The 54,643-nt window shown below is 68.2% G+C and carries 55 protein-coding genes, 1 tRNA gene, 2 rRNA genes and 1 pseudogene (1 of these 59 cut by a window edge); 25 read left to right on the top strand and 34 right to left on the bottom strand.

Translation table 11 applies throughout. The annotated features are described in order from the left end of the window. The 7 genes and pseudogenes from ACO1BU_RS02485 to ACO1BU_RS02455 all read left to right on the top strand — a co-directional run. Positions 1-69, top strand: partial view of a 23S rRNA (pseudouridine(1915)-N(3))-methyltransferase RlmH gene (locus ACO1BU_RS02485; protein WP_424134316.1) — the end only. 375 nt of this gene lie to the left of the window's left edge; the window shows 69 of its 444 coding nt (coding positions 376-444); its start codon lies beyond the left edge, outside the window; it ends in the stop codon at positions 67-69. Between the two features lie 165 nt (positions 70-234). After that, entirely contained in the window at positions 235-1,011 is a 777-nt protein-coding gene (locus ACO1BU_RS02480; RefSeq protein ID WP_424134315.1) for a class I SAM-dependent methyltransferase, read from the top strand. Between the two features lie 83 nt (positions 1,012-1,094). After that, on the top strand, positions 1,095-2,627 hold the full coding sequence (gpmI, locus tag ACO1BU_RS02475; RefSeq protein ID WP_424134314.1) for a 2,3-bisphosphoglycerate-independent phosphoglycerate mutase: 1,533 nt from the start codon (positions 1,095-1,097) through the stop codon (positions 2,625-2,627). Beyond that, positions 2,624-3,946, top strand: a complete 1,323-nt coding sequence (locus ACO1BU_RS02470; RefSeq protein WP_424134313.1) for a murein hydrolase activator EnvC family protein — start codon at positions 2,624-2,626, stop codon at positions 3,944-3,946. The genes gpmI and ACO1BU_RS02470 overlap by 4 nt, the downstream gene beginning before the upstream one ends. Positions 3,947-4,100: 154 nt before the next feature. After that, positions 4,101-5,471 (top strand): S41 family peptidase, encoded by a 1,371-nt coding sequence (locus tag ACO1BU_RS02465; protein WP_424134312.1) that lies wholly within the window; start codon positions 4,101-4,103, stop codon positions 5,469-5,471. A 25-nt stretch (positions 5,472-5,496) separates the two neighbouring features. Continuing rightward, positions 5,497-6,654 (top strand): annotated as a pseudogene (locus ACO1BU_RS02460) (divergent polysaccharide deacetylase family protein); the annotation flags it as partial. 101 nt (positions 6,655-6,755) lie between these two features. Further along, positions 6,756-7,244, top strand: coding sequence for an RNA pyrophosphohydrolase (locus ACO1BU_RS02455; protein ID WP_424134311.1), 489 nt, complete (start codon positions 6,756-6,758; stop codon positions 7,242-7,244). A gap of 7 nt (positions 7,245-7,251) precedes the next feature. On the opposite strand, the gene ACO1BU_RS02450 is transcribed toward ACO1BU_RS02455, so the two are convergent. The 7 genes from ACO1BU_RS02450 to ACO1BU_RS02420 all read right to left on the bottom strand — a co-directional run bounded on the left by ACO1BU_RS02450 (position 7,252) and on the right by ACO1BU_RS02420 (position 14,368). Further along, positions 7,252-8,406 carry an endo-1,4-beta-xylanase gene (locus ACO1BU_RS02450; RefSeq protein WP_424134310.1) on the bottom strand — a complete coding sequence of 385 codons (1,155 nt, stop codon included), beginning with the start codon at positions 8,404-8,406 and terminating at the stop codon, positions 7,252-7,254. A 1-nt stretch (position 8,407) separates the two neighbouring features. Continuing rightward, the gene (locus ACO1BU_RS02445; RefSeq protein WP_424134309.1) at positions 8,408-9,265 is read right to left on the bottom strand and encodes a ferritin-like domain-containing protein; all 858 of its coding nucleotides are present in this window, start codon (positions 9,263-9,265) and stop codon (positions 8,408-8,410) included. Positions 9,266-9,476: 211 nt separating this feature from the next. After that, positions 9,477-9,887: an ATP synthase F1 subunit epsilon gene (gene atpC, locus ACO1BU_RS02440; protein ID WP_424134308.1), complete on the bottom strand. Its 411-nt coding sequence runs from the start codon at positions 9,885-9,887 to the stop codon at positions 9,477-9,479. 5 nt (positions 9,888-9,892) lie between these two features. Beyond that, positions 9,893-11,320, bottom strand: a complete 1,428-nt coding sequence (gene atpD, locus ACO1BU_RS02435; protein WP_424134307.1) for a F0F1 ATP synthase subunit beta — start codon at positions 11,318-11,320, stop codon at positions 9,893-9,895. Between the two features lie 13 nt (positions 11,321-11,333). Continuing rightward, positions 11,334-12,224: a F0F1 ATP synthase subunit gamma gene (locus ACO1BU_RS02430; protein ID WP_424134306.1), complete on the bottom strand. Its 891-nt coding sequence runs from the start codon at positions 12,222-12,224 to the stop codon at positions 11,334-11,336. A 24-nt stretch (positions 12,225-12,248) separates the two neighbouring features. After that, entirely contained in the window at positions 12,249-13,781 is a 1,533-nt protein-coding gene (gene atpA / locus ACO1BU_RS02425) for a F0F1 ATP synthase subunit alpha (protein ID WP_424134305.1), read from the bottom strand. A 2-nt stretch (positions 13,782-13,783) separates the two neighbouring features. Beyond that, positions 13,784-14,368 (bottom strand): F0F1 ATP synthase subunit delta, encoded by a 585-nt coding sequence (locus ACO1BU_RS02420; RefSeq protein ID WP_424134304.1) that lies wholly within the window; start codon positions 14,366-14,368, stop codon positions 13,784-13,786. A 374-nt stretch (positions 14,369-14,742) separates the two neighbouring features. Between ACO1BU_RS02420 and ACO1BU_RS02415 the strand changes: the two genes are divergently transcribed. Together ACO1BU_RS02415 and ACO1BU_RS02410 are read left to right on the top strand one after the other, a co-directional pair. Continuing rightward, complete coding sequence (locus ACO1BU_RS02415) at positions 14,743-14,985, top strand: hypothetical protein (RefSeq protein WP_424134303.1); 243 nt, start codon at positions 14,743-14,745, stop codon at positions 14,983-14,985. An 84-nt stretch (positions 14,986-15,069) separates the two neighbouring features. Next, positions 15,070-15,333, top strand: coding sequence for a hypothetical protein (locus ACO1BU_RS02410; protein WP_424134302.1), 264 nt, complete (start codon positions 15,070-15,072; stop codon positions 15,331-15,333). Between the two features lie 31 nt (positions 15,334-15,364). Here the strand turns inward: ACO1BU_RS02410 and ACO1BU_RS02405 are convergent, their stop codons facing one another. Beyond that, a complete protein-coding gene (locus tag ACO1BU_RS02405) occupies positions 15,365-17,695 on the bottom strand; it encodes a primosomal protein N' (RefSeq protein WP_424134301.1) in 2,331 nt (776 codons plus the stop codon). 69 nt (positions 17,696-17,764) lie between these two features. Here ACO1BU_RS02405 and fsa point away from each other — a divergent pair, with 69 nt between their 5' ends. From fsa to ACO1BU_RS02385, 4 genes are all read left to right on the top strand, one after another. Next, positions 17,765-18,421, top strand: a complete 657-nt coding sequence (gene fsa, locus ACO1BU_RS02400; RefSeq protein WP_424134300.1) for a fructose-6-phosphate aldolase — start codon at positions 17,765-17,767, stop codon at positions 18,419-18,421. Positions 18,422-18,591: 170 nt separating this feature from the next. Then, complete coding sequence (locus tag ACO1BU_RS02395) at positions 18,592-18,807, top strand: hypothetical protein (RefSeq protein WP_424134299.1); 216 nt, start codon at positions 18,592-18,594, stop codon at positions 18,805-18,807. Between the two features lie 131 nt (positions 18,808-18,938). Next, the gene (locus tag ACO1BU_RS02390) at positions 18,939-20,171 is read left to right on the top strand and encodes a YeeE/YedE family protein (RefSeq protein ID WP_424134298.1); all 1,233 of its coding nucleotides are present in this window, start codon (positions 18,939-18,941) and stop codon (positions 20,169-20,171) included. A gap of 216 nt (positions 20,172-20,387) precedes the next feature. Next, a complete protein-coding gene (locus ACO1BU_RS02385; protein ID WP_424134297.1) occupies positions 20,388-21,359 on the top strand; it encodes a Bug family tripartite tricarboxylate transporter substrate binding protein in 972 nt (323 codons plus the stop codon). 62 nt (positions 21,360-21,421) lie between these two features. On the opposite strand, the gene ACO1BU_RS02380 is transcribed toward ACO1BU_RS02385, so the two are convergent. Continuing rightward, on the bottom strand, positions 21,422-22,390 hold the full coding sequence (locus tag ACO1BU_RS02380; RefSeq protein ID WP_424134296.1) for a Gfo/Idh/MocA family protein: 969 nt from the start codon (positions 22,388-22,390) through the stop codon (positions 21,422-21,424). Between the two features lie 157 nt (positions 22,391-22,547). On the opposite strand from ACO1BU_RS02380, the gene secD reads away from it, so the two are divergent. From secD to ACO1BU_RS02360, 4 genes are all read left to right on the top strand, one after another. Next, positions 22,548-24,155: a protein translocase subunit SecD gene (gene secD, locus ACO1BU_RS02375; RefSeq protein ID WP_424134295.1), complete on the top strand. Its 1,608-nt coding sequence runs from the start codon at positions 22,548-22,550 to the stop codon at positions 24,153-24,155. A 14-nt stretch (positions 24,156-24,169) separates the two neighbouring features. Continuing rightward, positions 24,170-25,171, top strand: coding sequence for a protein translocase subunit SecF (gene secF, locus ACO1BU_RS02370; protein ID WP_424134294.1), 1,002 nt, complete (start codon positions 24,170-24,172; stop codon positions 25,169-25,171). Further along, on the top strand, positions 25,168-26,136 hold the full coding sequence (locus ACO1BU_RS02365; RefSeq protein WP_424134293.1) for a tripartite tricarboxylate transporter substrate-binding protein: 969 nt from the start codon (positions 25,168-25,170) through the stop codon (positions 26,134-26,136). The genes secF and ACO1BU_RS02365 overlap by 4 nt, the downstream gene beginning before the upstream one ends. An 85-nt stretch (positions 26,137-26,221) precedes the next feature. Beyond that, positions 26,222-27,391: an EAL domain-containing protein gene (locus ACO1BU_RS02360; protein WP_424134292.1), complete on the top strand. Its 1,170-nt coding sequence runs from the start codon at positions 26,222-26,224 to the stop codon at positions 27,389-27,391. Between the two features lie 60 nt (positions 27,392-27,451). On the opposite strand, the gene ACO1BU_RS02355 is transcribed toward ACO1BU_RS02360, so the two are convergent. The 12 genes from ACO1BU_RS02355 to ACO1BU_RS02300 form a co-directional block, all read right to left on the bottom strand. After that, the gene (locus tag ACO1BU_RS02355) at positions 27,452-28,636 is read right to left on the bottom strand and encodes an iron-containing alcohol dehydrogenase (protein ID WP_424134291.1); all 1,185 of its coding nucleotides are present in this window, start codon (positions 28,634-28,636) and stop codon (positions 27,452-27,454) included. Between the two features lie 83 nt (positions 28,637-28,719). After that, complete coding sequence (locus tag ACO1BU_RS02350) at positions 28,720-28,917, bottom strand: hypothetical protein (RefSeq protein WP_424134290.1); 198 nt, start codon at positions 28,915-28,917, stop codon at positions 28,720-28,722. Between the two features lie 3 nt (positions 28,918-28,920). Beyond that, on the bottom strand, positions 28,921-29,343 hold the full coding sequence (locus tag ACO1BU_RS02345; RefSeq protein WP_424134289.1) for an FMN-binding negative transcriptional regulator: 423 nt from the start codon (positions 29,341-29,343) through the stop codon (positions 28,921-28,923). An 81-nt stretch (positions 29,344-29,424) separates the two neighbouring features. Beyond that, entirely contained in the window at positions 29,425-30,513 is a 1,089-nt protein-coding gene (locus ACO1BU_RS02340) for an ABC transporter ATP-binding protein (RefSeq protein ID WP_424134288.1), read from the bottom strand. After that, a complete protein-coding gene (locus tag ACO1BU_RS02335) occupies positions 30,510-31,508 on the bottom strand; it encodes an ABC transporter ATP-binding protein (protein WP_424134287.1) in 999 nt (332 codons plus the stop codon). Before ACO1BU_RS02335 ends, ACO1BU_RS02340 begins: the two co-directional genes overlap by 4 nt. Then, positions 31,505-32,938: an amidohydrolase family protein gene (locus ACO1BU_RS02330; RefSeq protein ID WP_424134286.1), complete on the bottom strand. Its 1,434-nt coding sequence runs from the start codon at positions 32,936-32,938 to the stop codon at positions 31,505-31,507. Before ACO1BU_RS02330 ends, ACO1BU_RS02335 begins: the two co-directional genes overlap by 4 nt. 56 nt (positions 32,939-32,994) lie before the next feature. Continuing rightward, positions 32,995-34,596, bottom strand: coding sequence for an ABC transporter substrate-binding protein (locus ACO1BU_RS02325; RefSeq protein ID WP_424134285.1), 1,602 nt, complete (start codon positions 34,594-34,596; stop codon positions 32,995-32,997). Positions 34,597-34,612: 16 nt separating this feature from the next. Then, entirely contained in the window at positions 34,613-35,497 is an 885-nt protein-coding gene (locus ACO1BU_RS02320) for an ABC transporter permease (RefSeq protein ID WP_424134284.1), read from the bottom strand. Then, a complete protein-coding gene (locus tag ACO1BU_RS02315; RefSeq protein ID WP_424134283.1) occupies positions 35,494-36,435 on the bottom strand; it encodes an ABC transporter permease in 942 nt (313 codons plus the stop codon). The genes ACO1BU_RS02320 and ACO1BU_RS02315 overlap by 4 nt, the downstream gene beginning before the upstream one ends. A gap of 4 nt (positions 36,436-36,439) precedes the next feature. Further along, positions 36,440-38,077: an amidohydrolase gene (locus ACO1BU_RS02310; RefSeq protein WP_424134282.1), complete on the bottom strand. Its 1,638-nt coding sequence runs from the start codon at positions 38,075-38,077 to the stop codon at positions 36,440-36,442. Continuing rightward, positions 38,074-38,856, bottom strand: a complete 783-nt coding sequence (locus tag ACO1BU_RS02305) for a class II aldolase/adducin family protein (protein WP_424134281.1) — start codon at positions 38,854-38,856, stop codon at positions 38,074-38,076. Before ACO1BU_RS02305 ends, ACO1BU_RS02310 begins: the two co-directional genes overlap by 4 nt. Positions 38,857-39,009: 153 nt before the next feature. Beyond that, positions 39,010-39,453 carry an acyl-CoA thioesterase gene (locus tag ACO1BU_RS02300; protein ID WP_424134280.1) on the bottom strand — a complete coding sequence of 148 codons (444 nt, stop codon included), beginning with the start codon at positions 39,451-39,453 and terminating at the stop codon, positions 39,010-39,012. A gap of 201 nt (positions 39,454-39,654) precedes the next feature. On the opposite strand from ACO1BU_RS02300, the gene ACO1BU_RS02295 reads away from it, so the two are divergent. Then, positions 39,655-40,077 (top strand): hypothetical protein, encoded by a 423-nt coding sequence (locus ACO1BU_RS02295; protein ID WP_424134279.1) that lies wholly within the window; start codon positions 39,655-39,657, stop codon positions 40,075-40,077. A gap of 656 nt (positions 40,078-40,733) precedes the next feature. Here the strand turns inward: ACO1BU_RS02295 and ACO1BU_RS02290 are convergent. The 3 genes from ACO1BU_RS02290 to ACO1BU_RS02280 form a co-directional block, all read right to left on the bottom strand. Beyond that, the gene (locus ACO1BU_RS02290) at positions 40,734-41,417 is read right to left on the bottom strand and encodes a class I SAM-dependent methyltransferase (protein ID WP_424134278.1); all 684 of its coding nucleotides are present in this window, start codon (positions 41,415-41,417) and stop codon (positions 40,734-40,736) included. Then, complete coding sequence (locus ACO1BU_RS02285; protein WP_424134277.1) at positions 41,414-42,121, bottom strand: RraA family protein; 708 nt, start codon at positions 42,119-42,121, stop codon at positions 41,414-41,416. Before ACO1BU_RS02285 ends, ACO1BU_RS02290 begins: the two co-directional genes overlap by 4 nt. A 604-nt stretch (positions 42,122-42,725) precedes the next feature. Continuing rightward, positions 42,726-43,274 carry a hypothetical protein gene (locus tag ACO1BU_RS02280; protein ID WP_424134276.1) on the bottom strand — a complete coding sequence of 183 codons (549 nt, stop codon included), beginning with the start codon at positions 43,272-43,274 and terminating at the stop codon, positions 42,726-42,728. Between the two features lie 194 nt (positions 43,275-43,468). On the opposite strand from ACO1BU_RS02280, the gene ACO1BU_RS02275 reads away from it, so the two are divergent. Next, positions 43,469-44,641 (top strand): helix-turn-helix transcriptional regulator, encoded by a 1,173-nt coding sequence (locus ACO1BU_RS02275; RefSeq protein ID WP_424134275.1) that lies wholly within the window; start codon positions 43,469-43,471, stop codon positions 44,639-44,641. A gap of 176 nt (positions 44,642-44,817) precedes the next feature. On the opposite strand, the gene ACO1BU_RS02270 is transcribed toward ACO1BU_RS02275, so the two are convergent. Continuing rightward, positions 44,818-45,249 carry a hypothetical protein gene (locus tag ACO1BU_RS02270; RefSeq protein WP_424134274.1) on the bottom strand — a complete coding sequence of 144 codons (432 nt, stop codon included), beginning with the start codon at positions 45,247-45,249 and terminating at the stop codon, positions 44,818-44,820. 13 nt (positions 45,250-45,262) lie between these two features. After that, positions 45,263-45,565 carry a hypothetical protein gene (locus tag ACO1BU_RS02265; RefSeq protein WP_424134273.1) on the bottom strand — a complete coding sequence of 101 codons (303 nt, stop codon included), beginning with the start codon at positions 45,563-45,565 and terminating at the stop codon, positions 45,263-45,265. A gap of 151 nt (positions 45,566-45,716) precedes the next feature. Here ACO1BU_RS02265 and ACO1BU_RS02260 point away from each other — a divergent pair, with 151 nt between their 5' ends. Further along, positions 45,717-45,887: a hypothetical protein gene (locus ACO1BU_RS02260; RefSeq protein ID WP_424134272.1), complete on the top strand. Its 171-nt coding sequence runs from the start codon at positions 45,717-45,719 to the stop codon at positions 45,885-45,887. Between the two features lie 12 nt (positions 45,888-45,899). On the opposite strand, the gene ACO1BU_RS02255 is transcribed toward ACO1BU_RS02260, so the two are convergent. From ACO1BU_RS02255 to ACO1BU_RS02240, 4 genes are all read right to left on the bottom strand, one after another. Then, a complete protein-coding gene (locus ACO1BU_RS02255; RefSeq protein ID WP_424134271.1) occupies positions 45,900-47,624 on the bottom strand; it encodes a sensor histidine kinase in 1,725 nt (574 codons plus the stop codon). Between the two features lie 90 nt (positions 47,625-47,714). Continuing rightward, positions 47,715-47,861, bottom strand: a complete 147-nt coding sequence (locus ACO1BU_RS02250; protein WP_424134596.1) for a NepR family anti-sigma factor — start codon at positions 47,859-47,861, stop codon at positions 47,715-47,717. A 62-nt stretch (positions 47,862-47,923) separates the two neighbouring features. Further along, positions 47,924-48,550 (bottom strand): sigma-70 family RNA polymerase sigma factor, encoded by a 627-nt coding sequence (locus ACO1BU_RS02245; protein ID WP_424134270.1) that lies wholly within the window; start codon positions 48,548-48,550, stop codon positions 47,924-47,926. Positions 48,551-48,642: 92 nt separating this feature from the next. Then, positions 48,643-49,071 carry a sigma-70 family RNA polymerase sigma factor gene (locus ACO1BU_RS02240; RefSeq protein ID WP_424134269.1) on the bottom strand — a complete coding sequence of 143 codons (429 nt, stop codon included), beginning with the start codon at positions 49,069-49,071 and terminating at the stop codon, positions 48,643-48,645. Between the two features lie 192 nt (positions 49,072-49,263). On the opposite strand from ACO1BU_RS02240, the gene ACO1BU_RS02235 reads away from it, so the two are divergent. The 5 genes from ACO1BU_RS02235 (at position 49,264) to ACO1BU_RS02215 (ending at position 53,141) form a co-directional block, all read left to right on the top strand. Further along, positions 49,264-49,980 carry a response regulator gene (locus ACO1BU_RS02235; protein ID WP_424134268.1) on the top strand — a complete coding sequence of 239 codons (717 nt, stop codon included), beginning with the start codon at positions 49,264-49,266 and terminating at the stop codon, positions 49,978-49,980. A gap of 95 nt (positions 49,981-50,075) precedes the next feature. After that, the gene (locus ACO1BU_RS02230) at positions 50,076-50,303 is read left to right on the top strand and encodes a CsbD family protein (RefSeq protein ID WP_424134267.1); all 228 of its coding nucleotides are present in this window, start codon (positions 50,076-50,078) and stop codon (positions 50,301-50,303) included. Positions 50,304-50,412: 109 nt separating this feature from the next. Beyond that, entirely contained in the window at positions 50,413-50,574 is a 162-nt protein-coding gene (locus ACO1BU_RS02225; protein WP_073136696.1) for a DUF1328 domain-containing protein, read from the top strand. 7 nt (positions 50,575-50,581) lie between these two features. Then, positions 50,582-51,250, top strand: coding sequence for a hypothetical protein (locus ACO1BU_RS02220; RefSeq protein WP_424134266.1), 669 nt, complete (start codon positions 50,582-50,584; stop codon positions 51,248-51,250). A gap of 55 nt (positions 51,251-51,305) precedes the next feature. Then, positions 51,306-53,141: an ABC transporter ATP-binding protein/permease gene (locus ACO1BU_RS02215; protein ID WP_424134265.1), complete on the top strand. Its 1,836-nt coding sequence runs from the start codon at positions 51,306-51,308 to the stop codon at positions 53,139-53,141. A 350-nt stretch (positions 53,142-53,491) separates the two neighbouring features. Here the strand turns inward: ACO1BU_RS02215 and ACO1BU_RS02210 are convergent, their stop codons facing one another. The 4 genes from ACO1BU_RS02210 to ACO1BU_RS02195 form a co-directional block, all read right to left on the bottom strand. Further along, positions 53,492-53,965, bottom strand: a complete 474-nt coding sequence (locus ACO1BU_RS02210; protein WP_424134595.1) for a tripartite tricarboxylate transporter substrate-binding protein — start codon at positions 53,963-53,965, stop codon at positions 53,492-53,494. Then, positions 53,961-54,037, bottom strand: a tRNA-Met gene (locus ACO1BU_RS02205). Before ACO1BU_RS02205 ends, ACO1BU_RS02210 begins: the two co-directional genes overlap by 5 nt. 68 nt (positions 54,038-54,105) lie before the next feature. After that, a 5S ribosomal RNA gene (gene rrf, locus ACO1BU_RS02200) occupies positions 54,106-54,220 on the bottom strand. Between the two features lie 122 nt (positions 54,221-54,342). Further along, positions 54,343-54,643 (bottom strand): 23S ribosomal RNA (locus tag ACO1BU_RS02195); the annotation flags it as partial.

Raw genomic sequence — 54,643 nt, 5'->3', positions numbered from 1 at the left:
GAGGCACTGTTCCGGGCGCAGTGCATCCGGGCCGGCCATCCTTATCACCGGAGCTGGCGGCCGGGTTGAGGGAACACATCGGGGCACCGGCGCGGCCGGATCTCCTGACCCGGGCCGCACCGCTTTCCCGGCGCGCCATGATCCCGGCGGCCCTTTCTATTCCCAGCTGACTTGCCCTTGCGCGGCGGGCCGCGCCTTGCGATGGCTGGGCCCGCCATTGCCAGGGGGAAGCCCATGCCGCAGACCGTGAGCGACACCCCCTCGGACTCCACCCGTGCCGGCACGGCGCCCCACCCCGTTCTGGCGCATCGCTACGCGGCGGCCGAGGAGCGGGAGGGCTTCGTGCGGGCCCTCTTCGACCAGACAGCGCCGCATTACGACCGGATCGACCGCATCTTCTCCCTCGGCACCGGGCCGGGCTACCGCCGCCGGGCGCTGCGCGAGGCAGGGCTGCGCCCGGGGATGCGGGTCCTGGACGTGGCGGTGGGCACCGGTCTTGTCGCGCGCCAGGCGGTGGCGATCACCGGTGACCCGGCCTTTGTCACCGGCCTCGATCCCAGCGAGGGGATGCTGGCGGAGGCGCGCCGCACCCTGCCGGGCGTGACGCTGATCCAGGGCAAGGCGGAGCGGATTCCGCTGCCGGATGACAGCGTCGATTTCCTCTCCATGGGCTATGCGCTGCGCCATGTCGCCGATCTCGGTGCTGCCTTCGCGGAGTACCGGCGCGTGCTGAAACCCGGCGGCACGGTGCTGATCCTGGAGATCGGGCGACCGGAGAGCCGCCTCGCCCATTGGATCGAGCGCTTCTACATGGGGGCCATCATCCCGGCCCTGTGCTGGGTTGCGGCCCCGCGCCACCGTTCCGGCGAACTGATGAAATACTATTGGGAGACGATCGAGGCCTGCGTGCCCGCCGAGACGATCCTCGGTGCGATGCGGGAGGCCGGCTTCACCGGCGCTACCTGCGCGACGGAACTGGAAGTGTTCCGGGCCTATACCGCCCGGGCCTGACAGGCAGATCGGACCAACCCGGCGTGGACCGGCAGCCCGTGCCGCGTTAAGCCGCCGGGAGCCGAGTCTGCGAGAGGTCGCCCATGCCCCGTCCGAAGCCCGTCATGCTCGCTATCCTCGATGGCTGGGGTTGGCGGGAGGACAGCACGGACAATGCGGTGGCCCAGGCGAATACGCCGACTTTCGACTCCCTCTGGGCTTCCTGCCCCCGTGCCTTCCTGCGGACCTGTGGCCCGGACGTCGGCCTGCCCGAGGGACAGATGGGCAATTCCGAGGTTGGCCACCTGAATATTGGCGCGGGCCGGATCGTGATGCAGGACCTGCCGCGCATCGGTTCCGCCATCGCCAATGGCACCCTGGCCGGCCTGCCGCCGGTGGTCGAACTCGGCGAGAAGCTGCACGCCACGGGCGGCACACTGCATCTCTGCGGCCTTGTCTCCCCGGGCGGCGTGCACGCCCATCAGGATCACGCCCTCGCCCTCGCGCGGATTTTCACGATCAAGGGCATTCCCGTCGTCATCCACGCCTGGACCGATGGCCGCGACACTCCGCCCAAGGACGCCGCGACGACCCTGCCCGCCTTCGAGGCCGAGTTGCCCGAGGGCGCCCGCATCGCGACTGTCACCGGCCGCTACTTCGCCATGGACCGCGACAACCGGTGGGAACGCGTCTTCCAGGCCTGGCGCGCCATGGTGCTGGCCGAGGGTGGTTCGGCCGCCAGCGTGGCCGAGGCGGTGACGGCGGCCCATGCGGCCGGCAAGACCGACGAGTTCATCCCCGCCACCATCCTGCCGGGCTACCAGGGCATGAAGGACGGCGACGCGCTGCTCTGCTTCAACTTCCGCGCGGACCGGGTACGCCAGATCCTGGCCGCCCTGCTCGACCCCGCCTTCGACGGCTTCGAGCGTCCGCGCCTGCCGAAGTTCTGCGGCGCCCTGGGCATGACCGAGTATTCCGAGGATCTGAATCCGCTCCTGGGTACGATCTTCCCGCCGCAATCCATGGTGGACCTGCTTGGCCCCACCGTCTCGCTGGCCGGTATGACGCAGCTTCGCATGGCGGAAACCGAGAAATACCCGCACGTCACCTACTTCCTGAACGGCGGCGACGAGACGCCCTCTCCGGGCGAGGAGCGGATCATGGTCCCCTCCCCCAAGGTGGCGACCTATGACCTGAAGCCCGAAATGTCCGCGCCGGAACTGGCGGAGAAGGCCGAAGCCGCCATCCGCTCCGGCAAGTTCGACATGATCGTGCTGAACTTCGCCAACGCGGACATGGTGGGCCATACGGGCAGCCTTCAGGCCGCCATCAAGGCCTGCGAGGCGGTGGATGCCGGGCTGGGTCGCATCGTCGCCGCCATCAGGGACATGGGCGGCGCGCTGCTGGTCACCGCGGACCATGGCAATGCCGAGATGATGAAGGATCCTGTCACCGGCGGGCCGCACACCGCGCATACGCTGAATCGCGTGCCCGTTCTGTTGGTGAACGGCCCAGCGGGCACGGCGCTGCATGACGGGCGGCTGGCGGATCTGGCGCCGACCATGCTGGCGTTGCTTGGGCTGCCCCAGCCGAAGGCCATGACGGGCGAAAGCCTGATGGAAGCCCCGAAGAGGTGAGGCGCTGCGGGCGCAGCGCCGCGCCCCACCGCCCGCCGGGCATCTCCAGGGGGCCGGCCGGCGGAACCTTGCTGATGCGGGCGGGGCTGGCCGCCCTGCTGCTATGGCCTGCCCTGGCCCCCGCCCAGCAGCCCGATCGCCATAGTCTGGGCGAGGCAGAGCGGGCCGCCCGCGGGGCGCGGGGCGAGGCTGCCGCCATCGCCCGTGACGCACGGGAGGCCGAGGCGGCGGAAGCGGCACTGGCCCGCCGCCGGGCGGAGGCTGGCCGCCGGGCCGTGGCCGCCGAGGAGGCGCTGGCCGAAGCGCAATCCCGCCTTGATGCCGCCCAGGCCGCCCGCGACGAGGCGGAAGCCGACCTGACCCGCCGGGCCGAGGCGCTCGCACCGCTGATCCCCGCCATGCGCCGGCTGGGGCTGTGGCCGGCCGAAACGCTGCTCGTCGTCCCCGCCCCGCCGGAGGAGGCGCTGCGCGGGGCGCTGGTGCTGCGCGGCCTGGCCCGCCGGCTAGCGCGGGAAGCCGCCGAGTACCGGGCGGCGCGGGAGGAGGCCGCCCGCGCCGCGGTAAGGCTGGATAATGAGCGGGCACGTCTGGCGGCCGCCCGCCTGGCCGCGCGGGAGGCGGAGGTGGCGGTCGAGGCGGCACTGGCCGAGGCGCGGGCGCGGCGCGAGGCTGCGCGGGATGCCGAGGTCGCCGCCACCCGCCGTGCCGCCGCGGCAGCGGCCAAGGCCCGCGACCTGCGCAGCGCGGTGGAGCAGCTGGAAAAGGAGGCCAAGGCGCGCGAGGCTCGTGAGCGTGCCGAGGCAGAGCGGGAGCAGGCGGCCCGCGAGCGCGCCGCCCGGGAACAGGCCACCCGGGAACAGGCCGCGCGGGATGCGGACCGGGATGCGGCCCGAGAGGCAGCCGAGGCAGCGCGCGAGCGGACGCGGGAGGCGGCGGCGAGCCAGCCCCGCCCATCCAGGGGAGCCCCGGTGGCCGGGGTGGTCCAGCGCGATTTCGGTGAACGCGGCGCCACCGGCCAGACCTGGGCCGCCCCGTCCGGCGCGCGGGTGGTCAGCCCCTGCAGTGGGCGGGTGGTTTTTGCCGGTCCGTTCCGCTCCTACGGACGGATGTTGATTGTGGATTGCGGCGGCGGGTACCATTTTGTCCTGGCCGGCCTGGACCGGCTGGATGCGGATACGGGGCAGCGCGTGCTGGCCGGGGAAGCGGTGGGAACACTTGGTAACGGCGAAGGATTTGGCGGGGGGCGTGCCTCCCTCTACCTTGAGTTACGTCGCGGTGGCCGGGCCGTGGACCCCGGGAGCTGGACGGCCCGGGGCTAGCCCCCTCGGCCATGCCGGTTCCGGATTGTGTAGCCGTTTGGCAGGGGCCGGGCGGCAAAGGATTTCAAGCGCCGCGGCTGGGCTGCGGCAGAGGGGTGTCTGACGGATGCGTGATTCTGCTGGACAGTCGGATAAGCCCCGTTTCCGGGCACGGATGCTGGCCTCGGTGGCGGCGGCCTTCGTGGCCGGCGCGGTAGCCGGCCCCGTGGTGACGGCCTGGGCGCAGGACGGGTCCCGGGCTGAGACCTACCGGCTGCTGAACCTTTTCGGCGATGTCTTCGAACGCGTGCGGGCCGAGTATGTGGAGCCCGTGAACGACCGCGAGGTCATCGAGAACGCCATCAACGGCATGCTCACGGGGCTCGATCCCCACTCCTCCTACATGAATGTCCGCAATTTCCGCGACATGCAGGTGCAGACCCGCGGGGAGTTTGGCGGCCTCGGCATCGAGGTGAGCCAGGAGGCGGGCTATGTGAAGGTGATCTCGCCGATCGACGACACGCCCGCTGCCCGGGCCGGCGTGAAGCCCGGTGACCTGATCACCCATATCAACGACAAGACCACCCAGGGCCTGACCCTGCAGGAAGCCGTGGACCAGATGCGGGGTGAGCGGGGCAGCTCGATCCGCCTGACCATCCGGCGCGAGGGCACGGCCGCCCCGGTCGACATCTCCCTGGTGCGCGACGTGATCCGCCCGCAGGTGGTGCGCGCGCGGCTGGAGCAGGGCGACATCGCCTATATCCGCCTGACCTCTTTCAACGAGCGGACTGAGTCAGGGCTCCGCCAGGCGCTCAACACCCTCCGTTCCCAGGCGCGGGACGGGCTCAAGGGCATCGTTCTCGACCTGCGCAACAACCCGGGCGGGCTGTTGGACCAGGCGATCCAGGTTTCCGACGACTTCCTCGACCAGGGCGAGATCGTCTCGACCCGCGCCCGCCGGCCCGAGGACGCGCAGCGCTGGAATGCCCGCCCCGGCGACATCAGCAGCGGCCTGCCGGTGGTGGTGCTGGTCAATGCCGGCTCCGCCTCGGCCTCCGAAATCGTCGCCGGCGCGTTGCAGGACCATCGCCGCGCGATCGTCATGGGCGTGAAGAGCTTCGGCAAGGGCTCGGTGCAAACCGTCATGCCGCTGCCCGGCAATGGCGCGATCCGGCTGACCACGGCGCGCTACTACACGCCTTCCGGCCGCTCCATCCAGGCGACCGGCATCCAGCCGGATATCGAGGTGTTGGCCCAGCGGGAGGATGCGGAGCAGAACCGCCACCGCGACCGTGAGGCAGACCTGAACCGCGCCCTGCGCAACGACAATGGCGAGCGGGCCCAGGGGGCCAGTGTCCGCCCACCCGCGCCGTTGCCGCCGCTGGCGCTGCCCGCCGGTGCGCTGGAGCGGGTGCAGCGGACGCCGCCCGAGGGCGCGCCCGCCTTCGACCCGACCAAGCCGGAGACGGATCACCAGCTCCAGCAGGCGGTCGGGCTGCTGCACAGCATCGCGGCCACCCCGGTGCAGCGCCGGGCCAGCCGCTGATCGCGACAGGACGCCGACGCCAGGGATGAAGGCGCTCGGCGTCTTCTGGCTGCTGGTCCTGGCCGGGCTCGGGGCGGGTGCCTTTGCCCTGCAATGGCTGGGGCCACCAGAGGGTGGAGTTCCGCCCTCGCTGACCCGTGCGCCGATGCAGGCAAGCCGGGGCCCGGGAACGCCCGGCCTGGCGCCCCAGCCGCCCTCTGCTTCCGCCATACCGCCCCCCGCCGCGAACGCGGTGCCCTCCCCGGCAGTCTCAACGGCCCTGGCGGAGCCTCCCGCTCCCCTATCCTCTGTGACGCAGCCCGTGCCGGCCGCGGCGCCGATGCCCCCGCCTGAGCGGGTGGCCAGCGTGGCGCCCAGCCCGGCGCCGGTTCCCCCGCCCCCGCCACCTGTCAGGGCCGAGGCCCTGCCACGCGCGCCGGAGCCGCCGCCGCTCGCTGCCGCTCCCCCGCGTGCGGAGCCCCCTTCCCGCCCCACGCCGCCACCTGACCCAGCGCTCGAGGAACCGTCCCGCTACGGGCCGTTGCCGCGCGTCGGTCCGGATGGGCGAACGCCGGTCCGGACCTATGCCCGTCCCTTCGACCGGACGGACACGCGACCGCGCATTGCGCTGGTGGTCGGGAATCTCGGCCTTTCCACCTTCTTCTCCGAGGAGGCGATCCGGCGCCTGCCGCCGGCGGTGGGACTGGCCTTCTCCCCCTATGCGACCTGGCCGGACCCGCTGCTGGAACTCGCCCGGGAACGGGGCATGGAGTTGCTCAGCGCCCTGCCGCTGGAGCCAGCCAACTACCCGAACAATGATCCGGGAGACCGCGCCCTGCTCACCTCCCTGCCGCGGTCCGAGAATCTGGACCGGCTGGAATGGGTGCTGTCACGCATAGGCGGACAGGTTGGGGCGGTGGGCGCGCTCGGGCCGATGCGGGGGGAACGCTTCGCTGCCCTGCCGGAGACCATCGGCGCGGTGCAGGACGCCCTGCGGGGCCGGGGGCTGCTCTATATCGATCCGCGTCCGGGCGCCCCTTCCCCCGCCCGCGCCTGGGGCCGCGCCGTGGATCTGGTGGTGGACGAGCCGGCGACGCGGGGCGAGATCGACCGCCGGCTGGAGGAGCTGGAGCGTATCGCGCGGGATCGGGGATCGGCGCTGGGGCTTGCCGCCGATGCCTCGCCCGTGCTCGTGGACCGCGTGGTCGCCTGGTTCACCGGGCTGGAAGCGCGGGGGCTGGTACTGGCGCCCGTGACCGCGCTGACCAAGCGGCCCGAGGACATCCCACGCAACGCGAGCGCCCCATGACCCTTCTGCCGCTGCGTCCCAATGTCGGGGCCTGCCTGTTCAACCGCGACGGACTCGTCCTGGTCGCCCGCCGCGCCGACCTGCCGGCCGGGGAGGCTGCGTCCGGCGCCTGGCAGCTTCCGCAGGGCGGGCTGGATGAGGGCGAGGACCCGGAGGCCGCCGTTCTGCGCGAGTTGTCGGAGGAGATCGGCACCAGCAACGCGGTGGTGATGGGCCGGATGGCGGAATGGCTGGACTATGACCTGCCCGCCCATCTGGTCGGCAAGGCGCTGGGCGGGCGCTATCGCGGGCAGACGCAGCTATGGTTCGCCCTGCGCTTCCTGGGCGACGATTCCGAAATCCGCCTGGACGCCGATAAGCACCAGGAATTCGATGCCTGGCGCTGGGCCCCGCTGTCGGACCTGCCGTCGATCGCCGTCCCCTTCCGCCGGCCGATCTATGAGCGGCTGGCGCGGGACTTCGCGCGCTTCGCCGTGCCGGGCTAAAAGCCCGTCAGCCCGCGCTGGTGAAGGCCTGGGCCATGGCGCGCCACATCTCCTTGCGGTTGTATTCCCAGTCCAGCGGCAAGCCTCGATGCAGCTTGCCGTCTTTCCTTGCCACGCCGGGCTCGCTGACCAGCCAGGAATAGCGGTCCACCAGGCCCCAGGTGAGGAAGGTCTTCACTCCCGCCTCGATAGCGGCACCCATGAAGGCGGCGGCTCGCTCGGCCACGAGCCGGTCGCGGGCCGCATAGTCGTCCGGCACCTTGGTCGCTTCGCGGATATCGAGTTCCGTGATCAGCACGGACAGACCGAGCGAGCGCAGGGCGCGAATGAAGTCGCCGAAGACCTGCGGGTTGAAGGGACGGTCCATCTGTAGATGGGCCTGGATGCCCACCGCATCGATCGGCACGCGCCGGTTCACCAGGTCCCGCACCAGAGAGAGCAGACGGCGGCGCTTCTCCGTGGCCCAGGGTGTGTCCTCTTCCACCCCGTACTCATTCAGGGTCAGGCGCAGGGTCGGGTCCTGCTCCCGCGCCAGGCGAAAGGCTGTTTCGATGTAAGAGGGACCCAGGGCCCGGAGGAAGGGGCTGTCGCGCAGCTCGCCTGTGGCCTGGGGGGTGTCGCTGCCCGGGGGGTCGGCGATCACCTCATTCGCCACGTCCCAGTCCCGGATCCTCGGGCGGTAATAGGTGAGAACGCGGGTGATATGGGTCGCCATCACGGCACGGGCGCGGTCCGGGCCCTGCGAAAGCGCCTGGACCGCCCAGTCCGGGAAGGAGTCGTGCCAGACCAGGGCATGGCCGCGGGTGGGGCGGCCGCGCGCCTGGCCCCATTGCACGATGGCGTCCAGCAGCCGGAAGTCGAACTCTCCCTCCTTGGGCTGGAGGGTGGCCCATTTACCCTCGAACTCCGGCACCAGCAGGCCGGCTTCCCGGGTGAAGGCTTCCTCATAGGCCTTGTCGGTGGCGAGGAGGTTCGCCTGCACGGCAGCGCCGAAGCCGAAGCCACGGTCGCGCGCGATCTGCCAGAGGCCCGGAGGCGGGTTGGCCGGATTGCCGGTGGGCTGCTGGGCGCCGGCGCGGGCAGCGACCGCGCCGGCCAGCGCACTGCCGACGAAAAGGCGCCGGGATGTTCCCCCGGCCCTGTATGTCGGGGGAACTGCCATCTCAGGCCGCTGCCTTCGCGGGAGCGTTCTCGTTCGCCGCGCGGGTCAGGGCCTGGCGGTATTTCTCGCGCCGCCATTGCAACAGCTTCCAGGCACCCTTCGCGGCGATGTCGGAAAGGCGGCCGCGCGGCTCCAGCCCGACGGATTTGAAGATCATGCCCATGCCGCGCTCGATATGGTTGAAGCGGTAGAAGGACATGGCCCGGCCCATATAGCCGGTGATGCAGCGCTCATGGTCGTAGGGCGTGCTCGCCGACTCGTTGCCGCAATGGAAGGCATAGGCGAGCTCGTCATCTTCGGATTCGCCGATACGGCCGGCGGCGACACGCAGCCGCCTGGGGAAGGAGAGCTTCTCGCGAGCCAGATAGCGTTTCATGTGGTCGTAGAAGAGCTTGAAGTGCCGGTACTCATCCGCCGCGATATGCTTGCAGACCTGCTTGAGCACAGGTTCCTGCGTGCTGTCACCCAGGGCGGTGTAGTAGGAGGAGGTTCCGGTCTCGACCATGCAGCGGGCGATCAGCTCGCCAGTGCGGGAGCCGCGGATGGAGGCGTCGGCCTTCACATCGATCTTGTAGCCTGCACGGTAACGGTCGAAGGCTTCATCGAAGGACCAGCCGGGATCGGCCATCTCGCCCCAGCGGCCGAGCGCGTCCCCGTGCTGCACCTCCTCCACGGCCCAATTGTCAGCCGCCTGGCGAAAGTCGGGATCGCCGACGAAGACGTTGTTCAGGTAGACGGCGTAGTCGACGCCGTTCTTCTCGACCAGCGCGGCGGCCTTCACAAGCGGCACGATCTCGGGATCGACCTTGGAAGGGTCGAAGCGGTCCCAGGGGATCTGGTCGAGGGTCCAGTGCTTCATGCATTCCGTCTTCTGATGGGGCGCCCCCCGGATAGGGCCAAGCCGATTCCCCATTTGCCGGTCCCGGGGTGCCGCTTTCAAGTCCCGCGCGGGTTCAATCCCTCGCGCCCGCTTGTCGCCTCTTAGCTCTAAACTTCAAATGAGATGCGCCCGAGGTCGGGGACCTCGGGCGCAACATCTCGGAACGAGCCGGGGCCTTCCGCCCCTTCCCTCACGCCGCCTGAGCGGCGTCCTGCATGGCACGGGCAGCCATCACGCGGTCCATGGCCTTCTCCCGCACCTCCGGCGCGTCATTGGCAGCGGCGGCCAGAGCGGCCTCCGCCTCAGCCACGCGCTGGGCCGCGCTGGCCTTGGAGAGGGTGGCGACCGGGGTGGCCTCGTCAGCCAGCACGGTCACGCGGGTCGGGGTGATCTCCGCGAAGCCGCCCATGATGAAGAGCTGCTCGGTCTCGCGGCCGTCCTCCGTCACCCGGATGATGCCGCCCTTGAGGGCGACGATCATCGGGGAGTGGTTCGGAAGCACGCCCATGTCGCCCTCGACCGCCGGGATGACGGCCATCTCGACGGGGCGCGAGAGGAGCAGGCGCTCCGGGCTGACCAGTTCGAGGTCGAAGGTTGCCATGAAGCTTACGCCGCGACCTTGAGGGTCTCGGCCTTCTTCACGGCCTCCTCGATGGTGCCGACCATGTAGAAGGCGGCCTCGGGAAGGTGGTCGTACTCGCCGGCCACGATGCCCGCGAAGCTGCGGATGGTGTCCTCAAGCTTCACGAAGACGCCCGGCGTGCCGGTGAAGACCTCGGCCACATGGAAGGGTTGGGAGAGGAAGCGCTGGATCTTGCGCGCGCGCGCCACGATCAGCTTGTCCTCTTCCGAGAGCTCATCCATGCCCAGGATCGCGATGATGTCCTGCAGCGACTTGTAGGTCTGCAGGACGCGCTGCACCTCGCGGGCCACGCGGTAGTGCTCCTCGCCCACCACGCGCGGGTCGAGCGCGCGGGAGGTGGAGTCCAGCGGGTCCACGGCCGGGAAGATGCCCAGCTCGGCGATCGAGCGGTTCAGCACCGTCGTCGCGTCAAGATGCGCGAAGGAGGTGGCCGGGGCCGGGTCGGTCAGGTCGTCGGCCGGCACGTAGATGGCCTGCACCGAGGTGATCGAGCCCTTCTTCGTGGAGGTGATGCGCTCCTGCAGCGCGCCCATGTCCGTGGACAGGGTCGGCTGATAGCCCACCGCGGAAGGGATGCGGCCCAGCAGAGCCGACACTTCGGCGCCCGCCTGGGTGAAGCGGAAGATGTTATCGATGAAGAAGAGCACGTCCTGGCCCTGCTCATCGCGGAAGTATTCCGCCATGGACAGGCCGGAGAGGGCGACGCGGGCGCGGGCGCCCGGCGGCTCGTTCATCTGGCCATAGACCAGCGCCACCTTGGAGCCGGCGGTGTCGTTCTCGTTGAGCTTGATGACGCCGGCGTCGATCATCTCGTGATAGAGGTCGTTGCCCTCGCGGGTGCGCTCACCCACGCCGGCGAAGACCGACACGCCGCCATGACCCTTGGCGATGTTGTTGATCAGTTCCTGGATAGTCACCGTCTTGCCGACGCCGGCGCCGCCGAAGAGGCCGATCTTGCCGCCCTTCAGGTAGGGGGCGAGCAGGTCGATGACCTTGATGCCCGTCACCAGGATCTCGGCCGCGGTGGCCTGGTCCTCGAAGGAGGGGGCTTCGCGGTGAATGGTGTAGGACTTCTCGGCGGGGACCGGGCCGCGCTCGTCGATCGGCTCGCCGATGACGTTCACGATGCGGCCCAGCGTGCCCTCACCGACGGGCACGGAGATGCCCTTGCCCGTGTCCACCACCTCGGTGCCGCGGACGAGGCCGTCCGTGGTGTCCATGGCGATGCAGCGCACGGTGCGCTCGCCGAGCTCCTGCGCCACTTCCAGCACCAGGGTGCGGTCGCCGACCTGGGTGGTCAGCGCGTTCAGGATGAAGGGCAGCTCGGAGGGGAACTGCACGTCCACGACGGCGCCGAGGACCTGGGTGACCTTGCCGACGTTGTTCTTCATGGGGATTGGCTCCTCAGACCGCCTCGGCACCGGAGATGATCTCGATCAGCTCCTTGGTGATGTTGGCCTGTCGCGTGCGGTTATAATTCAGGGTCAGCCGGTTGATCATGTCGCCGGCGTTGCGGGTGGCGTTGTCCATGGCCGTCATCTGACTTCCGTAGAAGCCGGCCTGGTTCTCCAGCAGCGCGCGATAGATCTGGATGGCGAGGTTCTTCGGCAGCAGCGCCGCCAAAAGCTCCTCCTCGCCCGGCTCATATTCGTAGAGGGCCGGCAGCTCGCCCGCAGGGGCGGCGGCCGTGTCATTCTCCGGCAGCGCCGCCGGGATCAGGCGCTGTTCGCTCGCCACCTGGCTGATGACGCTCTGGAAGCGGTTGTAGATCAGCGTGCAAACGTCGAACTCGCCAGCTTCCAGCATTGCCGTGATGCGGGCGGCGATCTCATCGGCCTGCTCGAAGCCGATGCGCTTGACGTTGTGGTAGCTGATGTCGCCGATGAAACGGCTGGCGAACTCGCGGCGCAGATAGGCCGCGCCCTTGCGGCCCACCGTCAGCAGCTTCACCGTCTTGCCCTCGGCCTCCAGCGCACGGATGCGGGCGCGCGCGAAGCGGCCGGCATTCGTGTTGAAGGGGCCGGAGAGACCGCGCTCGGCAGTCACCACGACCAGCAGGTGGACCTGATCGCGCCCCGTGCCGATCAGCATCTGCGGCGCATCGGGGCTGCCCGCCACCGCGGCGCCGAGGGAGGCGAGCATGCGCTCCATCCGCTGGGCATAGGGCCGCGCCGCCTCTGCTTGCGCCTGAGCGCGACGCAGCTTGGCGGCGGCGACCATCTTCATCGCCTGCGTGATCTTGCGCGTGGACTTCACGCTGTTGATGCGACCACGCAGGTCCTTGAGGCTGGCCATGGAGGTGTCTCCGGTCCTCCCGCGTCAGCCGAAGGTCTTGGCGAAGCCGTCGAGGAACGCAGCCAGCGCCTTGTCGGTGTCGCCGGAGATCTGGCCCTCCTTGCGGATCGCCTCCAGGATCTCGGGCTTGGCCGCCTTCAGCTCGCCGAGCATGCGGTTCTCGAACTCACCGACGCGGTTCACCGGCACCTTGTCCAGGTAGCCGCGGGTGCCGGCGAAGATCGACACCACCTGCTCCTCCACCGGAACCGGCGCATACTGAGGCTGCTTCAGCAGCTCGGTCAGACGCGCGCCGCGGGCCAGCAGGGCCTGAGTGGAGGCGTCGAGGTCGGAGGCGAACTGAGCGAAGGCCGCCATCTCGCGGTACTGGGCCAGCTCCAGCTTAATCTTGCCGGCGACCTGCTTCATCGCCTTGATCTGCGCCGCCGAGCCCACGCGGGACACCGACAGACCCACATTCACGGCGGGGCGAATGCCCTTAAAGAACAGCTCGGTCTCAAGGAAGATCTGGCCATCCGTGATGGAGATCACGTTGGTCGGGATATAGGCGGACACGTCGCCCGCCTGAGTCTCGATCACCGGCAGCGCGGTCAGAGAGCCGAGGCCCGCGGCCTCACCCATCTTCGCGGCTCGCTCCAGCAGGCGGGAGTGCAGGTAGAACACGTCGCCCGGATAGGCCTCGCGTCCCGGCGGACGGCGCAGCAGCAGCGACATCTGGCGGTAGGCCACGGCCTGCTTGGAGAGGTCATCATAGAAGATGACCGCATGCATGCCGTTGTCACGGAAGAACTCGCCCATGGTGCAGCCCGTGTACGGGGCCAGGAACTGCATCGGGGCCGGGTCGGAGGCCGTGGCGGCCACGACGATGGAGTACTCCATCGCGCCGCGCTCCTCGAGGGTGCGGACGAGCTGGGCGACCGTGGAGCGCTTCTGACCGATCGCGACGTAGATGCAATAGAGCTTCTTGCTCTCATCGCCCTGCGCGTTGATCGGCTTCTGGTTCAGGATCGTGTCGATGATAACGGCGGTCTTGCCGGTCTGGCGGTCGCCGATGATCAGCTCACGCTGGCCGCGGCCGATCGGGATCAGGCTGTCGATCGCCTTGATGCCCGTCTGCATCGGCTCATGCACGGACTTCCGGGGAATGATGCCCGGCGCCTTCACCTCAACGCGGGAGCGCGTGACGTCGGTCAGCGGCCCCTTGCCATCGATCGGGTTGCCGAGGCCATCGACCACGCGGCCGAGCAGGCCCTTGCCAACCGGCACGTCCACGATGGTGCCGGTGCGGGAGACGGTGTCGCCCTCGCGGATGCGGCTGTCATCGCCGAACACCACGATGCCGACATTGTCGGTCTCGAGGTTCAACGCCATGCCGCGCACGCCGGCGGAGGGAAACTCCACCATCTCGCCGGCCATGACGTTCTGCAGGCCGTAGCAACGGGCGATGCCGTCACCGACCGTCAGGACGGTGCCCACCTCGGCCACGTTGGCCTCGGTGTCGAAGCCAGCGATCTGCTGCTTCAGGATGTCGGAAATTTCGGCGGGACGGATGTCCATGGTCAGGCGGCCCCCTTCATGGCGTAGCTCAGGCGCTGGAGCCTGGACTTGATGGAAGTGTCATACAGGCGGGACCCGAGCTTCACGATCAGGCCGCCGAGGATGGATGGGTCCAGCGTCTCGGCAAGCCGGACGTTGGAATAGCCGGCCTCGGTGAGGCGGGCGACGATCTGGGTCCGCTGCGTAGCGGTCAGCGGATGCGCGGTTGTGACCTCGGCAGTCTGCTGCCCGCGCTGCTCGGCGAGCAGGGTGCCGAAGGTAGCGAGAACGGAGGCCAGGTTGGCCAGCCGGCGATTGGCGATGAGCACGCCGACCAAGTTCTTCACCTCGCCGCCGATTCCGGCGCGATCCAGCACAGCGAAGGCACCCCTCTGCTGGGCCTGGGCGTCCAGCCGGGGATCGGCAAGGAAGGCGCGGAAGCCGGCATCGCCCCGGATCAGGGCGGCCAGCTTGTCGACGTTGTCGGCAACGAACTCAACGGACTTGGTGTCCTTGGCCAGCTCCAGCAGGGCGAGGGCGTAGCGCTGCGCCACGCCTCCCGTCTTGGGAGCGAAAGCCTTGTCGGTGGCGGCGGTTTCGGAGGCCACTGGCGATCCCGTTCGAGGGGTTGGTAAGGACCCGGCGGCCCGCTCCGCTCCCGCTGCCGCCACTCTGGCTTCACTGGAGCTTCACGGGCCTGCGCGAGACGCCCGGGAATCCCCCGGCGCTGGCGCGCGCCCCTTACCATGATGCAATGCGACGCAGCAACCGCCCTGGATCGCAACAGAATGGTGCACCGAGGCGGAATTGATGCCGTATTGGCCGGTATTGTCGGGCACCGGTCGATGCAGGACACAACCTAAGATAGGATGCGCGCTGGCCGATGGAACCCTCCCCCGTCTCTGGCGCTTCATATGGGACCGGTGACGGGCGCATAGCGCCCGGCCGGGCCGATCACGACACCCCTCCGGGAGAGGCCAGAATGGACAAGAACAGGACCGACCAGAAGCGGGACGAGACGGGTGAGTGGGTTTCTGACCTCAACCCCGGCGCCACAAGCTCGGCCAAGCAGGACAAGGCTGTCGAGGACACCTTCCCGGCCTCCGATCCCGCGAACATGAACACCGGCGCGACCGGCTTCATCGCCCCGGATGGCGAGGATCTCGGCAAGGCGGCCGATCAGGGCAGCGGCGAGGCCGGTGCCGTCTCGGGCGGCAAGCCTTGAGGCCTGACGGGCGAGGTGGCCGACTTCAGCCGCCACGCCCCCGCGTCTGCGGGTAACTTTCAGATCAATCACGGAGCGCAGGCCATGGCTGATCCCAAGGTCCAGAACACACCGGGTGCGACCTGGCAGCGGGAGACAGGCGGCTGGACCGAGGGGGTCCAGCCCGGGGTTGGACGGGGCGCCGAGCTTGACGAGTCCCTGAAAGACGGCGTCCCGGAGTCCGATCCCGCGATGCGGTCGGCGATTCCCGGCTTCGTGGACCGAGCCGATTCGACGGAGGATTTCGTCGAGGGCCCGGGGGTGGCCGAGGCCCGGAACGCCATCGAGGACCTTCCCCGGCAGGGCTAGCGGACCGGCCCCGCGCGGCCTCTTGGCCGGCCTAGAGGAAGCTTACGGGGTCCACATCCACCTGGACCCGCACGGCATTCGGCACTTCCACCCGGGACAGCCAGGCGCGCAGAAGGGGCTGTACCGCCACGTCCCGCCGCGCCTTCAGCAGCAGGCGGCGGCGATGGCGGCCGCGCAGCATCGCCAGCGGCGCGGGGGCGGGGCCGAGGACCTGGACCCCTTCCCCGCCCGGCGCTGCCAGACCGAGATCGCGGGCCACGCGGTCCGCGGCGCGCTCATCCTCGGAGGAGACGATCAGGGCAGCCAGGCGGCCGAAGGGCGGCCAGGCACCGGGGCGGCGGGCCTCGGCCTCCTCGGCCATGAACTGCTCCAGATTGCCGGAGACGAGCGCCTGCATCACGGGGTGCTCCGGATTCCAGGATTGCAGCAGGACGCGCCCGGGGCTTTCCGCTCGGCCGGCGCGGCCCGCCACCTGATGGAGAAGTTGGACCGTGCGCTCCGCCGCACGGAGGTCGCCCCCGGCCAGGCCGAGATCGGCATCCACCACTCCGACCAGCGTCAAATGCGCGAAGTGCCAGCCCTTTGCGACGATCTGAGTGCCGATCAGCAAGTCCACCTCGCGATCCTGGATCATGCGCGCGGCTTCGGCCGCCGCGGCGGGGCCGGGGATGGTATCGGAGGCCATGACCAGGCGGCGGGCATCCGGGAAGAGCACCGCAGCCTCCTCCTGCACACGCTCCACGCCCGGCCCGATGGCCGTCAGGCTGCCCTCGGCACCGCATTCCGGGCAGTGCTGCGGGATGGGCTCGGCATGGCCGCAATGGTGGCATTGCAGGCGGCGCTGGGCGCGGTGCTCCACCAGCCAGGCCGTGCAATTCGGGCAGCGGATCCGGTGGCCGCAGGTGCGGCACAGCGTCATCGGCGCATAGCCCCGGCGGTTCAGGAAGAGCATGGCCTGCTCCCCCCGGGCCAGGGTTTCCGTAATAGCCTCGATCAGCGGGGGGGAGATGAAGCGGCCGCGTTCCGGCGGAACCTTGCGGAGATCCAGCACCTCCACCTCCGGCAGCCCGGCGCTACCGTGGCGGCTGGGGAGGTTGACCGCGGAATAGCGGCCCTGCTCGGCATTGGTCAGGGTTTCCAGGCTGGGCGTTGCGGAGACGAGGACGCAGGTGGCCTGCGCCATGCGGGCGCGCACCACGGCCATGTCACGCGCGTGGTAAATGACGCCGTCCTCCTGCTTGAAGGCGGTCTCGTGCTCCTCGTCCACGATGATCAGGCCGAGATCCGGGAAGGGCAGGAAAAGGGCGGAACGGGCGCCGACCAGCACTCCCACTTCCCCATCCGCCACGGCGCGCCAGGTGGCGCGGCGCAGCCGGCCTGAAAGCTCCGAGTGCCAGAGGGCGGGAGGACAGCCGAAGCGCGCCTTGAAGCGGTCCAGCCATTGGGTGGAGAGGGCGATTTCCGGCAGCAGGACCAAAGCCTGCCGGCCCTGGCGCAGGCACTCGGCCACGGCGTCTAGATAGACCTCGGTCTTGCCGGAGCCGGTGACGCCCGCGAGCAGGGTAACGCCGAAGGCGCGCTTCGCCACCGAATCGCGCAGGACGGCAGCGGCCGCGGCCTGGTCGTCCAGCAAATTAGGGCCTGGATGAGCAGGGTCGGGCTGGGGGAAGCTGCGAGGGCGCGGCAGTAGGGCGGGCTCGATCAGCCCGGCATCGGCCATGCCGCGCAGCACGCCGGTCGAAACCTCGGCCTCATCGGCGATATCGGCGCCGGCGCGGGGCTCGCCGGGCTCCATGGCTTCCAGCACGCGGCGGCGTTGGACGGTCATCCGATAGCCGGGAGCCCCGGCCCGGGCCGCCTCTCCGGCTGGCGAGAGCTTCCAGCCGGCCTGCTGGCTTGGCGGTTCCAGCGCGGAAGGCACGCTCATCGCCATACGCAGCACGGCACCAGGCGGGGAAAGCGTATAGGCGGCCACCCATCCGACGAAACGGCGCAATGCCTCCTTCATCGGGGGCGCGGGCATGATGCCCAGGATGTCGCGCAGCCGGCCTTCGGGCAGAGTCGGGTCAGGTTCGCCATCCCAGACCACGCCGAGCATCTCGCGCCCTCCCAGAGGCACGGCGACGAAACTGCCCAGTTCCGGCAGGGGCGTGCCATTGGGAACGCGGTAGTCATAGGCCCCGCCCCCCGGGGTATCGAGCGGCAGGGGCAGCAGGACCCGGATACGGCGGACGGGCGGCCCCTTGGGCGCGGCGCCACGGCGCTTGCCCTTCACAGTGGCAGCCGGAGCGGAGACAAGACCATCCCCGAAGAGACCGCCGTCGAGGCTTGCCTGCTGGGCGCTGGACTCGCCTTCCGCCATTGCTATTGATCCACTTCCGAGATCCCTTGCCCCGCAGCGGCGCCGACCGCGCTTTCCAGGACCAAGATCATGAAATTCTTCGTGGACACCGCCGAGGTCTCCGAGATTCGCGCCCTCGCCGAGAGCGGGCTGCTCGACGGCGTCACCACCAACCCCTCCTTGATCGCCAAGTCCGGCCGGCCGATGGCGGAGGTCATCAAGGAGATCTGCGACATTACCCCCGGCCCGGTCAGCGCGGAGGTCACGGCCACGGATTACGACGGCATGATGCGTGAGGGCGAGTACCTCGGGCGGATCGCCCCCAATGTCGTCATCAAGCTGCCGCTGACCGAAGCCGGGCTGCGCGCATGCAAACATATGGTGAACAACGGGGTGATGGTCAACGTGACCCTGTGCTTCTCCGCGGCCCAGGCGCTGCTCGCGGGCAAGGCCGGCGCGACCTACATCTCCCCCTTCGTCGGGCGGCTGGACGATATCGGCCAGGACGGCATGCAGCTGATCGCCGACACCGTGCAGATCTATAAGAACTACGACGCCATCAAGACGGAGGTGCTGGTTGCCTCCATCCGCCATCCAATCCACCTGATCCAGGCCGCGAAGATGGGCGCGCATGTGGCCACCCTGCCGCCTGCGGTGATCAAGTCGCTCTACAAGCACCCCCTTACGGACCGCGGGCTCGAGAGCTTCCTGGCCGATTGGAGGAAGACCGGCCAGTCCATTCTCTGACGCAGCAGCAGGACATCGCTGTCAGTTTCAGGACGCCAGGGGCCGCAAGCCCCTGGCGTTCGGCTTTTCCGGCCCGGCTTTGGCCTTCGCCGCGCTTCCCCAAGCATCTTCCCTCTGCCTCCAGGCGTTGCTTGCGGATCGGAAACTGCGATCCGGAGTGGAGACGGAGCATGAGTGGCACCAGCGACGACGCGAAGAAGCCCGGCACCGAAGCGAAGCCCTCGGCCACGGACGAGACCCACACCGCTGGAGGAGCGCCAACCCGCAAGGCGCATGAGGATGCTGGTGACGGGGCGCTGGCCGGCTCGATTCCGGGTGGCCTCAGCTCCAGGGAGCTCCGCGAGTTGGCCGAGAGCGACAAGACGACCGAGAGCGGGACGAGCTGAGCTTTCGCTATCGCGGATGTGGAATGCGCGAAATGCATCGAGCTCTGTCGTGAAATAAAAGAGGTTCGGTATTAATTCACGCCGGTCCGTGCGAAACCGATCTCGCCCTCGCGCGCCGGGAGATCTCAGTGATGTCCGCAACCACCTTCGAGGCCGTGCCCCGGGCACCGCAGCCACCCGGCATCCAGACGGCAGCCGCCCTGGGCGCCGCCGTCCTGCTGGCCGGCGGCATGGCGCTGATCGGGCAACAGGTCCATGTCCGGCAGGCCGCCCTGTATCTGTTGGGCGCCGTGCTCGGCCTCGTCCTCTATCATGCCTCTTTCGGCTTCACCTCGGCTTGGCGGGTCTTCATCGCAGACCGGCGCGGAGCGGGACTGCGCGCCCAGATGGTGATGCTCGCCATCGCCGTCCTGCTCTTTTTCCCTGTGCTTTCGGCGGGCTCGCTGTTCGGGCAGCCTGTGCAGGGCCTGGTCTCGCCCGTTGGCGTCGGCATGGTGTTCGGCGCCTTCCTCTTCGGCATCGGCATGCAGCTTGGCGGCGGCTGCGCCTCGGGCACGCTTTACACGGCGGGCGGCGGCTCGGTCCGGATGGTGCTGACGCTTGTGGCCTTCATCTTCGGATCCACCCTGGGCGCAGCGCATCTGCATTGGTGGGCGGCCCTGCCCCATCTGCCACCGATCTCAATGGTCAGCGCCTGGGGCGTGCTGCCGGCGCTGCTGGTGAACCTTGCCCTCTTCGCCCTGATCGCGGGCCTGACGGTGGTGCTGGAGAAGCGCGAGCATGGCCGCCTGGTGCCCGGCACCGCCTCTCCGCGTTCCGGCCTGCCCCGCTTCCTACGTGGCCCCTGGCCGATGGTGGCGGGCGCCGTGGCGCTGGCGGTGCTGAACTTCGCCACCCTGGCCCTGTCGGGCCGGCCCTGGGGCATCACCTCGGCCTTCGCGCTCTGGGGTTCCAAGATTGCCCTGGCGTTGGGCTTCGACGTGGCGAGCTGGCCCTATTTCTCCGCGCCGGCCGCGCGGGCGGCGCTGGAGAACAGCGTGCTGAACGACGTCACCTCCGTGATGGATATCGGCATCATCGTCGGCGCGCTGTTGGCCGCGGCGCTGGCCGGGCGCTATGCGCCGAAGTTCCGCGTTCCCCTGCGCTCCGCCATTGCTGCGGTGGTCGGCGGCGTCATGCTCGGCTACGGCGCGCGGCTGGCCTATGGCTGCAATATCGGCGCCTATTTCTCCGGCATCGCCTCCGGCAGCCTGCATGGCTGGGTCTGGATGGTGGCGGCCTTCTTCGGCAACGTGCTGGGCACGCGGTTCCGGCCTTTCTTCGGGTTGGAGGTGGAGCGGGTGCCGCGGCAGAACGCCTGCTGACACCGATGCAGACCGATGCAGCATGCAGCCCCAGGGCGGTATGACCGGCCTGGGCGCTCCGCCCCCCGGTTGATCCGGGACTTCGCCGGGGCGCCATAACGCTGAGCGACTCCCGCATAGCGGTGCCCCGAAGTGAATGACGGCGGCACCCGTGCGGGTTCGGCGGGGCATTCGGCCCCGCCCCCTTGCCCCCGAAATCAATCCGGACTTGCTTTGATGCTTTCCCGTCGCGCCCTCATTGCCTCTCTCGCCGTGCTGAGCGCGACGGGATCTTCCTCCGCGAGATCGGAATCCTGGCCCCAACGGCCGCTCCGATGGATTGTCGGCTTCCCGCCGGGGGGCGGGCCGGACCTGCTCACCCGCATTCTGGCGCAGCGTCTCGAGGCCGAGCTGGGCCAATCCATTGTCGTGGAGAACCGCCCCGGCGCCGCCGGAAACATCGGCGCCGCGGCGATCGCGCGCGCCGTGCCGGATGGGCTGACTTTCGGGACGCTCTTCGCGGCGCCGCTCGCGGTCAACCGGCACATCTACCGCAGCATGCCCTTCGACCCGCTGCGCGACTTCACCCTGATCAGCGAGATCGCGCGCTTCCCGTCCCTGGTGCTGGTGCATCCCTCCGTCCCGGTTTCGAGCGTCGCCGAACTCGGCGAATGGATGCGGGCGCAGGCGGTGCCGCCGCTCTGCGCCACACCGGGTGCAGGCGTCATTCCCCACCTTGCCACGGAGATGCTGCTCCAGCGGCTGGGAACCCGCTGCGAACTGGTCCACTACCGCGGCAATCAGGAGGCGCTGCGCGACCTCATCGCCGGCCGCGTGCCCATGATGATCGACGGCTTCCCGACCGCCTTTCCCTTCATGCGCGACGGCCTCGTGCGGGCTGTCGCGATCAGCAGCGCCCAGCGCTCGCCCCTGGCGCCGGAGCTTCCGCTCGTCGCGGAAACCCTGCCGGGCTTCGAGGCATCATCCTGGCTGGCGGTCGGCGCGCCCGCAGGGCTGCCCGAGGTCATCGCCAAGAGGATGGAGGAAGCCGTGAGGACTGCTGCCCGCGACCCGGAGGTCGTGCGCCGCTTCGCTGAACTCGGCGCCGAGGCTGTCGGCTCCGGGCGGGCGGAAATTGCCACCCGCGCCGCGGCCGAGGACAAGCGCTGGGGCGAAGTGGCGCGCGCGGCCGGCGTCAGCGCGGACTGATGAGGGCTGCCTGGGACCCGGGCGCCAGCGGAAGGACCTGAAGGCGAGGTCTTCCGGAATGCTCAGGCGGTCACAGCCGCTAGCGAAGCCTTGACCGCCGCCTCCACCCGCAGCGCCGCGTCCAGCGCCGCCCGCCCGGCCGCGCCATCCGCCTCGACCGGCGCCCCATCCAGGCAGGCGGCGGCGAAGGCGGCGTGCTCGGCCTCCAGGCTGTCGCTCTCGGCCCAGGTGGCGTGGGAGATCCCGTAATCCGGGATCTGCTCCAGCGAGTCCCCCTCCCCCCGGCGGACCCAGCTCATCTCCCGCTTCAGGTGGTCGAGGTTTAGGTAGCCTGCATCGCCGAAGAGGCGCAGGCGGCGCTCCATATGCAGGGAGACACGGCTGGCGGTGATGGTGGCGGCGGCGCCATTGCCGAAGCGGAGCCGGGCATTCGCGATGTCAATGGTCGGGGAAGCGATGCTGGCACCCACCGCATCCACGCCGACCAGCGGACTGTTCGCCAGGGCCAGGGCCAGGTCCAGGTCGTGGATCATCAGGTCCAGCACCACCGAGACATCCAGGCTGCGGGGGCGGAAGGGGGCGATGCGGATCGCCTCCATATAGAGGGGGCGTCCGACCCGGGCGGCAAGGCCGCCTTCTGCCCGCAGCGCGCGCATGCCGCCGGAGAAGCGCTCGAGCTGGCCGACCTGAAGGACCACGTTCTTGGCCCGGGCCAGGGAGACGAGGTCGTCCGCCTGCTCCAGCGTGGCGGCAATGGGCTTTTCCACCAGCACATGCTTGCCGGCGGAGAGCGCGGCATGGGCCAGGCCGTGATGGAAGGCGGTGGGGGCGGCGACGATCACCGCGTCGGCCTTCGCGATCACTTCCTCCGCGGAAAGGGAGGGGCAGCCGGCCTCCCCGGCCACTGCGGCGGCGCGCTCCGGGTTGGCGTCATGCAGGCCGATGAAGTCGAAGCGCGGGCCCTTTGCGGCCTTCAGCGCGTGGAACCGGCCGAAATGCCCTGCTCCCAGGATGCCAAGACGAAGCCGCATGATGCCGATCCCCAGAAGAAACCGGGCGGGCTGTAGCAAAAAGCGACCAGGGTTGCATCGGGGGCGGCCGGGACGCATCTTCCGCCCCTTCCTGGCATATTGCCGAACTGCATCTTCTGAACCGAAGCATCTAAACTGACGGGGGGCCGCCCGGGCCATGTTGTACTTCGCGCGGTGGAAGGTCGCCGCGATCCTCGGCGTCATCGCCCTGGGGCTGCTTCTTTGCGTGCCAAACCTGGTGCCGCGCTCCGCCCTGCCCGATTGGGCGGCGCGGCAGATCTCGCTGGGCCTCGACCTGCGCGGCGGGTCCTACCTCCTGCTGGAGGTGGATATGAACGCCGTGGTGCGGGAACGGGTGGAGAGCCTGGTCGACGCCACCCGGACCAAGCTGCGCACCGCCAATATCGGTTACCTGAACCTGGCGGGCGACCCGAACAACCGCCGCCTCTCCCTGCGTGTGCGTGACCCGGCCCAGGCCGAGGCCGCCGCCGCGCAGCTGCGGGAACTGGCGATTCCGGTTCCCATCCGTGGCTCCGCCACCGGGGCGACCGAGCCGGACATCACCGTCGCCACCGCCCCCGACGGCACCGTGACCGCCACCCTGTCCGACGCCGCGCTCGTGGCGCGGGCCAGCGGCGCGGTGGAGCAGTCGCTGGAGATCGTGCGCCGCCGCATCGACGAGACCGGCGTGTCCGAGGCGCTGATTGCCCGCCAGGGGTCGAACCGTATCCTCGTGCAGCTTCCGGGCGTGGAGGATCCCAACCGGATCAAGGACCTGCTGGGCCGCACCGCCCGCATGACCTTCCACCTGCTGGACGAGAACGCGAATCCGAATGCGGGCACCGCCCCGCCGCCGGGCGTGCAGTTCCTTCCGGGCGAGGATCGCAACGGTGTAAATCCCGGCCGCTACGCCGTGCGCCGCCGCGTGGAGGTGGACGGAGCCAACCTGTCCGATGCCCGCGCGGGGCAGGACAGCCGCAACGGCGAATGGGTGGTGAACTTCACCTTCGACAGCGTCGGCACCCGCCGCTTCGCGGAGGTGACGCGCCAGAATGTCGGCCGCCCCTTCGCCATCGTGCTGGATGACAAGGTGATCACCGCCCCGGTGATCCGGGAGCCGATCGTCGGTGGCAGCGGCCAGATCAGCGGTAATTTCACCGTCCGCACCGCCAATGACCTCGCGGTGCTGCTGCGTGCCGGTGCCCTGCCCGCCCCGCTGACGGTGGTGGAGGAGCGGACGGTCGGGCCGGAGCTGGGCGCGGACGCGATCCGCGCGGGTATGCTCTCGCTTGCCGCCGGCGCGCTCTTTGTCTTCCTCTATATGGGCTTCGCCTACGGGCTGCTCGGCTGGTTCGCGAACGTCGCGCTGCTCGTGAACCTCATGCTGATGATGGCCGCGCTCTCGCTGCTGCAGGCGACGCTAACCCTGCCGGGCATCGCGGGCATCGTGCTGACCCTGGGCACGGCGCTGGACGCCAACATCCTGATCAATGAACGCATCCGCGAGGAGACCAAGGCGGGCCGCACGCCCATCCAGGCGCTGGAGGCCGGCTTCACCAAGGCCTCCGGCACGATCATGGACAGCAATCTGACCAATCTGATCGCCATGGCCTGCCTGTTCGCCTTCGGCTCCGGCCCGGTGAAGGGCTTCGCCGTCACGGTCGCCATCGGCACCATCGTGCAGATGTGGACCGCCACCACCCTCGTCCGCCTGCTCGTCTCCTGGTGGTACCGCGCGCGCCGCCCGCGCGAGCTGCCGGTCTGAGAAGGAAACCCATCATGTTCGGCTTCCTTCGCCGCCCCCTTTTCCGCCTGGTTCCCGACAACACCCAGATCCAATTCATGAAGGGCCGGATCGCGGGGCTCGTCGTTTCGGCGATCCTCTCCACGGCCTCGGTCGTGCTGGCCTTCCATCCCGGTCTGGAGCAGGGAATCGACTTCAAGGGCGGGATCATCATGGAGGCGCGCACGCCCTCCCCCGCCGATCTCGGCCAGCTTCGTGGCGCCGTCTCCGGACTCGGCCTGGGCGATGTCGGGCTACAGCAGTTCGGCGATGAATCCACTGTCCTGATCCGCCTGCCCGTTCAAGGTGAGGAGGCGGCGACGCAGCAGGCGGTCTCCCGCGTGCGCGGGGCGCTAGAGAGCGTGGCGCCGGGCACGCGCATCCTGCGGACGGAGGCGGTGGGCAACCGCGTCTCGGACGAGTTGTTCCGGGGCGGGCTGATCGCGCTGGCCATCTCGCTTGGCGCGATGCTGATCTACATCTGGGTGCGGTTTGAGTGGCAGTTCGCCGTCGGCGCCATCGCCACCCTGATCCTCGACACGACGAAGGTGGTGGGCTTCCTCGCCGTCACGCGGATCGAGTTCAACCTGACGACCATCGCCGCGATCCTGACGATCATCGGCTTCTCGGCCAACGACAAGGTCGTGGTCTATGACCGAATGCGGGAGAATCTGCGCAAGTTCAAGGCGATGCCGTTGCGGCAGCTGATCGACCGCTCGATCAACGAAACGTTGAACCGCACCCTTGGCACCTCCATGACGCTGTTCCTTTCGGCGCTGCCACTGGCGCTCTTCGGCGGTGACACGCTGGCAGGTTTCGCCTGGGTGATGCTGTTCGGCATCGTCGTCTCCGCCTCCTCCTCCATCTTCATCGCGGCGCCGATCCTGCTCTTCCTCGGCGAACGCCGGCTGCGGCGCGGGACGGAGGCGCCGGCCAAGCCGGCCACGCCGAAGCCCGCGGCCCACACGGGGGCTCCAGTCGCGAGGCCACGCGGGTGATCCCCCGGCGCGCCCTTCTCGGCAGCCTGCCCCTGGCCTTGGCCGGTGGGCATGCCGCCCGGGCGCAGATTGCGGCTCCCTACATCCCGCCCACATCGCGGCCACGCAGCATCACGCTGCTGGTCGGCGCGGCGGGCGGCAGCAGCGCCGATCTCTGGGTCCGAGGCTTCGCTCCCTTCCTGGAGCGGCACATGAAGGAGGTGCAGGTCTCGGTCGTGAACCGGGTCGGCGAAGGCGGGCTGGCGGTGATGCGCGATCTGGCCGGCGCCGCGACGGATGGCTCGGTCCTGGCCTATGCCGCGACCCCATTCATCATTGCGCGAATGGTGGAGCGGCATGCGACCGGCCTGCTTGATCGGCTGCGCTTCCTTGGCGCCGTGACGGAAGAACCCGTGGCACTGGTGGCCCCACCGGGCACGGAGCTGGAAACGCTGCGCGCCGGTGGCGACGGGCGCCCCCTGGCCCTGCCGCCTCCGGTGAGCGCCGCCGCCATCGTAGGGGCTGAGTTAGGCACCCTGCTGCCCATGGAGCAACTTCACTTCCCCTCCGCGGCGGCGGCCCGCCAGGCGGCCGTGGCCGGGAATGCAGCAGCCGCGCTGCTGACGGTCTCGGAATGCTTTATCTCCATTCGCGAGAACAAACTGGCGGTGCTCGGAATCGCGGCCTCCGACCGGCACCCGCAGCTTCCCGACGCGCCGACCTTCCGTGAGTCCGACCTTCCACTGGAGGGTGCGCTGCGCCGCGGTATCGCCGTTCCTTCCGGCACGACCCCTACCATGGCGGCAAAAATCACCCGGGCCCTGACCGCCGCGGCCGCCGACCCGGAGTTCCTGGCCCAGGCTGAGGCTCGACTCATCCTGCCGCATTTCCGGAGCGAGGCGGACTGGAAGACGCTGATCGGAGAGGACTTGCTGACCCTGCGCAACCGCTGGGAAACCTCGCCCTGGCAGGTCATCGGAGGCTAGCCACTCTCCTTACGCGGCTCCGGCTTGGCGGGTTGCGGATACAGACCCTAATGTTGCTATTCCGTAGAGATGGCAGGCCCCATCCGTGTCCGTGGAACCGGTTCATGACGGTGGGGCCCACTCTCCCCAGCACCGCCAGGAGGGCGAGCTCCTCGCTGTTCTGCGCGACCCTCATCTTCTTTCCCTGATCCAGAACGGGCTGCGCTGGATCGGCGCGCCGCCCGCACGCCCCGTGCCGCTCGCAGAGGCCATGGCGCGGCTCGTCGGCCCGGGAAGACCACTGCTCGGCCTGATCTGCGAACCCCATCCCGGTTTGCCTGGCTGGCAGGTGTTGCGGGAGGCCGCTCAGGACCCGTTCAACCCGATCCAGGTCCTGGTTATTGACCGGGATGGGCTGCCGGACCGACCGACGGAACTGCTGACCGCCCTACGCCGCCTGACGGGCCGCCACGATCCCAGCGAGGCGGAGGAGGTTGCGGCGCTGCGCCTGGGCCTGGCGCGCGGCGAGGTAGAGATGCGCTACCAGCCTATCGTCCGGATCGCCGACCGCCAGCCAGTTGGTGTGGAAGGGCTGGTGCGCTGGTTGCGCCCTGACGGACGCCTCGGCACGACGCCGATGAGCCCGGACTCCTTCGTGCCGATGGCGGAGCGCTGCGGGCTGGCCCTGGCCCTGACCCGCGCCGTTGGGCGAATAGCCGCCGCCGATATGCGGGCCCTGCGCCCTGGCCTCGCCCTGCCGGTTTCGATCAACCTGCCACTGGAGGTGCTGCTGCGGCGGGATACGGGCCTCTGGCTTGAAAGTCTGTGCCGGGAGGAGCGCCTGCGGCCAGCGACCATCGGGATCGAGCTGACCGAGACCACGCCGGTGCGCGATCCGCTGGCGCTACGCCGCGCCCTGATCCGGCTGCGGCAGGCGGGCCACCCTGTCTGGATCGACGATATGAGCCTGGCGGAGAACCGGGACATCCTGCTGGATCTGCCTTTTACGGGGCTGAAGCTCGACCGCTTCCTGATCAGTGCTCTCGTTCGCAGCCGCCGTGCGCGGGCAGAGATGGAACGGCTCGTGACCATCGCCCACCAGCGGGGCATGCTCGTGACAGCAGAGGGCGTTAGCGGCGCCGGCATCTGGCAAGCACTGGCCTGGGCCGGTGTGGACCACGCCCAGGGCTATGCGGTGGGCCGCCCTCTACCGGCCGCAGCGCTGCCCGCCTGGATGGCGGCCTGGCGCGGCGCGCGGCGGCTCGAGGGAGGCTGATGGAAGGCCTGTGGGCTGAGGCTTCCCGGAGCCGTTACCTCATAGGCCGCAGCACGTGGGTCAGGCATAGACCTCGCGATACAGCGCTATGATTTCGGCGGCGTCGGGCACGCGCGGGTTGTTGGCGGGGCTGCCGGAGGCGAGGGCCTGGGCGGCCATGGTCTCCAGTAGCCCGTCCCATTTCGCGGCCTCAATGCCATAGGCGGCGGGGGTGGGAACCTTCAGCTCGCGGTTCAGGGCTTCCAGTTCCTCCACCAGGCGAGTGGCGGCGGACTGGTCGTCCTCCGCTTCCGAGGCCAGGCCCATGACGCGCGCGGCCTCGGCATAGCGCGGCAGGGCGGCGTTCAGGCCGAAGCGCGTGACCGCGGGCAGCAGCATGGCGTTGGACAGGCCGTGCGGCACGTGGAAATGCGCGCCGATGGGGCGCGACATGCCATGCACCAGCGCGACAGAGGCGTTGGAGAAGGCGAGGCCCGCCAGGGTCGCGCCACGCATCATCGCCTCGCGCGCTTCCTCATCACGGGCACCGCCGGTGTTCGCGGCATCTGCATAGGCACGGCGCAGATTGGGCGCGATCAGCCGCATGGCGATGCGGGCGAAATCGTCGCTGAAGGGGTTGGCCTTCTGGCTGACGAAGGCCTCCAACGCATGGGTCAGGCTGTCGATGCCGGTATCGGCCACCGTGCGGGGCGGGACGGTCCAGGTGAGCTGGTGATCCACGATGGCGGCCAGCGGCAGGGCGCCGAGGCCGGCGATCAGCATCTTCTCGTCGTTCGTCGTGTCGGTGATGACGGTGAAGCGCGTCGCCTCACTCCCCGTACCAGCGGTCGTAGGAATGCAGATGATAGGCACGGCGCCCTGATTGGCCTGGGCGGGCACCTTGAGGGCGCGGATATGCGTGCCCTCCGGCGCCGCGGCGAGGATGGCGATGGCCTTCGCCGTGTCCATCGGGCTGCCGCCGCCGAAGCCGATCAGGCAGTCATAGTCACCGGCCCGGAAGGCCCGCACGCCGGCTTCGACCACGGTGTCCGTGGGATCGGGCACGGTTTCGGAAAAGACGGCGGGGGCGAGCCCGGCCCCGCGCAGCGGGGCCAAGCCGCGATCCACGGTGCCCGAGGAGACCATCCAGGGATCGGTCACCACCAGGGGGCGGGAGAGGCCGAATTGGGCCAGGACCTCGGCAATTTTCGTGACGGCGCCGCCACCGGAGAGGATCAGGCGCGGAGCGAGGAGCGAGACGATCATGGACGCGTTCCCGATTGCTTTGGAACGCATCCTGAGACCTGGAGCGGCGGACGCAAGGCCGGGCCTGGGCCGCTCCGCGAAATTCAGCGCGGGATGAGGGCCGCGGCCTCGCGGTCGCCCGCACGGTCGCTTTCGGCCAAGCCCTGGGCCACGCCGGCGCGATCCGCCTCATTGCGGTTCTGACTCATCTTGCGCTTGCCTTCCAGCCGCGCAATCGGCAGGCGCAGGCCGACGATGCCGCGGAGCTGGGCGCGGATGAAATCCTCGGGCGCGTCGGTCACGGCCTAGGGCTCGGCGCGCGGGGCCTCGTGCAGGTTGGTCAGGCGGGTCACAACCTCCAGCAGGCGGTCGGGCTCCTCAAAGAACTCGACCGGGCCATAGGCATGGACCGCGACGTAGTTCCAGGTGGGCACGACCTTCCCGGTTTCCCGCTTCGTCGCGTACCAGGCGGGGGTGATGTAGGCGTCAGGCCCCATGAAGAGCGCCATGGCCTCGCCGATGGGTGGCGTCTTCCATTGCGGATTGGCGCGGGCCAGATGGCCGTAGAGGGTGCCGAAAGGCCCCTCCTCCGCATTGAGGAAGAGGGGCAGCGGCGTGGCGACCGGGCCATTCGCCGTGGCTGTGACGAAATTGGACAGGCGCGCTGCGCGCATCATCCCGTGAAGCGCGGGCAGGTCGTCTTCGCGGAAGGCTGCTGGGATGTACATGGCGCCCGCTTCATGGCCTGGATCCGCGGGCGCCCGCAACAACCGCGGGAATAGACGCGGCAGCGGGACGGGGGAATTCCGTCAGCCCACCGCGGCCGGTACCACGCGCGAGGCACGGGCGGCGGCATAAGCGGCCAGGCGGCGGGCGGCCACGGGAGCCACGCCCGCCCCGGCCTCCGCATCGAAGCGCGGGAGGTCCTCGGCGAAGTGACAGGCGCTGGTATGGCCCGGTGCGATCTCGCGCAGCGATGGATCCTGTTCCCGGCATATCGGCTGGGCCAGGGGACAGCGCGTGTGGAAGCGGCAGCCGGGCGGCACGTTCAGCGGGCTGGGCAGATCGCCGCCCAAGGGCGTGACCTGGCCACGGCGTGAGGGGTCCGGGCGTGGAATCGCGCGGAGAAGTGCGCGCGTATAGGGATGGCGCGGATCGGAGAAGAGCGTGTGCTTGGGCGCCACCTCGACGATGCGGCCGAGATACATCACCGCCACGCGGTCAGCGACATGCTTCACCACCGCGAGGTCATGCGCGATGAAGAGGTAGGATAGGCCAAGCCGTTGCTGCAGATCGCCCAGCAGGTTCACCACCTGCGCCTGGATGGAAACGTCCAGCGCGGAAACTGGCTCGTCGCAGACCACCACCTCCGGCTCCACGGCGAGCGCGCGGGCGATGCCGATGCGCTGGCGTTGGCCGCCGGAGAATTCATGCGGGTACCGGTCAGCATGAAAGGCGCGCAGCCCGGTCAGGCGCAGCAGTTCCTGCACGCGCGCCCGGCGGGAGGCGGCGTCGCCGATGCCATGCACCGCCATCGGCTCGGCGATCGCATCCGCCACCGTCAGACGCGGGTTGAGGCTGGCATAGGGATCCTGGAAGACGATCTGGAGGTGCCGGCGCAAGGCACGCAGCTTCGCGCCGCCCACTTTCGTGACATCCTCCCCCTTGAAGCGGACAGCCCCGGAGGAGGGCTCGATCAGCCGCATGACGAGGCGCGCGGTGGTGGACTTGCCGCAGCCGCTTTCCCCCACCAGCGCCAGGGTCTCGCCGCGATGAAGGCGGAAGGAGACGCCATCCACCGCCCGCACGGCGCCGACTTGGCGCGCGATAACCAGGCCCTTTCTCACGGGGTAATGCTTGGTGATGTCGATCGCTTCGAGAAGAGGTGCTTCGGTCATGCGGCGACATCCACGGCAAGTTCGACCGGCGCGCGGATGCAGGCGGCGCGGTGGCCGGGGGAGAGTTCGCGCAAGGGCGGGTCGATCTCCGTGCAGGCGCGGATGGCGAAGGGGCAGCGCGGGTTGAAGCGGCACCCCCTGGGGAAAGCGAAGGGCGGCGGCACGCTGCCCTCGATGGAGAGGAGGCGCTCGCGGTCTTCCTCGATGCGCGGAACGCTGCCGAGCAGGCCGATCGTGTAGGGGTGTTGCGGATCCTCAAAAATATCCTTCGCGGTGCCGCGCTCCACGACGCGCCCGGCATACATCACCGCCACCTCATCCGCCATTTCCGCGACGACGCCGAGGTCATGGGTGATGAGAATGACGGACATGCCCGTCTCGGCCTGAAGGTCGCGCAGCAGGTCGAGGATCTGGGCCTGCACCGTCACATCCAGCGCGGTGGTTGGCTCATCCGCGATCAGCAGGCGCGGGCGGCAGGCCAGGGCCATGGCGATCATCACGCGCTGGCGCATGCCGCCTGAGAGCTGGTGCGGATATTCCGCGAAGCGCCGCTCCGGCGAGGGAATGCGGACACGGCGCAGTGCCTCAATGGCACGGTCGCGCAGTTCGGCAGCGCTGGCCTTCGGGTCATGGGCGCGCATCGCCTCGACCAGCTGATTGCCGATGCTGTGCACCGGGTTCAGCGAAGTCATGGGCTCCTGGAAGATCATGGCGATCTCGGCGCCGCGTACGGCCCGCATCTCAGCAGGGGAAAGGACGGCGAGGTCACGCCCTTCCAGCACTACATTTCCCTGCGCGATCCGCCCGGGTTGCGGAACAAGGCGCATGATGGAGAGCGACAGCATGGACTTGCCGCAACCGCTCTCCCCGACGATGCCGAGCGTCCTCCCGCGCGGCACATCGAGAGTCACACCATCGACTGCCGCAATGTCGCCATTGCTGCTGCGAAAGACAGTGCGGAGATCCTGGATCCGCAGGAGCGCATCGGTGCTCATGCCCAGGGGAAGCTCGGCGGGCTGATCTTCTCGACAGGGCGATGCGCCCAGTCCTGGGACGGCGCCCGATCCAGGATGCGCTTCTGCGCCTCGTGAAGATGGGCGGCGGCCTGCTCGTAATCCATGGTCAGCACCATGCCGTCCTTCACAACGAGTTGGCCATCGACATAGACATCCCGCAGCGCGCGGTCGCCGGCGGCATAGACCAGGCTTCGCATGGGATCGCGACCCGGGCGCATCATCGGGTGTTCCGCATTCACCAGCACGATATCGGCCCGGCAGCCAGCAGCGAGGCGGCCGATATCGTCGCGCCCCAGGGCCTTCGCGCCGCCGATAGTGGCGGCATCGAAAATCTCGGTGGTGGTAACGGCGCGCGGGTCGGTGGCCTGTGTGCGGGCGAGATAGCCGACCAGCCGCATCTCATCGAGCATGTTATGCGGATAAGTGTCCGTGCCCAGGCCCATATTCACGCCACGGCGCTTGTAGCGGCCGAAATTCTTCAGGGTGATGCCGCGCCGCGCGAAAACAGTGGGGCAATGAGCGACGGTGGTGCCCGTCTCGGCCAGCCGATCGAGATCCGTGTTGGTGTGCCACTGGGTCGAGGGATGATCGTCCAGGAAGATGCCGTGGCCGATGATTGCGCGGTCGTTCAACAGGCCCATGGAGTCCAGCCAGCCGATTGGCGTGTAGCCATGGCGGCGGGTGATCTCATGGAACTCCACCACGGATTGCGCGGCATGGATCTGCCAGGACAGGCCGCGCGCCTTGGCTTCCTCGCTGCTCTCGCGCAGCAGTCCCGGGGCGCAGGTGTCGATCTGGGCGGGCACGACCATACCGAACAGACGGCCGCTTTCATGCTGCTCCGCACGGTCAATGAGGGACAGGGCCTCGGCCATGGCCTTCTCACCGGCGGCCTCATCCCACTCATACTCCACGGCATGGCCGTTCTTCGTGTACCAGCGTGCCGATTTGAACATGGGCGCGATGCAGACGCGCATGCCGGATTCCGCCAGAAGGTCCAGCCAGCCCGGATGCGCCATGGAGAGATCGGCGACGGTGGTCACGCCGGAGAGCAGCAACTCGCTCAGCGCCACGCGCACGCAGTGGGGCACCGCTTCCGCATCGGCACGGAAGATCGGCATGTATTCGTAGAGCGAGGAATTGTAGAGGCCGGGAGAGCCGATCTCATCGATCAGCCCCTTGTTCATCGGCTCCGATGACGGGTGGGAGTGGATGTTCACCAGCCCCGGCATGACCATCAGCCCGCGCCCGGCGATCTCCTCCTCCGCCGGACCGGTATAGGCGCGGCCGACATAGGTGATCGTGCCGCCCTGGAAGGCGACATCGGCATTCGTCAGATAGACATGCTGCTTTGCCGACGGATCCCAGGCGACGACGATGTCGGCGTCGCGGATCACGGTGGTGGTCATGGCTCGTCCCCCGAAAGATGGCGGGTGGCCGCCCCAGGCGGCCACCCTTGTTGCGCCTATCGCGTCAGGCGGATGTCGAGGCCCTTATAGAGCGGCACGCCGTAGATGCCGTGCGGCCGCACACCCTCTACGCGCTGGGAGGAGGCAACCCACATCGGCGTGCGGATCATCGGGATCCAGACATTCGCCTCGGCCAGCCGGCGTTGCAGCTTTCCGATCGCCTCGGCACGCGCCGCGGGATCAATGGCCTTCTTTGCCTGGTCGAGCAGTGCGTCGGTCTCCGGATCGTTCCAGTTCATCCGGTTCGGCGTCGGCCGATTGGCGGAGGAGAAGTACAGCGACAATGCGTCGGTGGCGGAGACATAGGGATAGCTGATCGTGAAGGCGTCGAATTCCTGCGTCGCCAGCTTGCCCCAGCCAACCGTCGCGTCCCAGAGCTGTACGCGCAACTCGATGCCGATGCGGCGAAGATCGGCCTGCACGGCTTGCAGCATGCTGCTGTTAACCTGCTGCTGCAGGCCATAGATCAGGATGGAGGCGCGCTGCCCGTCCTTCACGCGGACACCGTCCGATCCCATCGCCCAGCCGGCCTCGTCGAGCACCTTCTTGGCCTCGTCCGGATTGTAGCGCGGGATCATCCGCCCCGCCTCCGGGTCTGCGTCCAACGCGGCCGGGTTGATCATCTCCGTTGCCGGGGCGCCCTGGCCGAAGGTGACGGCGCGGGTGATGGCCTCCTTGTTGACGGCGAGGTTCGCGGCGCGGCGGATGGCCGGATCGCTGGTCACCGAGTGGTTCACGCGGAAGCCGATGAAGATGTCATAGAAGTAGATTGGCTGCTGCTGCATCCGCACGGTCGGCACACGCTTGAGCACGTCGACGGCGAAATACGGGATCGAGCCGCCGCCAATCACGTCGCCCTGCCCCGACTGGATGGCGGCAATGCGCGTGTTTGCCTCGGGGATCACGCGCAGGATCACGCGGCCAACCTGCGGCGAGGGATTGTTGTAGATCGGCGGCCCCCAGTTATAGCCCTCATGCTTCGTCAGGACCATTTCCTGGCGCGGCGTCCAGCTTGCCCAGCAGAAGGGGCCGGTGCCGTTGAAGCCCTGCACGCCGAAATTCTCGCCGAGCTTCTCGACAGTGGCCTGGTCGATGATGACCGCGAAATACTGCGTCAGCTGGTAGAGCAGTTCGCTGTAGGGCTCCTTCAGCTTGTACTCGACGGTGTAGTCGTCCACCGCGCGCACGGATTCGATCTGGCCGGCGCGGTAGCGCACCGGGCTGCGCGTCGCGGGATCAGCCCAGCGAGTGAAAGTATAGGCGACATCCTTCGCCGTCATCGGCTTGCCGTCACAGAAGGTGACGTTGCGGCGGAGGTGGAAAGTGTAGGTCTTACCGTCCGGGCTGACCTCCCAGCGCTCGGCCAGGCCAGGACGGATGGTCCTCTGGTCCCAGTCCATGGAGACAAGCGTGTCGCCCAGCATGAACAGCGCCTCGCCGGCGGCGGTGGCGGCGGAGCGCTGCGGGTCGTAGCGGTCCGCATCGATCTCGCGCAGCACCACCAGCGTGTCGCGCGGTGCGGCCTGCGCCATGGCCTCGGCCCCCGGCAGCAGCGCCGACGCCGCCAGCAGCATGCCGCCCCAAAACGTCCTCATCATCGCCCCCTTCTGTTGTTCAGACGCGCAACTTCGGATCGAGCGCGTCGCGCAGCGCGTCGCCAAGCAAGTTGAAGACCAGCACCGTCACGAAGATCGCCACCGACGGGATGATGGCGATATGCGGCGCGAAGAACAGGAAATTGCGGCCCTCCGCGGCCATTGCTCCCAGCTCCGCGGTCGGGGGCTGGGCCCCAAGGCCGAGGAAGGAAAGCGCCGATCCCAGCAGGATCACCTGCCCGAAGCGCAGCGTGGCGAAGACGAAGATGGAGGAGAGGCAGTTGGGCGCGACATGGCGCAGGATGATGCGGGCATCCGACATGCCGGTGGCACGCGCCGCCTCGATATAATCCAGTGCCATGATGGCGAGCGCCGACCCGCGGACAATGCGCGCCATCAGCGGAATGGTGGCAACGGCCAGTGCCAGCACCACAGCCGGGATGCCCGGGCCAAAGATGGCGGCCAGCGCCAGCCCGAAGAGGATGGCGGGGAAGGAGAGCATCACGTCCATCAGCCGCATCAGCAGCCCATCCAGCCGCCGGTAGAAGGCCGCCGCGAAGCCCACCGCCGCGCCGAGGCCGCCGCCCAGCAGCACGGAGGCGAGCCCCATCAGCAGGGTGAGCCGCAGTCCGTACAAGGTACGCGTCACCATGTCCCGTCCCTGCGCATCGGCCCCCAGCGGCAGTCCAGGAGTGCCGGGCGCCGCCATGGCCTGAGCCAGGTCGTTGTCGAAGGGATCGGTGGGCGACAGCACGGGCGCGAGGATCGCGGCCAGGATGATCAGGGCCGCCAGCGCGAGGGCGGCGGCAGCCACCGGCTCCCGCACCAGCCGCCCGAAGGTACCCGGGCGCTTCGGCGGCGCGGCCTCTGCCACCAGGGGTGGGCTTTCAATCGTGGCGCTCATGCGGTCCGCATCCGCGGGTCGAGGGCGGCATAGAGCACGTCCACCACCAGGTTGATGATGATGAAGCCAAGCGAGAGCACGATGATCGTGCCCTGCGCCATTGGGAAATCAGCAGACAGAATGGCACCCACCGCCAGCCGCCCGACGCCGGGCCAGGAGAAGACGGTTTCCGTCACCACCGCGCCGCCTAGCAGAAAGCCGATCTGGAGGCCGATCAGCGTAACCACGGGAATCAGAGCGTTGCGCAGCGCATGGCGGGTGACGACGCGAAATTCGCCCAGACCCTTCGCGCGGGCGGTGCGGACATGCTCCACGCCCAGCACGTCCAGCACGGCGGTGCGGGTCATGCGCGCCACCGGCCCAATGAAGGAGCCGCCCAGCGCCAGGGCCGGAAGGATGATCGCCGTCAGCCCTTCCTTGGTCCAGATCGGGCCCGCGCGGCCAGTGAAGGGCAGGAGCTGGAGCTGGAAGCCCACATACCAGATCAGCAGCAGCCCGAGGAAAAAGACGGGAATAGAGCCACCAGCCACGGCGAGGGCCGTGATGATCCGGTCCAGGAACCGGCCGCGCCAATAGGCACCGATGGTGCCGAGCGCGATGCCGATCGGGATGGACCAGATCAGGCTGGCGAACATCAGCTCCAGCGTCGGGCCGATCGTGTTCCCGAGTTCCTGCACCACCGGCACGTTGTTGATGATGGAGACGCCCAGATCCCCATGCAGCAGGCGCCAGAGATAGATGCCGAACTGCTCGTAGAGCGGCCGGTCCAGGCCCATGTCGCGGCGGATCGCCTCCACCACATCGGGCGTGGCCGAGGGACCGGCGCGCACCATGGCCGGATCACTCGGCACCACCTGCATCAGCAGGAAACCCACCAGCACCACCCCGAGGAGCACGGGGATGGCCATCAGCAAACGCTGGACGGCGTGACGGCCCATCCTGTCAGGCCGCCGCGGCGCGCAGGATGCCGTGCCGGTCGAAGATCGGCTCGCCACCCCGCAGGGTCAGGTCAGCCTCGGTGGAGAACAACTCCTCCGGCGTGATGGCGAAGATGTCCTTCGAAAGGATGGCAAGATCGGCCAGCATGCCCGGCTCCAGCGTACCGCGGCGGGTCTCAGCGAACTGGGAATAGGCGCCGCACCAGGTGTAGCAATGCACGGCCTGTTCCATGGTCAGCGCCTCATCCGGCCCCAGCACCGTGCCCTTGTTCGTCTTGCGGGTCACCATGGTGAAAAGATTGCCGAAGGGATCCACCGAGGAGACCGGGCAGTCCGAGGAAGCGGCGGGGTTGTGCCCCTCCTCCAGCCAAGTCCGCATGGGATAGGCGGCCTCGGTGCGCTCCAGGCCCAGATTCTTCACGTAGAGATCACCGAACTCGTACATGAAGACCGGCTGAGGCACGGGGATGATGCCGTTGGCCTTCATCCGCCGGCGCTGATCGGCGTTCAGGAAGCCGCAATGCTCGATGCGGTGGCGGCGGCCGGCGAGCGGCGCATCCCCCTCCCCGGCCTTCTCCATGCCCACCAGCACCTGCTCGATGGCGGCATCGCCAATGGCGTGGATATCCAACTGCCAGCCTTGGCGGTGATACAGCGCCAGCAGCCGGTGCATCGCCTCGTCGGGGAAGCAGAAGATGCCGGTGCCGCCGCCCGCGCTGGCCAGATAAGGATCGAAGAAGGCGGCTGTCAGGCCACCCGCCGAGCCATCGCCGAACACCTTCACGGCGCCCCAGGCCAGCATGTCGTCGGTGTGGTCGGGGCGCAGCCCCTCGTTCCAGGCGGCCTCGGCGATGCCCTCGGGATTGCCGGCCAGCACCTGCCACATGCGCTGCATCAGCCGCCCCTCGGCCAGGGCGCGGCGATAGGCGGCGATCTCGTGCAGCCCGGCGGTCATGCCGACATTCATGTCGCTGGCGGTCGCGAAGCCGCGCGCGGCCAGGTCACGTCCGGCCGCCTCGATCGCGCCCACCATGTGGTCCTCGGAGGGCAAGGGCATCGCATCGATGATCAGCCGCTTGGCGCGCTCCATGAACAGGCCGGTGAGCTGCCCGTTCTTCCGCTCGATGGCCCCGCCCTCGGGGTCCGGCGTGTTGTGGCCGACGCCCGCCGCCTTCATCGCGGCGCTGTTCGCCACGCCCATATGGCCGCAGGTGCGAACGATATAGACGGGGTTGTCGGGGGAAACGCGATCCAGCTCCGCCGCGGTCGGATGGCGGCCGATATCCAGCTCGCCATGGTCATAGCCACGGCCGAGCACCCAGGCACCCTTCGGCGCCTTCTTCGCCGCCTCACCGATACGGCGCAGCACCTCGTCCAGCGTCCTCACCTGCTCAGCCCGCAGGTTCACCTGGCTCAGGCCCAGCCCATAGGGCAGCAGATGCATATGGGCCTCGTTGAAGGCCGGGATCGCCACCCGGCCCCCGAGATCCACCCGCTTCGTCCCGGCGGGGGCTGCGCCCTCCACCTCATCCTTCGTGCCGACGGCCGCGACGCGCCCCTCCGCGATCAGAAGGGCTTCCGCGAAACCTCCGGCAAGGCCGCGAAAAATGCGGCCGCCGGAGAGGAGGAGGGCTTCGCTCAAGACCGCCAGTCCCGGCCCTGACCCTCGATCAGCGAGAGCGCGGATTCCCAGGCGAACTGTGCATGAGACAGGGTGTGCGGGCCGTTGAACTGGTTCGCGGTCTTCACCCGCACCTCCTCGGGCGGGAGCACCAGCTCGCAGCCGCCGGCCAGCGCCGCGACCTGCGCCTGGCAGGCGCGCTCCAGGTAATAGATCTGGCCCCAGGCCTCCGGGATGGTCCGGCCCGCGACCAGCAGGCCGTGGTTCTGCAGGATCATCGCCTTGTTGGTCGGGCCGAGATCCTTGATCAGCCGCTCGCGCTCATCCAGGTCCAGCGCGATGCCCTCATAGCCGTGATAGGAGAGGTGGCCGTAGAACTTCAGCGCGTGCTGGCTGATCGGCAGCAGCCCGTGCTTCTGGGCGGAAACGGCGATGCCGGCGGAGGTATGGGTGTGCACCACGCACATCAGATCCTCCCGCGCCATGTGGATGGCGGAGTGGATGGTGAAGCCGGCGGCGTTCACCTTGCGCGACTGCGGCTCGTCCTCCAGCACGTTGCCTTCCAGGTCGATCTTCACCAGGTCGGTCGCGCACATATCCCCGAACATCACGCCATAGCGGTTGATCAGGAAGTGGTGCTCCGGGCCGGGAATGCGGGCGGAGATGTGGGTGTAGATCAGGTCCGTCCAGCGGTGATGCGCCACCAGCCGGTAGAGCGCCGCGAGGTCGCAGCGGATCTGCCACTCCTCCGGCGACATGCCGGCGGGGGCCTGGCCATCGGGACGCAGGGCAACATTCATCGGGGGATCCTCCGTGGGCGGATCGTTCCTTCCGGGAGCCCCATGCGTCAACCCGGTTATCGGAACGCGCAGCCCGATCTGGCGCGGCCGGCGCCCAAATGACAAGCACGATGCCGCCCCGCCGGGCGCCTCATGCCCCCGTGGCGGTCCCCCTCACCGCCGCAGGGCCAGTCTTTCTGGCGGCGCACCGACCGGCTGGGCCGCGAAACCGGAACGGACTTCTTCGGGCCAGGGACAGACCCGGCGGGTCGTGAGGTCCACGCAGAGGAAGAGCAGTTCGCAGCGCGCGCTCTCGAATCCCGCCTCGGCATGGAAGAGACGGTGGCGGATCAGCAGGCGCTTGGCGTCGTGGGCGAGCACTTCGCTCTCGGCCGAAAGCGGATCGTCCAGCCGGACCTCGCGCCTGTAGGCCACCCAGTTCTCGGCGGCGAAGGTGCCAAGATGTCTCGCGCGGAATCCCTCGCCCAAGCCGAGCGAAGGCCAAAGGGCGTCGGTCGCCATGTCGAAGACATGGACATAGGGGGCCAGGTTCATATGGCCGTAATGGTCGACCCATTCCGGGCGGACGCGACACAGTTCTGAGCGTCTTGTATTCACTGGATCTGCTTCAATCACGTCGGTGGACTTTCCCACACTCTCACCGCCACACGCCTCCTGCTAGCAGCCGCAGAAAGCTTCGGCGCGCCTTTCCGGTCCGCTGACCGAGGCGCCCTCCAAGCGCCACCGCATCCCCGTTCAGGGCGCAAGCGTTCTCCTGCTTGCCTTCTTCCTCCCTCCGGACCCCAGCCGATGAGACGCATGCATCGCAATCTCGGAACCGTGCCCCTTCTCGCGCTCGTATCCCTGATTGCGGGGTGCGCACCGACAGCGACGGTGGAGGCCTTTGACCAGCGGATCGGCACATATGTCGGACACCCCGAAGCCGAGGTGATCAGTGGGCTGGGTGTGCCAAACCGTACCTATGACGACCCAAGTGGCCGGCGGCTTCTGCAATATGACTTCGTCAGTCCGGCCTCAGGCCCTTCGGTGGTGCCAACCTTGGGCCTGGGGTTCGGAAGCTTCGGCGGAGGTGTAGGCATCGGAACCGGCCTGGGGCTGGGGTTCGGCAGCTTTGGGCAGCCTGCTCTTTTAGACTGCTCGGTGATCTTCGAAATCCGGGACGGGCGCGTTCAATCGTTTAGCCGGCGTGGCGAGGGCTGCACCGCACCTGTTTTGTCCTGATCGCGCCGGAAGCTCCCTCCACCTGTTGCACGCCTCGCAACACCCCGATCGAGGAGCACGCCCCCCACGCGACAGAGGCCAGAGGCTGCAGGGCGTGAGCCGATGAACAGGGCCAGGCGAGATGGCCCGTTGCGGGCAGAAACGGGCGGGAAAGCGGCTCCGCAGGTTCTGCCCACCAGGGCGCAAGCTCCGAATCTCACTCTCTGGCCAACTGGACTGCGGCGCCCGAATCGGGTGGAACGGCAACCTTCTCACAGATTGTTGCAATCTCGCCGCTTCCCGCCATCACCACCCCTGCGTGTAGTATTGATCAAGCCACAACCGTGGAAGCGGAGGCGTCGGTGCAGCAACTCTGGTCCAAAAGCATCTCAGGGTGGCTGGCGTCACTCGATCAGCACCGGGCACATCTTGAGGTGAGATTACAGGATGCCCTGTCCTCCCCCTCGGCCGATGCAGCACAGGTTGCGGAACTGAGGACAGAGAGGCTTCGCGTGGCGGATGAACTCTCAACCCTTGCCCGGTACGTGCGGGATGAATTCCGCGAGGACCGGGCGGCCAACGAAGGAACAACGCCGACTGATTGCTGAGGAGCGAACTCACCAGCCCTAGTCAGCGTGATGCCCGGAGATGGTCACCCCATCCCGGGCTCGCGGAGATCACGCGGGCTTCCGCAGGATCCATTTCGGCCCGCTTAACTCGATCGGCAGACCCTGTGCCGCCGCGAACTCGTCCGCTGCCTGCTTCACGCCGGGCCAGGGATAGTCGTCGCCGATCAGGATGCCTCCCGGCCGTAGCAGCGCCCAGTAGGCTTCCACGTCGCGCCGCACCGCCCCGTATTCATGCGCGGCGTCGATATGCACGAGGTCCAGGTTCAGCCGCAGCCGGGCCAGGATGGCAGCAGCGTTGTCGCTGGTTTGCGGCAGGGGCACGACGCGCTCGGAATGGCCGGTCAGCACCATGTTCGAGAGGAACTGCCAATACAGGCCGGGCCAGCCATGCACGAGGCCAAGACTGTCCATAATCCGGTCCTTGCGCGCCCGGTTCCAGTGCTCGACGCTGCCCAGGAAGGTGTCCACCGCCAGCAGGGCAGAGTCCGGCCGCACCCGCCGCATGGCCTCCGCAAGAGTGGCCGTGGACTGGCCCTTCCAGGCACCGAGATCGAGAGCAAGCTCGGGCCGCACCTCGCCCACCGAGCGCATCAGCGCGGGATGGGCGCCATTCCAGCCCTGCAGGTCCAGTTCCCGGATGGGCGAGAAGCCGGCATAGATGTCGACGCCGTACAGCGCCTCCATCACCCGGGCCGCGGTGGGCGTGAGCGGCCGGGGCGTGGCCTCGGTCAATGGATCTCGTCCGCCCGCGACAGCGCCTCGCGCAGTGCCGCCACGCTGAAGTCGCGGGAGGCGCAGAGGTCGAGGATCACCTTTTCGCGCCGCGATAGCAGTTCGATCGCCGAGGGAATCTTCGTCACGGCGTCATGCGGAATCACCACCGCTCCGTGGCGGTCGGCATGCACCACCGCATCGTGGTGACAGGCCATGCCATGCACCGTGACCTCCTGCCCGTACTGCACGATATGCACATAGGCGTGGGAGGGATTTACGGCGCCGGCGATGAGTTGGAAGCCTGGGGCGAGCATGTCGAGGTCGCGGATGGACCCATTGGTCACGCAGCCCTGCGCACCGATTGCCTTGTGGACGTTGGTGTTCACCTCGCCCCAGAAGGCCCCGGTGCCGGGCGTGTCGTCCAGATCCTGGAGGACGACGACGGTCGGCATGGCAGCCTCCGCAACATATTCGTACCAGCCAATACGGGCGGCGCGATCCACCTCCTTCGCGCGCCCCGAGGGAGCGGCGGCTCGGATGGTACCGGTGCGCGCCAGGCCACAAATCGGCGGCAGGGTGGTGTTGGCGGGCACCAGCGGCCGCACGGTGAAGCCATAGCCGCGCCTATGCGGGGCCACCATCTCCAACGCGTTGCAGATGGTCGGGGTGTCCCAGGCGCGCAGGGCCTCAAGATCTTGGGCAGTGAAGGGATATTCGGGCATTCGGTGCCGTTCCTTTGAGCGTCCTCGCAACTCGCAGCATCGCCGCGCGGGGCGTCGAGGGCAATCAGCGCCAGCTAATCAGCGGCAGTAGGGCTCCTTCCTCTGCCTCCTCGCCTGCATGACGGCCTCCGGCTTGGTCCAGGCCCGTGCCGAGGCCTGGCCTCACCGTATGGATACCTCCTCCCCTCACACTGTTGCCTGGGGGGCCGTGCTGCTGACGGCACACGGCATGCCGCAGGAGCGCAATGCCGAGGCCAACCGCCTGAACAGGGATGCGCGGCGCTTTATCCTGGGCGCAGGCGCGGCCGCGCGGTTGTGACGGAGCCATTGGCCCTGCTGGAAGCAGCCTCAGGCACTGGCAGCGTCGCCTTGGCTGGCTATGAGCCGCGCTAAATCCTGCCGAAGGGATACTGCGCCGGCGCTGGCCGAGCTGTTCCGCAGGCCGCCGCTCGGCGCGACAGGGAGCGTCTCTTGTTGCTCCGATATTCTGGCGCAAGCGGATGGAAAGGCGCTCTTCCTCTTTCCGAACGGGGGGGCAGCGGCGGATGACATCGCCGCTCTCCCTATCCGCCGGCCCTGACTCATGACAGGCCAGAGGACATGGTCACCAGGGTTGGGGAGCCGGATCCCGTACCCGGTCAGCACCCGCTCGTCGGCCTGGGCCGGTTGGCGCGGGCGTATGACTGCGGAAGGCGATGGTGAATTCCTCAAGCATTGCAGCGGGGCGTCCATCCAGCAGAATGGTGCCGTCCGCAGCCAGGGCTTGTGCGCGGCGGCCGATGCGGCGCAGATCGATTCGGTATTCCACCTTTTTTGGCCGGCCGATCGGAACCGGCAAGCGGCGGAACCGGCCGGCCTGCAGGGAAACCGGCTGCCCCTCGAAGCCCATCCAGGCGCCGTAATGTTCGAGGAGGCGTATGAGGATGCAGGAATCCGCGAGGGCGTCGCCTGTCACCATCTCCGGCCCAACGGAGGCGCGCACCGCGCCGAGCCCGTGCCGCCCATCGCGAACACCAAGGGCGAGGATGATGCCAGGCCCCGCCCAGCGCGGCTCGGGCGGTTCTGCATACGAAATGTTGATCGCTGCGGGGGATGGTCCGGCGTTGTCATTGACGCCGACCATCGTCATCGCGGCGGACCTGGTTAGGGTCATGCCAACGGGCATTGTCCGGGGGTGGCAGGAAGTCTGGTCGAGCATGGTGAGATCGCCCATTCACGGCCTATGACCCCTAAAACTCACATTTTTGAGAGACAAACATCATCAGTTTTGGGGATCGCTTGTGTGAAGCCGTTCAGCGAAGCCATCCGAAGCAAAAATGCCACACCCCCCATCCGCACTGAGTGCTGATGGAAACTCTCCTGCCGATCATCGACCAGATCTATGCAGCCGCCGCTGGGGAGGCGCCCTGGGATGCGCCCATCACGGCGCTCCGTGACGCAGTCAGGGCAACCACTTCCGTCCTTTTCGCTACGCCCCGGCCGGAACGCGGCATGGAAACCCTGTATGGTACGTCCTTCGATCCGGCCGATATTGAGGCCTATCAACTTTACTATCACCGCCTCGATCCCTGGCTGCTGCGCCTGCACCCGCTCCTACAGACCGGCCGCCCCCCGGTCCGCGTAGTCCGGGGAGAGGATCTCGTCCCGCAGGACGTCCTTCGGAGCCTCGAGTTCTACAACGACTTCTTCCGGCATGTCGGGCTGGAATGGGTCGTGGGCGCAGTCGGGCGTATCGGGGATGGCGGCACCTTCAATCTCGGTTTCCATCGCCCCAGGAACCAGGAGGGGTTCGACGCGGGAGACCTGAAGATCCTCGGAGCCACGGCCCCACATCTGCGGCGGGCCCTGCAGCTTCGGGAACAGCTTCGCAGCGCGCCGGCCGCCCTCCAGACCCGCGTGCTCGATGCGCTGCCGGTGGCGGCCATCGTGCTCGATCCCGAATTGGCCGTCCTCCATGCCAATGCCCCGGCGATCCGGCTCTGCGGGCCGGATACGGCGATTCAGCTTGCCCGGAGTGGGGCAAGGCCTGGCGGACCTGCCATCATGCGGCTAGCGGGGGCGGCGGAGACAGCGCGGCTCTCGGTCCTTGTGCGAAGTGTCGCTCTGAATGGCAGTTCCGGGGGTGCCTTCCGGCTGGCTCCAGGGCCGGAAGGCCGCAAATTTCCCATCGCCCTCCTTGTCTCTCCCTTGCCTTCTGGATTGCATCCCGGCCCGGCGGTGGTGGGGCCGGGACGAAGCAAGGGGCTGGCCCTGGTCATGCTCCGTGCGCTCGGCCGTACAGCGCCGCCTCCGACCTTGCTGCAGGATCTCTTCGGACTCACTCTCGCCGAGGCGGAGGTGGCTACGGGTCTGGCCGGTGGTACGCGGGCCGAGGAGTTGGCCGCCCAGCGCAGCGTGAGTCTCGCCACTATTCGCGCCCAGATCCGGGCTGTGCTGGAGAAGACCGGCACGATGAACCTTCGGGAGATGGAGGCGCTTCTGGCTTCCTTGTCGCCGCCGGGGGCCGCCATCGCCGGCTGAACAGCGCCGCTCCAACAACTTCATGGAGCGTGCCGAAGGGGCGGGTACCGGCATCCGGGGTGCCGGTGCGTCCGCCGATGCAGGCGGCGACCGCGGCGGTCGGCAGTCAACATCAGATCATAAAAAAGGCACCTCCCCGGCGGGGAAGGTGCCTGCTGACAGTAGTTCCCGGGTGGCTACCTGCGCCGCCGACCGCCGCGCAGCTTCGGCCAGAGGGCGGCGAGCGCAATGCCGCCCAGCGCCATCAACGGCGCCGCCTGAGTGGTGAAGCCGCTGACAGCCGACTGCGCCGCGCCGGTCAGCGCTACGTTGCGGACAGCCTGCGCCTCGATCTCCTCCCGCGGCGTCGTGCTGCGCGAGGCCAGGAAGACGAACACACCGGCCAGAATCAGGTCCGCCACCAGCACCAGCAGCGCCGAGGTGATCGGCCCGAAGCTGTTGCGGGCGATGTACCAGCCGAGCACATGCAACATGACGAAGGCCGCCACGCCCATGAGGCCGGCGGCGGCGTAGAAACCCATCTTCGTCGCCGTGGCGCTGGCCTTCGCCTTCAGGCGGCGGCCTTCCGCCTGCGCCGCCATTCCGACCAGGCTGAAGGTCCGCAGCATGCCGGCGTCCCTCTCAGCGGCCCAGGATGCGGGCGAGGATATAGCCCGCCGCCGCTGCGATCAGGATGGATTGAGCCGGCCGCTCCCGCACTCGGTCCGCCACCGCCTCATATTGCACCTGGGCGGCATCGCTGGCCCGGGCGGCATAACCCTCCGCCATGTTCTTCGCCTGGGACAAGTACTTCTGGCGGTCAGCGTAAAGCTCCTCCACCTGCTTGCGCAGCTGGGCGATCTGCTCGGCCGCGCTGGTCGCGGCGTCATTCACGGCGGTGGCAGCATCATCAACAGTCTTGCCTGCCTCGGTGTTCGCGGCCATGGGTCCCTCCTTCGGACATGTCCTGGTCCCGACCGCAACGCGCCCCCGGCAGGGGGGTTGCGAACCGCGACGCGTCGCCCGCAACCGCCAGCCCATAGCCCGCGTTCCCGAAAACAGTGAACAAAGCGAATAACAAGTGGGAGCGAGCGCGATGCGGATCGGTCGCATGATGATGATGCTGATGTTGGCGGCACTGATCGCCGTGCCCGTCGCCTATTCACAGCTCTACCCGGTGTTGAACGGCGCGGAGCACCTTCTTACCAGCTTTGCACCGGAAGGAACGGCGCTGGAGACGGTCCAGGTCGCCGCCGTGGCAGACTGATCGGCGCCGCGCTCAGCGCATCATCGCACGGGGCGCGGCATTCTCACGGATCGGGAAGCGCACCGTCCATTGCGTGCCACCTCCCTTTTCCATGCCACCCTCAGCGCTCAGTTCCAGACGCCCGCCCTTAAGCTGCCCGCCGAGTTGCTTGGCGAAACCCTCCATCAACTGCAGGCCCAAACCGCGAGGACGGTCCTTCCGGTCCGGCAGCCCGATCCCGTCGTCACGCACGATAAGCGTCGCCTCCTCCCCTTCTGCCGCAAGGCTGAGCCAAACGGTGCCGCGTGCCTCTTCCGGGAAGGCGTGCTCCACCGCATTGCCCAGGGCTTCCGTAACCAGCAGGGACAGAGAGACGGCTTGGTCGATCGAGATCTCGATATCCGCCACGTCCATCTTCAGAGCCAGCCGCTCGCCCGGCGCCTCGTTATGCGAGGCGAATTGCTGGTTGGCGAGTTCTGCCAGGAAGGCCGGCAGCGAGATCGCCTCGAAGGAATGCTGCATGTAGAGATGGCGGTGCAGCGTCGCCAGCGCGCGCACACGGTTGCGCGCGGCCAGGAACTCCTCCGCGGCGGCCGGATCACCGATGCGGCCGGCCTGCAGGTTGAGCAAGGAGGAGACGATCTGCAGGTTGTTCTTAACACGGTGATGGATCTCGGCCATCAGCGCGTCGCGTTGTTCGAGCGCGGCCCGCAGATCGGCCTCGCGCCGAGTCAGGGCGGCGGCGGCCTCGCTGAAGGCCTGTTCCACGGCACGCACCTCGCGCGGCTCAGTTCCGGCAGGACTGACGCGGAAGGCATTGCCCGGCCGCCAGCCCCGCACGCGCATAGAGAGCAGCCGCAGCGGCCGCACCATGGCGAGATCCGCGCCCACCACGATGGCAGCAAGGCAGGCGACCAGGAAAGTTGCCAACTCCGTGACGCGCTGGATGAGGATGGTGCGGGCGGTTTCATTCGAGGCGGCGACAGGGTGGCCGATCACGAGCCGCAGGCCGGGATTCAGCCGAGCACCGGCATAGGCCACCTCCCCCGCCGGCCCCTTTTCCAGCACCACCTGTTCGTTCTCACCAAGCCGGGCGAGAAGATCCCGAGGAAGGTCGGGCGTGGCGGTGCCGCCGGGTGCCAGGACATGGTCATTGCGGTCTACCAGCCAAACCGAGTCGGCCTCGCGGCGCGCTGCGCCCGGTACCGGCCCATAGTCGCGCAACACCAGCAGGCCGATAACCGCCCAACTCGCCCCGCTGCCTGAGCCTGGCACGGCCACCGGCAGCACGGGCACCCGTCCGCCGCCCCCCGGCAGGAAGGCGCCATAGGCGGCAGTGCCGCTGGTCAGCGCCTCCCGCAGCACGGGTTGCGGATCATATCCCTCGGGAAGCCCGCCACAGAGAGGCGACTGGCCGGTCGTTACGACGGCCAGATCGGCAATCTCGCCAGCATGAAGATCGATCACGCGGCGGAGCAGGGCCGCGCAGCCCAAAAGCCCGCCATCGGCGAGCGGGTCGCGGCGCGCCACGGCAGCCAGGACCGACTCGGAGGCACTAAGAGCGGAGCCATAGCGCACCGCCATGAGGGAGCGCACGGCCTCTGCGGCGCGCCGGCCCTCATCCAGCGCGACGCGGTAATCCTGAAGGGCATTGGCAACCGCTATGGCCGCCACCGGGATGCCGGCCACCATCAGCAGCACGATCATTCGGCCGCGGATTCCGCCGAGCACGGCGGAAGCCCAAAGGCGCAGGCCCATAGCGGGCTGCCTGCGCGGAAGCGGGTCGTCGTCGCGCGGGGCCCCGCGCGCGGGAGGGCCGGATAACGCCGAGTCGTCCGGCACCTGTCGTCAGCCTTGCTCGCGATCCTGCTCGATCAGGCGCAGGAGCTCTTCGGGGATCGGCTCTCGCATCACGTCATCGAACATCTGGTGCAGGCCGCGCTGAAGCCAGAGGTCAAAGGCAGCTTCGGGCGCGGCTGAGCCGCGCCCGTTCATTGTCCCCTGATCCGTCTTTGCCACGGGCGTCGCTTTCTTCCTGCGCGTAGTCTCTGGCATCCTCAGACAGGGGTCGCATACCCCATCCCAGCTTCATCCAGCGCAGTATGACGGCGCGCGGCCCGAGGGGAAGAGGCAGACTTGCGAGCGGCCACCTTGGGCGCCTCCACGCCCCGCTCCTCGCCGGTCAGCCAGCGCTGCAGGGTCTGGCGGGCGCGGAAGACGCGGCACTTGGCGGTCCCCACGGCGCAGTCCATCGCCGCAGCCACCTCCTCGTAGGACATGCCCTGAACGGTGACCATCACCAGGGCGGTGCGCTGCTCGGCCGGCAGGCGGGCCAGGTGGCCGCGCAGTTCGCGCATCACCAGGCTGTCCTCCTGCGCGCCGGGGCGGGCGAAGGCGCTGCTCGGCACATCGTCGATATCGGTCGTCTCGCGCTTGCGGCGGACGTCGGAGATGAAGCGGTTCCGCAGGATGCGGAACATCCAGGCCCCGAAATTGGTGCCAGGCGTGAAGCTGTCCTTGGCGGCCAGAGCGGAGGTCACGGCGGCCTGAACGAGGTCATCGGCATCGGCCCGGTTCCGGGTCAGCGCCAGAGCCTGAACGCGCAGCCGGGGCAGCGTGGTCACGAGCAGCTTGTGGAAATCGGCCGCGGTATGGGTCGGGCGGGCGGCAACGGTCTGGGTCATAAGGATCTCCCCTCTGCTCGAACTACACCCGACCAATGCACCGGCGCCGATTTCGGTTACCGCCGGAGTGATCACGAAAACGACAAGGATTTTTAACCCTGCGGCGGTTCCTCCATGCCGTAGCGGGCGGCCAGGGCCCGCCGGGCGCGGGAAACCCGAGCCTTCAGGGTGCCGACCTGCACGCCGGCCACCCTTGCGGCATCCTCGCTCGAAAATCCGAGAGCACCCACCAGCACCAGCGCCTCCTGCTGCTCTCGCGGCAGATCCGCCATGGCGCGGGCCAGTCCCATCATCTCCATCTGATGCTCCTGTCCGGCGGGCATCTCTTCCTGTAGCGTGACCCGGTCCATGGCACGCTTTCGCGCGGCGGCACGGCGCCGGTTCTCGAACCAGGCATTGCGCAGGATCGAGAAGGTCCAGGCCCTGAGGCTGGTGCCGGGCTGCCACTGATCCTCGGCCCGCAACGCACGCAACAATGTGTCTTGCACGAGATCGTCGGCTGCGGCCGGATCGCGGGACAAGAAGCGGGCGAAAGCCCGCAAGTCGGGGAGAAGGCGCGTAAGAGCCGGGCGGAAATCCTGGTCGATCGTCTTGTACCCGGCGAGTGAGGGGCCGCGAGCCGCATCGACGCGGCGCGCGGCGTCCCTATGTGGAAGACCCGGTCAGGGCAGCCATAAGGGCGGCCCGGGCGGGGTGTTGGAGGACTATCACGGATGAATGCCGCCACGCAGGGGGAGTTGCTTCGTACCCTGCCTTACGCCCGGCGCTATGCTCGGGCCCTGACTGGAAGCCAATCGCGCGGAGACGCGCTGGTGGCGCAGGCGCTCCGCGTCGGCTTGCCGCCGGAGGTGCCGGGGCCGATTGCGCTCTTCGCGGGCATCAGCCGCATGGTGCCTGATGCGCCGGGGGAGCATATCTCTGCAAAACAGCGCCAGCTCCTGCTTCTCACCGCGCTGGAGGATCTTTCTCTGCCCGACGCCGCGCTGGCCGTTGGTCTGCCGCTGCCGGAGGCCCACCGGCAGTTGGACCAGGCGCGTGAGGCGCTCCGCGCCGTCGCGGCGACCGATATCATGGTGATCGAGGACGAACCGATCATCGCCATGGATATCCGCCAGCTCGTGGAAAGCTGCGGTCACAACGTCGTCGGTATCGCCAGTGGCGAGACAGAAGCGGTGGAAATGGCCCGTGAGTTGAGGCCTGGGCTGATCCTGGCCGACGTGAATCTCGGGCCTGGGGGTGACGGCATCTCGGCTGTGCAGCGAATCCTGCAGGAGCAGGACACGCCGGTGATCTTTGTCACCGCCTATCCCGAGCGCCTGCTGACAGCGGAGCGGCTGGAGCCCGCCTTCATCATCAGCAAGCCCTTCGAGCCGGTGGCGCTGGCCATCGCGACCTACCAAGCGGTGTCGGGCGGCGTCTCGCTGGCCTGATCCGTCCCCCCTGTGGCGCAGCCGGGCAACTGCCCGGGGCGCGCTCCCGTTTCTCTCCGTGACGCCCGCTTCGGCGCGGGCAGATGGAGGATGCGATGGATTGGGACAGGCTGGCAGGCGATTGGAGCAACATGGGCGCCCGGATCCGCAAGGACTGGGGCAAGCTGACCGAGGAGGACATCAGCAAGGCCGGCGGACGCCGCGACCTGCTGTTGGAGCGCATCCGTGAGCGCTACGGAATCGGGCCCGACGAAGCCGAGAGGCAGTTGCAGGAGTGGGCCTCGTCCGAGGACACGCAGAACTCCGGACAGACCGTCCGATAAGCTTGCGTTCCGGCCTGTGTAGCGTGCCGGCAACGGTGCGTGGCAGGGCGGCAACCGGCTTTCGGATGCGACGTTCTGGGGGACGTATCTTCCTCAAGGGAATCGCTCAATGCTCTACTGGACCGTCATCTTTCTTATCATCGCGCTCGTCGCAGGCGTTCTTGGCTTCGGTGGCGTAGCCTCGGCGGCCAGCGGCATTGCGAAGGTCCTGTTCGTCATCTTCCTCGTGCTCTTCCTGGTCTCCCTGGTCGCGGGCCGGGGCTGGATCTGACGCTTCCATGCTACGCCGCACGGCGCTTCTGGCCGGCCTCGCGACTTTCGTCGCGGGGCCGGCTCTGTCTCAGGAAAATGAGTCCCGGCGGGGCACTGAGCGCCTGTGGTTTGACCCGACACAGCTTCCAAGCTTCACCGGTGTCGTGGACCGCTACCTCATCAATCCCGAGGGCAAAACGGACCGGCTGCTGTTCCGCGAGGGACCGCAGGTGATCTTTCCCGAGGATGTCGCGGATGGGATCATGGCGGCGGTGGAACCCGGGCATTCGATCATCGTCTACGGCATCCGCGCGCGGAGAGCGCCCGTCATCATGATGCTGGCCTGGGCGAAGGACAGCAGCATGCAGCCCCGCTTCGTCGACCGACCCGCCTGGACCTTTCCGGAGTTCCGCGCCTCGAACGAGCCGCTTCAAGTGTCCGGAACGGTTCGCGCGCCGCTCTATACACCACAGGGCGACGTGATCGGCGCGATCCTTGATGAGGGCGTGGTCATCCGCCTGCCCGCTGGTGTCGCCGCAGCGCTCGGTGACCGGTTGAGTCCGGGACACTCCATCGCCGCATCAGGCCATGGGGCAACAGTGCTGGGACGGGGCAAAGCACTGGATGCCGACCGAATCGGGGAAACCCCGGACAAGCTGGAGCCGCTGCCGGCCTCCGCCGAACAGACACGGTGACGCCCGTGACGATGCGGCCCGGAGCAGGCGAGGCCCCGAATAAGCGAGATAGGGCGTGAGTGAGAACTCGGGAACGAGCATTCAGATTCAGACCGGGGCGGTCCGGGCCTTCCTCCGCTTAGCAGGCGGATATTTTCTGCGGGCGGAAGGCGCCAGATGGCTCACTCTGCTGCTGCTGGCCCTGACGCTGCTGCAGATCGGCATCCAGATCCGCTTCAATCTCTGGAACCGGGATTTCTTCAACGCGCTGGAGAACCGGGACCGCGACGCCTTTCTCTGGCAGATGCTGCTGTTTCTCGGTTTGGCCGCTGCGTCCATGATCACAGCGGTGTACCAGCTCTACGTCAAGCAGCTCGTACAGCTCCGCTGGCGCGAATGGCTGACCGCACGACTTCTCTCCCTCTGGATGGCGGATGCGCGGCATTACCAGCTGGAGCGCACGGGCGAGGCCGACAATCCGGATCAACGGATCGCGGAGGATACGCGCCTGGCGGTGGATCTGGCCGTGGACTTCGCCACGGGCATTTTCAACTCGGCGGGGATGCTGATTGCGTTCATCGGCATCCTCTGGACCATTTCCGGCGCACTCAGCCTGACGATCTTCGGGCATGCGATCACGATCCCGGGCTACATGGTCTGGGCGGCGCTGATCTACGCGATCATCGGCTCGGGCCTGACCTATCTCGTCGGTCGGCCAATGGTGGCACTGAACTTCTGGCGTACTGCCAAGGAGGCGGATTTCCGCTTCGGCCTGGTTCGCGCGCGGGAGAGCAGCGAAGGGATCGCGCTGATCGGCGGCGAGGCCGATGAGCGACGCGGGCTACAGCGCCTTTTTTCCAATGTCGCCGATGCCGTACGCGACCTGATGAAGAGCCAGCGCCGGCTGATGTGGCTGACCAGCGCCTATGGAATGCTCACTTCCGTCTTCCCGACAGTGGTCGCGGCACCTTCTTATTTCTCCGGCGCGATCACGCTCGGGGGGCTGATGCAGATCGGCTCCGCCTTCGGCTCGGTGCAGGCTTCGCTCAACTGGTTCGTGGACAACTTCCCGCGGCTGGCGGAATGGCGCTCCAGCGTCGAGCGGCTGCTCTCCTTCCGTGAATCCCTGCGCGTGATCGAGGAAATGGTGGCTGAGCCGGACCAGTCCACGATTGTGCGCGTGGAAGGACCGGCCGGCGAGGAAGAGAAGGTTGCCTTCCGCGATGTGCAGGTTGCCTTCTCGAACGGGTCTGTCGTGATTGCCGAGGCGACCGCCGAGATCCGTGCCGGCGAACGCGTGCTGGTGAAGGGTGAATCAGGAACGGGAAAGAGCACGCTGTTCCGCGCCTTCGCCGGCATCTGGCCGTGGGGCAGTGGCGAAATCCACATGCCGCCGCGCGAGGCGACGATGTTCATGCCGCAACGCCCCTATTTGCCGCTGGGTACGCTGCGCGGGGCGCTCTCCTATCCCAATCCGCCGGAGACGGTATCAGACGAGGCCGGAATCGCGGCGCTGGAGCGTGTGGGCCTCGGACACCTGGAAGGCAAGCTGGACGAGGAGGCACGCTGGGACCAGGTGCTGTCGCTGGGTGAGCAGCAGCGCCTCGCCTTTGCAAGGCTGCTACTGCAGAAGCCGCGCTGGGTCTTCATGGACGAGGCAACGGCCGCACTCGACGAGGAGAATCAGGACGCGATGATGCGGCTGGTTTTGGAAGAGTTGCCGAAGAGCGCCCTCATCTCGATCGGCCACCGGCCTGGGCTGGATGCGTTCCATGAGCGAACCCTGCATCTGCAGCGCGGGCCAGAGGGGGCGAAGCTGGCCATGCGGCAGCGTGGCCGGGTGCTACGGCCGCGCAAGACAATCAAGATTCGCAACCCGTTCCGTCGCCGGCCCGGGCAGACTGCAGCATAGAACAGCCCGCTTCTCTCCAGGATCGATCATTGATCCGGGCGGATGCCCGCCGCCCGGATCGTCGCGCCCTACCTCCCTCGCCCGACCTGGATCAGGCGCGTGGCGTCGTCTGGACTGCCGGGCAGAGGAACGGCGCCACGGACGCCAGGCGTTCAGCCATGGCCCGGTCGGACAGGACTTCCCGGACGGCCCTGGCTAAGGCGCATGACGACCTAATCTTGCGGCTTGGTCGACGCGACGAGAGCGAACCAGCCTCAAGGTGGGCACGCCTCCAGCCCTCCTCTCGCGGCGTGGGTGTCTAAGGGGGGAGCGGCGAGCGGCGCTCGCCCGGTACGGCGATGCTGCGCAGTTCATCGCTCTAGGGGCATGTGCCGGATGGCAATGCCGGCCAGACGCTTGAGCAGTTTGCCGCCCAGATGCTGCACCGCTCCGACTCCGGTGTAGGCGAAGGCAACGGCGAGGCTTCCCGGCTTCTGGCAGGCCTGGGCGATCAGGTCGCTATTGGTCCGGATCGGAACGGCGGGATGTACGACCAGCACATACGGCGCGCCCGCAGAGAGCGCGATCGGCCAGAAGTCACGAACCGGATCCCAGCCTGCATTCGGATAAAGTTCCGTCGGAGTGGCGTGGAAGCTGGGCACGAATAGCAGCGTGTAGCCATCCGGCACAGCACGGGCGACAGTCTCCGCGGCGATGATGCTAACACTGCCGCGATTCTCGACACCACAGCTGCTGGGCCATAGAAGTAAAGGTCGGACTTTACACTGTCGTAGAACGGCAAACGGCCCAGCATCTGTCGATGCTGGGCCGTCGTAAACTTGGATGCGGGGACAGGATTTGAACCTGTGACCTTCAGGTTATGAGCCTGACGAGCTACCGGGCTGCTCCACCCCGCGATGGTCGGGTTTTCTTGGGGTGAAAACCCGTGGTGGTGAGATCCGTCTTGGATTGATCTGGTCTGGTGGCCTGGCGCCGACCGACTCTCCCGCGTCTTAAGACGCAGTACCATAGGCGCTGAGGAGTTTCACGGCCGAGTTCGGGATGGGATCGGGTGTGGCAACCTCGCTATAGGCACCAGGCCACCGGGCCAGATCAAGGGACGGATGGGGGTGGTGATGGGGATGGTGAGTGGGGTGTTTTGAGTTTTGAGTGCGTGTTGGTGCTGCGTGCGGTGAGGGCGCGAGCCCTCTTGCGGCGGGAAGTTATGAGTTCGATCGGGCGATTAGGACCGCTCAGCTGCGCTCGTTACCGAGCTTCCACTTGCGGCCTATCGACGTGCTGGTCTTGCACGGCCCTTGGGGAGACCTGGTTTTGAGGCTGGTTTCCCGCTTAGATGCCTTCAGCGGTTATCCGTTCCGCACTTGGCTACCCGGCGATGCGACTGGCGTCACAACCGGTGCACCAGAGGTGCGTCCATCCCGGTCCTCTCGTACTAGGGACAGATCCTCTCAAGTCTCCAACACCCATGGCAGATAGGGACCGAACTGTCTCACGACGTTCTA

Origin of the sequence: Roseomonas chloroacetimidivorans, assembly GCF_049629625.1 — a bacterium.
Classification (GTDB): domain Bacteria; phylum Pseudomonadota; class Alphaproteobacteria; order Acetobacterales; family Acetobacteraceae; genus Roseomonas; species Roseomonas chloroacetimidivorans.
The sequence above is the reverse complement of the archived record's forward strand: the minus strand, read 5'-3'. Positions and strand labels throughout refer to the sequence as shown.

Coding starts and splice junctions, on each gene's coding strand:
- ACO1BU_RS02480 (WP_424134315.1), top strand. CDS start 235: ATGCCGCAGACCGTGAGCGACACCCCCTCGGACTCCACCCGTGCCGGC.
- gpmI (WP_424134314.1), top strand. CDS start 1,095: ATGCCCCGTCCGAAGCCCGTCATGCTCGCTATCCTCGATGGCTGGGGT.
- ACO1BU_RS02465 (WP_424134312.1), top strand. CDS start 4,101: ATGCTGGCCTCGGTGGCGGCGGCCTTCGTGGCCGGCGCGGTAGCCGGC.
- ACO1BU_RS02455 (WP_424134311.1), top strand. CDS start 6,756: ATGACCCTTCTGCCGCTGCGTCCCAATGTCGGGGCCTGCCTGTTCAAC.
- ACO1BU_RS02450 (WP_424134310.1), bottom strand. CDS start 8,406: ATGGCAGTTCCCCCGACATACAGGGCCGGGGGAACATCCCGGCGCCTT.
- ACO1BU_RS02445 (WP_424134309.1), bottom strand. CDS start 9,265: ATGAAGCACTGGACCCTCGACCAGATCCCCTGGGACCGCTTCGACCCT.
- atpC (WP_424134308.1), bottom strand. CDS start 9,887: ATGGCAACCTTCGACCTCGAACTGGTCAGCCCGGAGCGCCTGCTCCTC.
- atpD (WP_424134307.1), bottom strand. CDS start 11,320: ATGAAGAACAACGTCGGCAAGGTCACCCAGGTCCTCGGCGCCGTCGTG.
- ACO1BU_RS02430 (WP_424134306.1), bottom strand. CDS start 12,224: ATGGCCAGCCTCAAGGACCTGCGTGGTCGCATCAACAGCGTGAAGTCC.
- atpA (WP_424134305.1), bottom strand. CDS start 13,781: ATGGACATCCGTCCCGCCGAAATTTCCGACATCCTGAAGCAGCAGATC.
- ACO1BU_RS02415 (WP_424134303.1), top strand. CDS start 14,743: ATGGACAAGAACAGGACCGACCAGAAGCGGGACGAGACGGGTGAGTGG.
- ACO1BU_RS02410 (WP_424134302.1), top strand. CDS start 15,070: ATGGCTGATCCCAAGGTCCAGAACACACCGGGTGCGACCTGGCAGCGG.
- ACO1BU_RS02405 (WP_424134301.1), bottom strand. CDS start 17,695: ATGGCGGAAGGCGAGTCCAGCGCCCAGCAGGCAAGCCTCGACGGCGGT.
- fsa (WP_424134300.1), top strand. CDS start 17,765: ATGAAATTCTTCGTGGACACCGCCGAGGTCTCCGAGATTCGCGCCCTC.
- ACO1BU_RS02395 (WP_424134299.1), top strand. CDS start 18,592: ATGAGTGGCACCAGCGACGACGCGAAGAAGCCCGGCACCGAAGCGAAG.
- ACO1BU_RS02390 (WP_424134298.1), top strand. CDS start 18,939: ATGTCCGCAACCACCTTCGAGGCCGTGCCCCGGGCACCGCAGCCACCC.
- ACO1BU_RS02385 (WP_424134297.1), top strand. CDS start 20,388: ATGCTTTCCCGTCGCGCCCTCATTGCCTCTCTCGCCGTGCTGAGCGCG.
- ACO1BU_RS02380 (WP_424134296.1), bottom strand. CDS start 22,390: ATGCGGCTTCGTCTTGGCATCCTGGGAGCAGGGCATTTCGGCCGGTTC.
- secD (WP_424134295.1), top strand. CDS start 22,548: ATGTTGTACTTCGCGCGGTGGAAGGTCGCCGCGATCCTCGGCGTCATC.
- secF (WP_424134294.1), top strand. CDS start 24,170: ATGTTCGGCTTCCTTCGCCGCCCCCTTTTCCGCCTGGTTCCCGACAAC.
- ACO1BU_RS02355 (WP_424134291.1), bottom strand. CDS start 28,636: ATGATCGTCTCGCTCCTCGCTCCGCGCCTGATCCTCTCCGGTGGCGGC.
- ACO1BU_RS02345 (WP_424134289.1), bottom strand. CDS start 29,343: ATGTACATCCCAGCAGCCTTCCGCGAAGACGACCTGCCCGCGCTTCAC.
- ACO1BU_RS02340 (WP_424134288.1), bottom strand. CDS start 30,513: ATGACCGAAGCACCTCTTCTCGAAGCGATCGACATCACCAAGCATTAC.
- ACO1BU_RS02335 (WP_424134287.1), bottom strand. CDS start 31,508: ATGAGCACCGATGCGCTCCTGCGGATCCAGGATCTCCGCACTGTCTTT.
- ACO1BU_RS02330 (WP_424134286.1), bottom strand. CDS start 32,938: ATGACCACCACCGTGATCCGCGACGCCGACATCGTCGTCGCCTGGGAT.
- ACO1BU_RS02325 (WP_424134285.1), bottom strand. CDS start 34,596: ATGATGAGGACGTTTTGGGGCGGCATGCTGCTGGCGGCGTCGGCGCTG.
- ACO1BU_RS02320 (WP_424134284.1), bottom strand. CDS start 35,497: ATGAGCGCCACGATTGAAAGCCCACCCCTGGTGGCAGAGGCCGCGCCG.
- ACO1BU_RS02315 (WP_424134283.1), bottom strand. CDS start 36,435: ATGGGCCGTCACGCCGTCCAGCGTTTGCTGATGGCCATCCCCGTGCTC.
- ACO1BU_RS02305 (WP_424134281.1), bottom strand. CDS start 38,856: ATGAATGTTGCCCTGCGTCCCGATGGCCAGGCCCCCGCCGGCATGTCG.
- ACO1BU_RS02295 (WP_424134279.1), top strand. CDS start 39,655: ATGCATCGCAATCTCGGAACCGTGCCCCTTCTCGCGCTCGTATCCCTG.
- ACO1BU_RS02285 (WP_424134277.1), bottom strand. CDS start 42,121: ATGCCCGAATATCCCTTCACTGCCCAAGATCTTGAGGCCCTGCGCGCC.
- ACO1BU_RS02280 (WP_424134276.1), bottom strand. CDS start 43,274: ATGACCCTAACCAGGTCCGCCGCGATGACGATGGTCGGCGTCAATGAC.
- ACO1BU_RS02275 (WP_424134275.1), top strand. CDS start 43,469: ATGGAAACTCTCCTGCCGATCATCGACCAGATCTATGCAGCCGCCGCT.
- ACO1BU_RS02270 (WP_424134274.1), bottom strand. CDS start 45,249: ATGCTGCGGACCTTCAGCCTGGTCGGAATGGCGGCGCAGGCGGAAGGC.
- ACO1BU_RS02265 (WP_424134273.1), bottom strand. CDS start 45,565: ATGGCCGCGAACACCGAGGCAGGCAAGACTGTTGATGATGCTGCCACC.
- ACO1BU_RS02260 (WP_424134272.1), top strand. CDS start 45,717: ATGCGGATCGGTCGCATGATGATGATGCTGATGTTGGCGGCACTGATC.
- ACO1BU_RS02255 (WP_424134271.1), bottom strand. CDS start 47,624: ATGGGCCTGCGCCTTTGGGCTTCCGCCGTGCTCGGCGGAATCCGCGGC.
- ACO1BU_RS02250 (WP_424134596.1), bottom strand. CDS start 47,861: ATGAACGGGCGCGGCTCAGCCGCGCCCGAAGCTGCCTTTGACCTCTGG.
- ACO1BU_RS02245 (WP_424134270.1), bottom strand. CDS start 48,550: ATGACCCAGACCGTTGCCGCCCGCCCGACCCATACCGCGGCCGATTTC.
- ACO1BU_RS02235 (WP_424134268.1), top strand. CDS start 49,264: ATGAATGCCGCCACGCAGGGGGAGTTGCTTCGTACCCTGCCTTACGCC.
- ACO1BU_RS02230 (WP_424134267.1), top strand. CDS start 50,076: ATGGATTGGGACAGGCTGGCAGGCGATTGGAGCAACATGGGCGCCCGG.
- ACO1BU_RS02225 (WP_073136696.1), top strand. CDS start 50,413: ATGCTCTACTGGACCGTCATCTTTCTTATCATCGCGCTCGTCGCAGGC.
- ACO1BU_RS02220 (WP_424134266.1), top strand. CDS start 50,582: ATGCTACGCCGCACGGCGCTTCTGGCCGGCCTCGCGACTTTCGTCGCG.